53 protein-coding genes and 2 pseudogenes (2 of these 55 cut by a window edge) are annotated in these 57671 nt (G+C 56.1%); 25 read left to right on the forward strand and 30 right to left on the reverse strand.

What is annotated here, in order from left to right:
* From A0251_RS14320 to A0251_RS14360, 9 genes are all read right to left on the reverse strand, one after another.
* Positions 1-121, reverse strand: partial view of a YnbE family lipoprotein gene (locus A0251_RS14320; protein ID WP_062817528.1) — the 5' portion only. It extends 68 nt beyond the left edge of the window; 121 of the gene's 189 nt are visible here — the first part of the coding sequence; its start codon is at positions 119-121; its stop codon lies beyond the left edge, outside the window.
* The gene (locus tag A0251_RS14325) at positions 118-2673 is read right to left on the reverse strand and encodes a YdbH domain-containing protein (RefSeq protein ID WP_231874256.1); all 2556 of its coding nucleotides are present in this window, start codon (positions 2671-2673) and stop codon (positions 118-120) included. Before A0251_RS14325 ends, A0251_RS14320 begins: the two co-directional genes overlap by 4 nt.
* Before the next feature lie 175 nt (positions 2674-2848).
* A complete protein-coding gene (locus A0251_RS14330) occupies positions 2849-3385 on the reverse strand; it encodes an FMN-binding protein (RefSeq protein WP_062817530.1) in 537 nt (178 codons plus the stop codon).
* On the reverse strand, positions 3385-5028 hold the full coding sequence (locus tag A0251_RS14335; protein WP_062817531.1) for a lipoprotein insertase outer membrane protein LolB: 1644 nt from the start codon (positions 5026-5028) through the stop codon (positions 3385-3387). The genes A0251_RS14330 and A0251_RS14335 overlap by 1 nt, the downstream gene beginning before the upstream one ends.
* A gap of 145 nt (positions 5029-5173) precedes the next feature.
* A complete protein-coding gene (locus tag A0251_RS14340; RefSeq protein WP_062817532.1) occupies positions 5174-6841 on the reverse strand; it encodes an AMP-binding protein in 1668 nt (555 codons plus the stop codon).
* Positions 6828-7745: an oxygenase MpaB family protein gene (locus tag A0251_RS14345; protein ID WP_231874250.1), complete on the reverse strand. Its 918-nt coding sequence runs from the start codon at positions 7743-7745 to the stop codon at positions 6828-6830. The genes A0251_RS14340 and A0251_RS14345 overlap by 14 nt, the downstream gene beginning before the upstream one ends.
* A 133-nt stretch (positions 7746-7878) precedes the next feature.
* Positions 7879-8505 (reverse strand): TetR/AcrR family transcriptional regulator, encoded by a 627-nt coding sequence (locus tag A0251_RS14350; RefSeq protein ID WP_062817534.1) that lies wholly within the window; start codon positions 8503-8505, stop codon positions 7879-7881.
* Between the two features lie 100 nt (positions 8506-8605).
* Positions 8606-9730: an acyl-CoA dehydrogenase family protein gene (locus A0251_RS14355; RefSeq protein ID WP_062817535.1), complete on the reverse strand. Its 1125-nt coding sequence runs from the start codon at positions 9728-9730 to the stop codon at positions 8606-8608.
* A gap of 116 nt (positions 9731-9846) precedes the next feature.
* On the reverse strand, positions 9847-11049 hold the full coding sequence (locus A0251_RS14360) for an acyl-CoA dehydrogenase family protein (protein WP_062817536.1): 1203 nt from the start codon (positions 11047-11049) through the stop codon (positions 9847-9849).
* 204 nt (positions 11050-11253) lie between these two features.
* On the opposite strand from A0251_RS14360, the gene ylqF reads away from it, so the two are divergent.
* Positions 11254-12201, forward strand: coding sequence for a ribosome biogenesis GTPase YlqF (ylqF, locus tag A0251_RS14365; protein WP_062817537.1), 948 nt, complete (start codon positions 11254-11256; stop codon positions 12199-12201).
* Positions 12202-12387: 186 nt separating this feature from the next.
* On the opposite strand, the gene A0251_RS17740 is transcribed toward ylqF, so the two are convergent.
* The 5 genes from A0251_RS17740 to A0251_RS14385 form a co-directional block, all read right to left on the reverse strand.
* Positions 12388-12561 (reverse strand): YhfG family protein, encoded by a 174-nt coding sequence (locus tag A0251_RS17740; RefSeq protein ID WP_103918168.1) that lies wholly within the window; start codon positions 12559-12561, stop codon positions 12388-12390.
* Positions 12562-12697: 136 nt separating this feature from the next.
* A complete protein-coding gene (locus A0251_RS14370; protein ID WP_231874251.1) occupies positions 12698-14827 on the reverse strand; it encodes a DNA/RNA helicase domain-containing protein in 2130 nt (709 codons plus the stop codon).
* A gap of 50 nt (positions 14828-14877) precedes the next feature.
* A complete protein-coding gene (locus A0251_RS14375) occupies positions 14878-15198 on the reverse strand; it encodes a nucleotide pyrophosphohydrolase (protein ID WP_062817539.1) in 321 nt (106 codons plus the stop codon).
* Between the two features lie 94 nt (positions 15199-15292).
* Positions 15293-16420 carry an HNH endonuclease gene (locus A0251_RS14380; protein WP_197461949.1) on the reverse strand — a complete coding sequence of 376 codons (1128 nt, stop codon included), beginning with the start codon at positions 16418-16420 and terminating at the stop codon, positions 15293-15295.
* A gap of 38 nt (positions 16421-16458) precedes the next feature.
* Positions 16459-16851, reverse strand: a complete 393-nt coding sequence (locus A0251_RS14385; protein ID WP_197461951.1) for an HIT family protein — start codon at positions 16849-16851, stop codon at positions 16459-16461.
* Positions 16852-18893: 2042 nt separating this feature from the next.
* Here A0251_RS14385 and A0251_RS14390 point away from each other — a divergent pair.
* Positions 18894-19100 (forward strand): DUF4224 domain-containing protein, encoded by a 207-nt coding sequence (locus A0251_RS14390; RefSeq protein WP_062817542.1) that lies wholly within the window; start codon positions 18894-18896, stop codon positions 19098-19100.
* Between the two features lie 543 nt (positions 19101-19643).
* On the opposite strand, the gene A0251_RS14395 is transcribed toward A0251_RS14390, so the two are convergent.
* The 4 genes from A0251_RS14395 to A0251_RS17445 all read right to left on the reverse strand — a co-directional run bounded on the left by A0251_RS14395 (position 19644) and on the right by A0251_RS17445 (position 21897).
* On the reverse strand, positions 19644-20285 hold the full coding sequence (locus A0251_RS14395; RefSeq protein ID WP_062817543.1) for a hypothetical protein: 642 nt from the start codon (positions 20283-20285) through the stop codon (positions 19644-19646).
* 23 nt (positions 20286-20308) lie between these two features.
* Positions 20309-20773, reverse strand: a complete 465-nt coding sequence (locus A0251_RS14400; protein WP_062817544.1) for a hypothetical protein — start codon at positions 20771-20773, stop codon at positions 20309-20311.
* Positions 20774-21039: 266 nt separating this feature from the next.
* Positions 21040-21633 carry a hypothetical protein gene (locus A0251_RS14405; RefSeq protein WP_062817545.1) on the reverse strand — a complete coding sequence of 198 codons (594 nt, stop codon included), beginning with the start codon at positions 21631-21633 and terminating at the stop codon, positions 21040-21042.
* 60 nt (positions 21634-21693) lie between these two features.
* On the reverse strand, positions 21694-21897 hold the full coding sequence (locus tag A0251_RS17445; RefSeq protein ID WP_062817546.1) for a hypothetical protein: 204 nt from the start codon (positions 21895-21897) through the stop codon (positions 21694-21696).
* A 72-nt stretch (positions 21898-21969) separates the two neighbouring features.
* Here A0251_RS17445 and A0251_RS14415 point away from each other — a divergent pair, with 72 nt between their 5' ends.
* Entirely contained in the window at positions 21970-22152 is a 183-nt protein-coding gene (locus A0251_RS14415) for a hypothetical protein (RefSeq protein ID WP_062817547.1), read from the forward strand.
* A gap of 309 nt (positions 22153-22461) precedes the next feature.
* Entirely contained in the window at positions 22462-23802 is a 1341-nt protein-coding gene (locus tag A0251_RS14420; protein ID WP_062817548.1) for a site-specific integrase, read from the forward strand.
* Between the two features lie 205 nt (positions 23803-24007).
* On the opposite strand, the gene A0251_RS14425 is transcribed toward A0251_RS14420, so the two are convergent.
* The 4 genes and pseudogenes from A0251_RS14425 to A0251_RS14440 all read right to left on the reverse strand — a co-directional run.
* On the reverse strand, positions 24008-24358 hold the full coding sequence (locus tag A0251_RS14425; protein ID WP_035246388.1) for a DUF3147 family protein: 351 nt from the start codon (positions 24356-24358) through the stop codon (positions 24008-24010).
* Between the two features lie 30 nt (positions 24359-24388).
* Positions 24389-24736, reverse strand: a complete 348-nt coding sequence (locus A0251_RS14430; protein WP_062817549.1) for a DUF6488 family protein — start codon at positions 24734-24736, stop codon at positions 24389-24391.
* 32 nt (positions 24737-24768) lie between these two features.
* Positions 24769-25662 (reverse strand): HupE/UreJ family protein, encoded by an 894-nt coding sequence (locus A0251_RS14435; RefSeq protein WP_062817550.1) that lies wholly within the window; start codon positions 25660-25662, stop codon positions 24769-24771.
* A gap of 3 nt (positions 25663-25665) precedes the next feature.
* Positions 25666-26046: pseudogene (locus A0251_RS14440) on the reverse strand (efflux RND transporter permease subunit); the annotation flags it as partial.
* Between the two features lie 411 nt (positions 26047-26457).
* On the opposite strand from A0251_RS14440, the gene A0251_RS14445 reads away from it, so the two are divergent.
* From A0251_RS14445 to A0251_RS14460, 4 genes are all read left to right on the forward strand, one after another.
* Positions 26458-26796 (forward strand): hypothetical protein, encoded by a 339-nt coding sequence (locus A0251_RS14445; protein ID WP_062817552.1) that lies wholly within the window; start codon positions 26458-26460, stop codon positions 26794-26796.
* Between the two features lie 145 nt (positions 26797-26941).
* Complete coding sequence (locus A0251_RS14450) at positions 26942-28156, forward strand: TolC family protein (RefSeq protein ID WP_231866137.1); 1215 nt, start codon at positions 26942-26944, stop codon at positions 28154-28156.
* Positions 28157-28171: 15 nt separating this feature from the next.
* Positions 28172-29125: an efflux RND transporter periplasmic adaptor subunit gene (locus tag A0251_RS14455; RefSeq protein ID WP_062817554.1), complete on the forward strand. Its 954-nt coding sequence runs from the start codon at positions 28172-28174 to the stop codon at positions 29123-29125.
* Between the two features lie 12 nt (positions 29126-29137).
* A complete protein-coding gene (locus A0251_RS14460; protein WP_062817555.1) occupies positions 29138-32251 on the forward strand; it encodes an efflux RND transporter permease subunit in 3114 nt (1037 codons plus the stop codon).
* A gap of 159 nt (positions 32252-32410) precedes the next feature.
* Here A0251_RS14460 and lspA read toward each other — a convergent pair whose 3' ends face one another.
* Entirely contained in the window at positions 32411-32920 is a 510-nt protein-coding gene (gene lspA / locus A0251_RS14465) for a signal peptidase II (protein WP_062817556.1), read from the reverse strand.
* Positions 32921-32923: 3 nt separating this feature from the next.
* Complete coding sequence (locus tag A0251_RS14470) at positions 32924-33820, reverse strand: cation transporter (protein WP_062817557.1); 897 nt, start codon at positions 33818-33820, stop codon at positions 32924-32926.
* Between the two features lie 95 nt (positions 33821-33915).
* Between A0251_RS14470 and cadR the strand changes: the two genes are divergently transcribed.
* Positions 33916-34323: a Cd(II)/Pb(II)-responsive transcriptional regulator gene (gene cadR / locus A0251_RS14475; protein WP_007148576.1), complete on the forward strand. Its 408-nt coding sequence runs from the start codon at positions 33916-33918 to the stop codon at positions 34321-34323.
* A gap of 64 nt (positions 34324-34387) precedes the next feature.
* Here cadR and A0251_RS14480 read toward each other — a convergent pair whose 3' ends face one another.
* From A0251_RS14480 to A0251_RS14490, 3 genes are all read right to left on the reverse strand, one after another.
* Positions 34388-34609 carry a BlaI/MecI/CopY family transcriptional regulator gene (locus tag A0251_RS14480; protein ID WP_307188435.1) on the reverse strand — a complete coding sequence of 74 codons (222 nt, stop codon included), beginning with the start codon at positions 34607-34609 and terminating at the stop codon, positions 34388-34390.
* A gap of 215 nt (positions 34610-34824) precedes the next feature.
* Complete coding sequence (locus A0251_RS14485; protein WP_062817558.1) at positions 34825-37953, reverse strand: efflux RND transporter permease subunit; 3129 nt, start codon at positions 37951-37953, stop codon at positions 34825-34827.
* Positions 37950-39392 carry an efflux RND transporter periplasmic adaptor subunit gene (locus tag A0251_RS14490; RefSeq protein ID WP_231874252.1) on the reverse strand — a complete coding sequence of 481 codons (1443 nt, stop codon included), beginning with the start codon at positions 39390-39392 and terminating at the stop codon, positions 37950-37952. The genes A0251_RS14485 and A0251_RS14490 overlap by 4 nt, the downstream gene beginning before the upstream one ends.
* Positions 39393-39412: 20 nt before the next feature.
* Here A0251_RS14490 and A0251_RS14495 point away from each other — a divergent pair, with 20 nt between their 5' ends.
* Genes A0251_RS14495 through A0251_RS17645 form a run of 7 tightly spaced genes read left to right on the forward strand, consistent with a single transcriptional unit; the run spans position 39413 to position 45916 of the window.
* The gene (locus tag A0251_RS14495; RefSeq protein ID WP_231874253.1) at positions 39413-39937 is read left to right on the forward strand and encodes a phosphoribosyltransferase family protein; all 525 of its coding nucleotides are present in this window, start codon (positions 39413-39415) and stop codon (positions 39935-39937) included.
* Entirely contained in the window at positions 39934-41289 is a 1356-nt protein-coding gene (locus A0251_RS14500; protein ID WP_062817559.1) for an MBL fold metallo-hydrolase, read from the forward strand. The genes A0251_RS14495 and A0251_RS14500 overlap by 4 nt, the downstream gene beginning before the upstream one ends.
* Before the next feature lie 32 nt (positions 41290-41321).
* Entirely contained in the window at positions 41322-41780 is a 459-nt protein-coding gene (locus A0251_RS14505) for a hypothetical protein (protein WP_035230286.1), read from the forward strand.
* 47 nt (positions 41781-41827) lie between these two features.
* Positions 41828-42091, forward strand: a complete 264-nt coding sequence (locus A0251_RS14510; protein ID WP_052041364.1) for a DUF5676 family membrane protein — start codon at positions 41828-41830, stop codon at positions 42089-42091.
* A gap of 11 nt (positions 42092-42102) precedes the next feature.
* Positions 42103-43272 carry a hypothetical protein gene (locus A0251_RS14515; protein WP_082810916.1) on the forward strand — a complete coding sequence of 390 codons (1170 nt, stop codon included), beginning with the start codon at positions 42103-42105 and terminating at the stop codon, positions 43270-43272.
* A 9-nt stretch (positions 43273-43281) separates the two neighbouring features.
* Positions 43282-45648 carry a xylulose 5-phosphate 3-epimerase gene (locus A0251_RS14520; RefSeq protein WP_062817561.1) on the forward strand — a complete coding sequence of 789 codons (2367 nt, stop codon included), beginning with the start codon at positions 43282-43284 and terminating at the stop codon, positions 45646-45648.
* Position 45649: 1 nt separating this feature from the next.
* On the forward strand, positions 45650-45916 hold the full coding sequence (locus A0251_RS17645) for a ubiquinol-cytochrome c reductase iron-sulfur subunit N-terminal domain-containing protein (protein ID WP_062817562.1): 267 nt from the start codon (positions 45650-45652) through the stop codon (positions 45914-45916).
* Positions 45917-45961: 45 nt separating this feature from the next.
* On the opposite strand, the gene A0251_RS17650 is transcribed toward A0251_RS17645, so the two are convergent.
* The 3 genes from A0251_RS17650 to A0251_RS14540 are packed head-to-tail and all read right to left on the reverse strand — an operon-like array spanning position 45962 to position 48541.
* Positions 45962-46453, reverse strand: coding sequence for a hypothetical protein (locus A0251_RS17650; protein ID WP_062817563.1), 492 nt, complete (start codon positions 46451-46453; stop codon positions 45962-45964).
* A gap of 2 nt (positions 46454-46455) precedes the next feature.
* Positions 46456-47877 (reverse strand): heavy metal sensor histidine kinase, encoded by a 1422-nt coding sequence (locus A0251_RS14535; protein ID WP_231874254.1) that lies wholly within the window; start codon positions 47875-47877, stop codon positions 46456-46458.
* Complete coding sequence (locus A0251_RS14540) at positions 47849-48541, reverse strand: heavy metal response regulator transcription factor (protein WP_062817564.1); 693 nt, start codon at positions 48539-48541, stop codon at positions 47849-47851. Before A0251_RS14540 ends, A0251_RS14535 begins: the two co-directional genes overlap by 29 nt.
* Positions 48542-48834: 293 nt before the next feature.
* On the opposite strand from A0251_RS14540, the gene A0251_RS14545 reads away from it, so the two are divergent.
* The 9 genes and pseudogenes from A0251_RS14545 to A0251_RS14590 form a co-directional block, all read left to right on the forward strand.
* Positions 48835-50661 carry a copper resistance system multicopper oxidase gene (locus A0251_RS14545; protein ID WP_062817565.1) on the forward strand — a complete coding sequence of 609 codons (1827 nt, stop codon included), beginning with the start codon at positions 48835-48837 and terminating at the stop codon, positions 50659-50661.
* Positions 50658-51608 carry a copper resistance protein B gene (locus A0251_RS14550; RefSeq protein ID WP_231874255.1) on the forward strand — a complete coding sequence of 317 codons (951 nt, stop codon included), beginning with the start codon at positions 50658-50660 and terminating at the stop codon, positions 51606-51608. The genes A0251_RS14545 and A0251_RS14550 overlap by 4 nt, the downstream gene beginning before the upstream one ends.
* A gap of 41 nt (positions 51609-51649) precedes the next feature.
* The gene (locus A0251_RS14555; RefSeq protein WP_062817566.1) at positions 51650-51967 is read left to right on the forward strand and encodes a hypothetical protein; all 318 of its coding nucleotides are present in this window, start codon (positions 51650-51652) and stop codon (positions 51965-51967) included.
* A 26-nt stretch (positions 51968-51993) separates the two neighbouring features.
* Positions 51994-52578: a cytochrome c gene (locus A0251_RS14560; RefSeq protein ID WP_062383556.1), complete on the forward strand. Its 585-nt coding sequence runs from the start codon at positions 51994-51996 to the stop codon at positions 52576-52578.
* A gap of 85 nt (positions 52579-52663) precedes the next feature.
* Positions 52664-53368, forward strand: a pseudogene (locus A0251_RS14565) (YHS domain-containing protein); the annotation flags it as partial.
* Between the two features lie 530 nt (positions 53369-53898).
* Positions 53899-54441 carry a DUF411 domain-containing protein gene (locus A0251_RS14575; protein ID WP_062817569.1) on the forward strand — a complete coding sequence of 181 codons (543 nt, stop codon included), beginning with the start codon at positions 53899-53901 and terminating at the stop codon, positions 54439-54441.
* On the forward strand, positions 54438-55766 hold the full coding sequence (locus tag A0251_RS14580; RefSeq protein WP_197461954.1) for a TolC family protein: 1329 nt from the start codon (positions 54438-54440) through the stop codon (positions 55764-55766). Before A0251_RS14575 ends, A0251_RS14580 begins: the two co-directional genes overlap by 4 nt.
* A gap of 11 nt (positions 55767-55777) precedes the next feature.
* Entirely contained in the window at positions 55778-57403 is a 1626-nt protein-coding gene (locus tag A0251_RS14585; protein ID WP_062817570.1) for an efflux RND transporter periplasmic adaptor subunit, read from the forward strand.
* On the forward strand, positions 57396-57671 hold the 5' end (the start) of the coding sequence (locus A0251_RS14590; RefSeq protein ID WP_062817571.1) for an efflux RND transporter permease subunit. It continues 2847 nt past the right edge of the window; only the first 276 of its 3123 coding nucleotides appear in the window; its start codon is at positions 57396-57398; its stop codon lies off the right edge, out of view. Before A0251_RS14585 ends, A0251_RS14590 begins: the two co-directional genes overlap by 8 nt.

Consider the following 57671-nt stretch of genomic DNA (forward strand, 5'->3'; position numbering starts at 1 on the left):
GGTCGATCTTCACGTTCAGATTGATGGTGATGGGTTCCTCCGGGGCTTTCAAAGCCACCGTCGGGGTGCAGGCAGGCAACAGGGTCACCGCCAGCAACAAACCCGGCGCGAGTGTTTTCATTGTGCATTCTCCGTGCGCAGTTTCTCGGTGATGTCATCGCCAATACGCAGGCTGCGCATCAGCACCAGCATGTTTTCCCGATGGGTGTAGTTAAACACCACCGGCAGATTATTTCTCTGTGGATTCACTCCCTTGATGGTCACCGCCGCTTCCAGCCAGCCCTCCCGGTCCATGTTCATGCGGGCCTGAAAATCCGGGATGGTCAGCACGCTCAGGCTTTCCAGTGCCAGTTTCACGGCCTGGTTGGAGCTGGCCATGGATTGCACACTGGACGACGGCGGGATACGCAGGGACAGGGTTTCCTCATTGGCCAGCCGGGCTCCTTCCACCACCATAAAATCCGTGCCCAGTTGCAGGGGCACATAGCCGCCAACACGCCCATCCAGAAATACCGCCGGCGGGTTCTGCAAGGCGGCCACCTGCTCCAGATCAATGCGGGTAATCACCACCGGCTGGGGACGGGATGATGGCCACTCCAGTGCCGGCGAACGCAGGGAGCCGCCCAGCAACTCCGCGCGGATATCGGTGAACTGCCATTGGCTGAGATCACTCTCCATCTGCAGGGACAGGTCGGTAATGGGCGTACCGATATCCAGGGTACCCGCCGTCACCGGCCCCGCACTCTTCAGAGACACCGCCCCATCACGATAGTGCCCTTCCAGGGTGCCCTGAATTCCTCGGGCCGTGACGCTGCCCCAGTCCACTGCCGAATCGGCCAGACGCATTGTGCCCTGTGCAGACAGGGTATCGCCCCATTGCCAGCGACCCTCACCGGAGAGGGAACCTTTACGGGGGGTCATGGCCAGGCCTTGGCCCATGGCCGGAATCAGTGGGCTATGGATCTGGAAACGGCCCTGGGGCGTCTCGCCGGCCAGGCAGGCCTGTGCCGTCAGCTCACTTTGCCAATCGGCAATCGCCAGCCTGGCGGTGACTTTTTTACCTGCCAGCCGGGCGTTGCCTGACACCACCGGCAACCGCCAGCGGGCTGCCAGCAAGCCGCCACTGCGCAGTTGTAACTGCCCATGGGCCCCGGCCGTGTCCACCGTTACCGGGCCACGGGTAGTCACGGTGAGCGGCCGCAACAGCACCTGCTCCACCAGCCCTTCGCTGATCGAAAGCCGGCTGCCATCCGCCAGCACCACAGCATCCTGCTGCAAATGCCACGGCACCTGCAGGGAAACCTGGCCACCCCGGTCGTAGTCGGGAAGGGACGAGGTGGCCGACAGGGTGCCCTGCCAACCGCTTTCCCCTTGCCGGAACGACAGGCTGCCATCAAGCGGGTAACCGGCGTACTGACCTTTCAGAGTTGCCCTGGCGCCATAGGGAGCCCGTTGCAGGGTTTTCAGGGGCAGCCGAAACGCCAGATGGTCGTCACCGTTCCGCGCGTCGAGGGTGATGGGTTCTCCCTGCAAACCCTTGCTGGCGGCCTGACCCTGCCAGTGGCCCTCCAGCTGAAACCCTTGCCATTGCCCCTGCAGTGCCAGCGCGCCCTGCCACTGCCAGTGCTTGCCCTGCCATTGAAGCCGGCTGGGGTTGGCCTGCAGGCGCAGATCCTGATAACCCAGCCACAGAGGCAGTTCCACGTCGCCATCCTCCGACATGGGCACTTGCAAGGGTTGCTCCCAGCGGGCGGAAACCTGTTCCGGCAATGTGAGGCTTGCCGGCGCCAGGGTCAGCCGTCGATCCTTCCACTGGAAATCCACTTGCCCATCCAGCTCTGGCCCCTCCAGCACGACCCGGCCAGCGCCCTGCTCCACGGAGTCCTCGTCACTGCCAGCGAACACATGAATCTGCCCTGGCGGTCCTTGCAGTTGCAACTGCCCCCGGGCTTGCCACAGATCAATGCCCTGCCCTTGCAGGGATAACGGTTCCGGGATCGCCAGCTGCCATTGTCCATGGACTGCCAATGGCTCCGTCAGACGCATCTCCGCCTGCCACTGCGCACCGGTAAAACGGGCCTTCATCGCCAGGTCCGCTTTTTGCGGCTGCGATTGCAGGCCCGCGTCCTCCAGGGTTGCACTCAGGGTGCCCGCGGGTTGTCCCTGCCAGACACCCTCACCGTCAAGCTGCCATCTGCCTTTCCCGTCCGCGAGCCATTCATTCAACGCACCGTTGCCGGACACCGACCACTGCCCGTCACCGCGCTCATAGTCCGCCTGCAGGTGACTGGCCGTGCTCTCCACTGTTAACGACCAATGCTGTTGTTGCTGCCGGGCCGTTACCTGCAACGGCGGCGGCACCACTCCGCCGATCTCGGGAGCCTGCATCGCGTCGATGGAAAGCAGGAAGGGGGGCGTCCAGGGCAGGGATGCCGGCAACACAGCACCGTCATCGTCCGCGCCGCTGTCACAGGCGGCGACAGTGACCGTGCCCATGTGGACGGTGACAGGAAACAGATCGCTCAGGACCAGATCTGTACCGGCAAGGGGCGCGCAGTCGTCCGGTTGCCAGCGCCACTGCGCCAGGGTCAGGCCGTTATGCCAGCCCGGTTTCCCCACACGCAAGCCCTGGCTATACAGCCAGCCAGCGACAACCAGTGCCAGAATCAGCACCAGCAGCAATGCATAACCAAGGCCTCGAAAAACAGGCGGAAAAAATCGAACCATAACGGTTAGAGCCAGCGCAGCGATAATGGTTCGATAGTGGTGGCTTGGCGAGGTTGTGGCAACTGCCTACCTCCTCCCGTTGGAGCCTTGCTCGCAAGGCTCCAACGAGTGGCGTGCGGGGTTATGGTGTTGAAGAGGCGCCTTCCATCACCGCCTGATGCAGCACCAGCGCCATGGCGGCCACGCGACTGGTGGCATCCACGGACAGGGTGGCACCGGTGATGCCATCCACGTCGCCGGACAGGGTATCGTCATCATTGAGTGTCATGCCTCGATACTGACGACGGAAAAAGGCCTCATGCACTTCGCCGCCACGGGGCTCCCGGTACACCAGAATTTCCAGATCCACGATGCCCTTCGGCCCCACGGCCACGCCCACCGTCATGGGCATGTCCTTGCTTTTTTCGTCGATGATCCAGGCACTGGTGGTATCGGTATGCCAGTAGCGCAGGCGCAGGCCCCGGTAGGGGTGGCCCAGCACCTTTGTCACTCGCTGGCGCAGTTCGCCGCGCAAGGGCAGCAACCCCGGTTGTGGCGAAGCCGAGCCAAACACCTGCTGCAGAAAGTCCGGCTGACTGAGATGACGGATCTGTACCTCATAGGCCGGCAGAGTTGCCGCCAGCCCGAGCATCAGTAGCAGTGCGATGACTCTTGGCATCAGTTAACCAAGCGCTCCTTGTCCAGCAACGCTTCAATCAGGAACTGGTTGTAAGTGCCTACCCGTTTGCCTTCCAGCCGCGCATTGGCCTCGTGATAAAGCGGGTTACGCTCCAGGCTCTTTGGCAGCATCCATTGGGCCACCGTGGCACCGCTCATGATCCAGGCGTTGTTGAACTTCTGCCACCAGCCATACTTCATTTCAAATTCATCACGAATGCGCGGCGGCAGATTGGCGGCGGTGACCTGCTCCTGCACCCATAACGGGAAGATCATCCAGACGGAGCGCGGGTCGAACAGATCTTCCTTCAGGCGAATACCGTTTTCTTCCACGGTAAGCTGGGGGCTGGCCCACATGGCGCGGTTGTATTCCATGAAGGCATTCCAGTCTGCTGGCAGGGCCGGTTCCGGCACACCGAACAGCATGGCAAACAGCTTGGTTTCTTCGTAGAACTGGTCCTTCTCTTCCCGGGTCAACTCGCCTTCCATTTTCTCGTACATGTAGGCCAGGGTTTCCCACAGGGTGGCATGGACCCAGATCATGGCCGCCACTTCATTGGCCCGGTATTCGCTGCCCCGTTTGAAAGCCCCGGAATCCATGGGCACTTCGCCTTCGATTTCTTCGTGGATATCACGCACCTGATTGGCCGACGTCATCACCTGGGGCATGCTGCCGAACACCATGGTGCCCACATGCTGGAAGGTGCGACGGGCGCGGCCCAATGGGTCATCACGGACCACCGAATGTTCGTCGATACTGGCGGTGACCCAGGGGTGGGCCAGTTGCAGCAACAGCGCCCGGCCCGCACCAAAGGCGCCGGGCATGCCCGCCCGGGACAGTTTCCACATCATGGAGTCCGGCCCGTACAGGCCCACCCGGGCATCCGGTATCTTGCCGTGAATCTTCACCAGCTGCCGACAGAAAGCCGCTTCATCCACCCAGCGGGGGATGGGTGGGCTACCGTCGCTGGGTACCAGTTGGCGCACCGCGTCCTGTCCGGCGCTATTTTCCGGCTCTGCCTCAAGCTCGGTGGGCGACACATTCTGGCCGCAGGGATGAGTCAGGTAAGCCGTTTCCGCGCGTACCATGTTCAGCGTGAAGGAACCCGGCTCGCCCTTGAACGTCACTTCTGACGGCAACAGATAATTCTGCACCGCCATGTATTCCTGGTAGTCGATATCCCAACCGGCTTCCTCAATACGGTCCACCCGGTCCAGGTCTTCCTGATACACCACCGCATCGGCGGTGGCCGGCAAACCCCTTAACCAGTAAGACAGATTGCCGGCACGAATATGCGCCTGCAGATGTTCGGCCACTTTCATGGCCTCCGCCCCGCCGATCACATCCACCGTTTCACTGTCCGGCTCGTAGACGTTACCGTGAATGATGACTTTGGGTTCGCCCACCGGCTCGTCCATCAGAATGGACAGGGCGTACTCCTCACCGATTTGCCGAAAGGCGAAATGGCTTTTGCTGACGGTACTGTCCGCCCGCAGAACAAAGCGGCCTTCCACTTCCCACTCACGCATGTTTTCCGCCGATTCCGGCACGAAGTGGGATGCTTTGAATGCCGAGCAGCCCTGTAGCATCAGTAACATGCCCAGCAGGATCACCTTGCTGTATTGCAGCGTTATTCTTGTCATGGTCGTGACCCTTTATCGTTATGGGTATGAGTAAAAAATATCGCCAGCCTTTCCCGTAGGGTGCACTGAGCCTAAGGCGAACTGCACCACATAGGCCTTGGATCGGTGCAGTTCGCCTCAGGCTCAGTGCACCCTACGTTTTGAGCTAAGCGGTTTGCCGTAATGCCTTCTTGTCGATCTTGCCCACCGAGGTGAGCGGAATGGCATCCAGGAAGAACACTTCTTTCGGCACCTTGTAGGGCGACAGGTTTTCCCTGCAGAAACGGTCCAGCTCGGTCTTCAGGTCGGTGTCGTTCTTGTCGCAATCCGCGCTGCGCTCCACATAAAGCTGCACGATGTCATTGCCTGGCCGGTCGTTATCCGGGCGGCCCACCACCGCACACATGGCGACCCAGGGCAGGCTCTGCACCTTGCCCTCCACTTCCACGGAAAACACCTTGTAGCCGCCCACAATCAGCATGTCCTTGCTGCGATCACAAACACGCACAAAGCCGTCGTTATCCATCACACCGATATCGCCGGTGTGCATCCAGCGCTTGCCGTCGATTTCCTCCAGGGCCTTTTCCGTGGCCTCCGGCATGGCCAGATAGCCCTGCATCACCTGGGGACCGGCGGCGATGATTTCGCCGGGTTCGCCCAGTGGCATTTCCTTACCGGTATCCACATCCACAATGCGCACCTCGGTGCCCGGCAGGGGAATACCCACATGGCCTTCCTTGAAATGAGAGGCCGGGTTGAGGGTGATCACCGGGCTGGTCTCGGTCATGCCATACACTTCGCAGAACTTGTTTTTGCCGATCACACTTTCCAGCCGTTGCACTTCTTCTTTGGCAAAAGGCGCAGCACCGGAAATGGCCATGCGCAGGCCGCTGAAATCCAGCCCCCTGAATGTCTCGTTGGCACACAGCATCTGGTACAGCGCCGGTACTGCCGCCAGCACGGTGGGCGTTCGTGCGGTCATTTCTGCCACGAAGTGATCAATATCGCGGGGATCGGGAATCAACAAAAAGGTGGAGGCGGTGCGCAGGGCGTTGAACACCACCGCCGCGCCGCCGATATGAAACAACGGAAACGCGGAAGCCACGGTTTCCTCGCCGGTGCGATACCCGTAAAACACATTGGCCTGCAGGTTATTCATAAACAGGTTGCGCGAGGTCAGCCGCGCCCCCTTGGGCAGGCCCGTGGTGCCGCCGGTGTACTGCAGGTACAGCACCGAATCCATATCCACCGGTGTGTTCACCGGTTCGGCAGTGTCCGGCAGATGATCGTGCAGGGAGATCACCGACACGCCTTCGTGCGTCTCTTCCAAGGCCTCCCCCTGCCCGGTGATCAGGTCCATGGGACCGGAGACGATCACCGTGCTCAGCGTCGCCACCTTGCCCAGCACCGGTGGCACCGAGGTCTGCCAGAACGGCACCAGCGTGAGCAGGATTGTCACCTGGGCATCGTTGGCCTGGTGGGTAATTTCCGGCGGCGTCATCAACGGCGAAATGCTGGTGGTCACCATGCCCAGTCGGGCCGCCGCGATAAAGGCCACCACGTACTGGGGGGTGTTGGGCATCTGCAGCCCCAGCACATCACCCGCCTTGGCTCCCCGGGAGGCAAACAGGGCCGCCATGCGATCCGCCAGCTGATCCAGTTGCCGATAGGTGATTGCCTTGCCCAGGAACACCAGCGCCTCCCGGTCCGGAAACTGTTGGCCATGATCCCGCACATAATCGGACAGGGTTTTCTCGGGCAGCGCCGGCAGGGTGTGCCAGTCGTACCCCAGAGAGGCGTAGGTGGACAGCCAGGGGCGGTTATCCGATGTCATAACGGGCACCTTCGGGAATGGTATTGATGTGATAAGCCTCGGGGTGTTGCCTGGCATCGCGGTAGGCCCGACGGGCCAGCGGAATCAGCCGCAGGCTTTTGGGCGTCAGGGCATGCAGCACCCGGTAAACGCCACACCAGGCACGGAACAGTCGCTGGTCCGTCTTGCTCCAGGGGATCTGGAATTTTTCCCGGAACGGGTGCGGCAAGGTGGCGCGCAGATTGAAGCGCATGAAACGCCCCATCACCGCCAAAATCAGGCGCCAGGCGCCATCGGGGATACGACTGCCCGGCGGCTTGGGAATGTCCAGATAATGGTCCGGGCGCATCAGGTCCTGCACCACCTCGCCCCACTCCAGGCGGTCGCGGATGATGCCGTGGAAATAATCCCAGTAATCGCTTTCCGTGGCGGGCAGATCCTGGTCGCGAATGCCCATCATCTTGCCCAGCTGCCGCCACTCCACAAACATGGCGTGACGTTGTTCGGTGGTGGGCGACTTGCCCAGCATCTCGTGCATGCGGATGGTGGCGTCGTAACCGGTGATATGCACCCAGCTGTAGGCTTCCGGGTCCAGGGCGAAGTACTTGTTGCCGTGCTTGTCCACGCCCTTGATGGAACGATGCAGGTCGCGCAGCTTGATGCCCATTTCGATGGCTTTCTGCGGGCGGGCATAGACGATGGGCCAGAGCAGTTCCGTGGAGCGTTTGGCGCGCCCCCAGGGATCCGTCTTGTAGACCGAATGCTCACCCACCCCGGCATCAATGATCGGGTGGGCCACCTGCAGCACGAAGGCCTGGGGCAGCATCAGGTGGAAACGCCAGGAACCGAAATCCTGCCAGGTATAGGAATCCGGACCCAGGGGTTGGGGGATTTTCCGCTGTGTTTGCGTGGCCGTCTGTGTCATGGCAAATCCTGTCGGTGGCATCCTTGATTGAGACAAATAGAAAAATACGTCTCAATTGGTCACACAAACAAGCCCATCACACAGATTTCGGATTTCTGTTTAGATCATTTTGGTCAGGCCGGGAAAGAAAATGTCAGGGATTGAGCAGCGGCCGCAGGTAGTCATTGGCCCACTGGCGCACCCCGGCTTCGTTGGCGGGATTCATCAGGCCGTCCGGGGACAGCACCATGGACTGGGTGAGCCGCAGCATCAGCTCGGCCAGGGCCTCGGAGGACTGCTTGCGAATGGCCCCCTTCTTCTGCTCCTGGTCCAGTATGCCGGCCATATAGACACGGAAGAATCCCATCATCTGCCACAGGCGCTGGGTGAGAATGGGCAGGATCGTTTCCGGTTCGGAGGTAAGCAGCCGCTGCAGCAGCGGGTGGCGATGGGCGCGTGTGGTCGCCAGCACAAAGGATTCCAGCACCCGCTCCACACCGTTATCGATCTGCGCCAGGTCCGCTTCGATCCGGGTCAGCTCCCGCTGACACTCACGCAGGATCACCACCTGGATCAACTGGTCCTTGTCGGCAAAGCGGCGGTAGGCGGTGGCCCGGCCGATACCGGCCTTGCTCGCCACGTCTTCCATGGTGGTACGGCGCAGGCCGAACTCAACGAATAACGCCAGCCCCGCATCCAGCACCTTCTCGTAGGTCTTGTCCCCTTCCGGCACCTGCAGGTTTTGCAGCAGGGTTTTCGATGCGGCGGCTTTGCGTGACATTCAGACTCCCGGTGGCTCCGTGGTAATGTCCATGGCTTATACCGTAAGGCCACCGTGGTGAGCAAATGGGTTTCCGGTTCCCGCCATCGCAACCGGCCCGTTACGCCGAGCGGGCGATGGCCATCAGGTGCACATCCGCATTGCCGAACAGGCCATCCACGCCGGTCACCCGCTTCACATAGTGGCCCACGCCCAGTTCGTCGGTCATGCCCATGCCGCCGTGGATCTGGATGGCTTCCTGGGCGATCTTGCGCCCGGCCCGGCCCAGTTGCGCTTTCATGGCATGCACCGCCATGGCCGCATCGTCATGGCCTTCCACGGTTTTCAGGGTGGCGGCCAGCAGCAACGACCGGGTCTGCTCCATGGCGATGAACATGTCCGCCATGCGGAACTGCAGCACCTGGAACTTGCCAATGGGCATGCCGAACTGCTTGCGGGTCTTGCTGTATTCCACGGTTTCATTGAGCAGCACGGACAGGCTGCCCACGGACTCCGCCGACAGGGCCAGCAGGCCCTCATGGAGCACCTGCCGGGCGATGGCATAGCCGCTATGCAATGCACCGATGCGGGCCGCCTCGGCCACCTTTACCTGGTTGAAGCGGATCTCCGCACCCTGGCGACCGTCCACAGTACGGTGGGGCACCCGCTCCACCCCCGGTGCATTGGCATCCACCAGAAACAGGCTGAGGCCATCCTGATCACCGGGCTGGCCAGCGGTACGCGCCAGCACCACCAACAGGTCCGCCTGGTCGCCGTTCATCACGCAGCTCTTGGTGCCATTCAGTATCGCCTCGTTGCCTTTCAGGTCGGCGACCATGGCGGTGTTTTCCAGCGTAAACACCCGCTCATACTCTTCCGCGGCAAAGGCCACCTGTAGCTTGCCTTCCAGCAAAGCGGGTATGGTCTCCGCCTGCTGGGCCGCGCTGGCCTGGCGCAGAAAACCGCCGCCCAGCACCACGGTGGCAATATAGGGGGCCATGATCAGGCCCTCCCCCAGGGCTTCCAGCAGCACCATGGTTTCCAGCGGCCCCATGCCCAGTCCGCCGTGCTCTTCCTCGAACGGCACCGCCAGCCAGCCCAGGTCGGCAAATTGCTGCCAGGTGGCCGCATCCAGTGGCATCAGTTTCTTGTTCCGGCGATGGGTTTCCACATCACTGTTGTCGCGCACAAACCGCTTGGCGCTATCCGCCAGCATTTGCTGTTCTTCACTCAACTGAAAATTCATCGTTGTTCTCCATTCCCGGACGGGGTCTTCCCCCCCTTACCGTTGGAGCCTTGCTCGCAAGGCGAATACCCTCGTCGACGCGCTTCGCCTTGCGAGCAAGGCTCCAACAATATCGTTTACAGCCCCAACACCGCCTTGGCGATAATCCCGCGCTGCACCTCATTGGATCCGCCATAAATGGAACAGGCCCGCGAGTTCAGATAATGGGGCATGGCAGTGAGTGCATACTCCGGCCCGATCACCGGCTGTTCCTCGCCGGGCACCAGGGCCTGGGGCTGCCAGATCACACTCTGGCTACCCAGGGTTTCAATGCGCAGCTCGGTGACTTTCTGCAGCAACTCGGTGCCGAGAATCTTGGTCATGGAGGACAGGGCCCCGGGATCCTTGCCGGCAGACAGGGCGGACTTGATGCGCATCTCGGTGAATTCCAGCGCCAGCACATCCGCCTCCAAGGCGGCAAACTTGTGCTGCCATACCGGGTCTTTGGTCAGCGGCCCCAAAGCGGTCTGCTGCTTCTCGGCCATCAGGCGGATCTTTTCCAGCATCACGTTCAGGCCCGGCGCATATTCCTGGCCACCACGCTCGAAGGTGAGCAGGTACTTGGCCACGGTCCAGCCGTCATTTTCCGCGCCCACCCGGTTCTTCTGCGGTACCCGCACATTGTCGAAGAACACCTGGCATTGCTCCGGCACTTCATCCAGGCCGACGATAGGCTCGATGGTGATGCCCGGCAGGTCCATGTCCAGCAGCAGGAAAGTAATGCCCTGCTGGGGCTTGCCGTCGCGATTGGTGCGTACCAGCGCGAACATCTTGTTGGCGTAGTGGGCGTAGGTGGTCCAGATCTTGGTACCGTTGAGGATATAGTCGTCGCCATCCTTGTCGGCAAAGGTCTTCAGGGAGGCCAGATCGGAGCCGGAGCCCGGTTCGGAATAGCCCTGGCACCAGAAGTGTTCGCCGTTGAGAATCTTCGGCAGATATTCCTGCTGCTGCTCCTCCGTGCCGCAACCGATCAGGCAGGGGCCGCACATGTGCAGGCCCATGGGCACCAATGGCGGGGTCTCGGCCCGGACCAGCTCCTCCGCAAAGATGGCCCGCTGACTCACACTCCAGCCGGTGCCGCCGAATTCCTTCGGCCAGTGCGGCGCCGCCCAGCCCTTGTCGTTGAGAATCCGCTGCCAGGCCATGGCTTCCTTCACCGGCGCAAACACCGAGGTCACCAGCCTGCCCGCTTCCCGGATTTCCGGGGTCAGGCTCTCCTCCAGAAAGGTGCGCACCTCATCCCGAAACGCCTTCTCCTGCTCCGGCACCCGCAGATCCATACCCTACTCCGCTGTTATCAGATTCAGTGGACCCAGTGTACGGGAGACAAAATGAGACACTCATGACGATTCGTATCACGCCACTGGCGAAAAGCGTCAAAGCCCGCCGTCCTGGTTCAAGACAAAGCGGGCACGAGCCACGCCCCGCCGGGGCAAGTCCGTTATAATGCGCCGATACTTCATGCAGACAGGCAACACCCGCTTATGAGCATCAACTGGTTCCCCGGCCACATGAACAAGGCCACCCGCGAAATCCGCGACATCCTGCCCAAGGTGGACCTGATCATCGAAATCGTCGACGCCCGCCTGCCCTACAGCAGCTCCAACCCGGTGATCGAGAATTTCCGTGCCGACAAGCCCTGCCTGAAACTGCTCAGCAAAAGCGACCTGGCCGACCCGGACATCACCCAGCAGTGGCTCGACCACCTGCAAAAAGACCCCACCGTCCGCGCCCTGGCCATCACCACCCACAAACCGGAATCCATCCGCAAACTGGCGGACCTCTGCCAGCAGATGGTCCACAAAAAACGGGACCGGGCCACCACCATCACCGCCCTGATCACCGGCATCCCCAACGTGGGCAAATCCACCTTTATCAACACCCTGGCCGGCCGCCAGGTGGCCCGAGCCGGTAACGAACCGGCGGTGACCCAGCGCCAGCAACGCATCGAACTGGGCGGCGGCCTGATCCTCATCGACTCCCCCGGCATCCTCTGGCCGAAAATCGAAAACCGTAACAGCGGCTACCGCCTGGCCCTCTCCGGCGCCATCAAAGCCACCGCCATGCAGGAAGACGACGTGGCGCTGTTCGCCGCCGAATACTTCATGCAGGCCTACCCGGAACAAATGAAAGAGCGCTTCAAACGCGACGACCTGCCCGAAGACGGCGTGCCTTTCCTGGAAACCATCGGCAAACAGCGGGGCTGCCTGGGCAGCGGCGGCCACGTGGACTTCGACCGCGCCGCCACCCTGCTGATCAGCGAATACCGCGGCGGCCGACTCGGCCAGCTCACCCTGGAAACCCCGGCCACGGCGGAGCAAGAGCATGTAAAGGTGGCGGAGATACGCCGGCTGAAAGAGGAGGAGAAGGAGGCGAAGAAGAGGGCTAGGAAGGCGGCGTATAAGGCGAAGGGGCAGAAGGGAAATCAGTAAGAGAGTGTCACCAATAAACTTGTCGTAGATAACTTCTAGCCCCGAGCAATCACACACCAGCGCAACAGAAGTAATTGCCCGCTCGGCATCAGACAATGCTTCGTCGTCTTCGATGTTCAGCCGGTTTTCAGGGCATCACTCTCGGGGTAACAATATCCATTCTGGACAGCCCCGTATTTATCTATTTCAGGCTTTCGCTTTAACCGGACGGCTGTGGGCAAGGACTGCTGCTTTGCGCGACGTAAATCTCACATCACCGTCCTTCACGGTGAAGCCTTCCAGGCGCAAGCTGGCCGCGTAGTTGGCCCGACGGACCCTGGCAAAATAAGCTTTTTTTGATTCCAGCGAGGGAACAGGCATAAGCACCTTCAACCAATTAAGATTCTGAAATTATCGCAAAAACAGACCGCCAGACTAAATTTTAGTCAAATAAAAGCTGACTTCTAGATTAATCACTAACTTTTATAAATAACGCTCGCTTCTTATCACTCTATTATCAAATAACGCAAACGAACTCCCCAACAACTCTGTAACTCAAGACCTCATCATCATTTAATATAATTGGATTAAAGCTCTCATCGTCAGAGTTGGGGCTTAATTCAATCCGTGAGTGTCTCCAACCTTCCTCATCTTCTACCTTGAAGCTTTCATATACCTTGATGGTGTACCTTGATCCAGTCTCTGCATCAACGCCATCAACACACTCAACCAATACCGTCTTTCCATTGCGCGATCCGCCCTGGTCTTGCTGGAACAAGCAGACGGCTCCATTCGGAATAACACGGTTCATGGATTCCCCCATGACTCGGCAGGCAAACATCCCCTCTTTCAGGATCACTCCATCCGGCACAGGCACCAAACTTTCATGCTGGACATTCTGCAGATCACTGAATTCACCAGCAGCAGCCTGAAGGTCAACTAATGGGACAGCATTCTCATAGAGGACAAGCGATTCGACATTATTATCCTGAGCAACAATCTTCCGGGAATAAGTGGGAATATATTGCTTTAAATATTCCTGGAGACCGGGATCACATGCATAAACAAATGTACCTCTTATCCCTCTAAGCATCACAGTTCTATAGATATTGATAATATACTGCTTCAGTTCTTCTGGACCCTTAATGCCTTGACTACCAGTACGATCAAAATAATTGGTTTTATCAATAACAATTGATTCACTCACCTTGTCATACCGAATCTCTTGACCAAAGATTATGCCTGCATAGTTCAGGTCATATCCTTGTGTGGTATGAATACAACCGACCTCCTTGTATGAATCTTTTTTGTTAATCCAATCAGTATTGGTGCTATTCCAACGAAGGCTTACACCATCAATTTCAATATCAAATGCTTCATTATCTTTCTTTGAAGTCCATGGCCATGAATAACCGGCGACGATCCTGGAAAGCCCTGTCTCAATCTCCTTCCCCTTTATCACATCGACCATGTCACCTAAAGATTCAAAGAATTCGAACTCATAATTTTTATCGGAAAAGCGCTCCCCATGATCAAGGCGACAGTTAAGCAAGGCATCAATAAACTCAACATAAGGCTGACCAGCTTTGACTCTAAACTGGGAAAGCAGCTTGTGGGTTACCGACCCCTTAGCAGTTTTGAGGCGATCAAAGACAGAAGAATCAGCGTCTGACGGCTTGATGGATTGCCCCTTATCGTAGAAAAAAACCGCTTTATCAGACTGTTGACAAACCCAGTCCACCTCACTGCAGGCATACTTATCCATACCCAGTGCCTCACAGCTTTTATCAAAAGTGCCAAAATAGGCACCCAGATTCTTTCTTTTCCTCAAGCGATGCGATTCATCGACCAAGACGATATCGTAATGTTGTTTGGCAAGTTCAGCAGGACTAATCACCATCTTGGGACTCAAACCAGAGACATGCTTGAAAGCCTTCTTCAAGGTCGTCCTGAAGGATGTCATCGGAACAACAAGAGCCATACTAGGGTTAGGATTATTATTCTTGAAGTCATCGATAAGAGACTGAATCTCAGCCTCATCATCAGCAAAGTCACGAAGATCAATCTGTCTGTCGCCTTTGCTCAGTAATTTAAACAGGAATATTGCCAGAACAGACTTTCCTGTTCCCGCTCCGCCCTCAATAACAACATTCCTGACTTCAGGGTTAAGTAACTCATACAGGATGGTAAGCAAACCCTGGCGCTGATCAAAGGAGAGAGATTTATAAGGTGAATACTTGAACACATCAGAGTTATCGATATGGTTCAACGTTTTCGACGCCACGCCACAAGAGATCAGTGCATCCCAGACGTCCCGGAAAACCTTTTCGTAAAGATCATCTCTCTGATAATAGTTATGGTCGGACAACCCCAGATTACCATTGAGAAGTGAGTATTTCCCATCAGCAGCCATGTACTTGATCAGCAACGACTCAACATCCAATGTCGCTGATTTATTGAAGTATTCACTAGTTATTAAATGGACAGCCGTAAGCAGTTTCTTCTCATCATGTTTTAGGTGCGTACCCATTCTGGATAGCGCATCCGTTGTCTCTCCAATGTAGGCATGCAGCTTCTTCTCATCACTAAGAACATAAACCAGAGGCCACCCACCTACAGCAAACGCATTGCTACGCAGATCATTCAAAGATTTTCCGCTGAAAGGGTAGCGTTTTATGTCTACGAGGGAGTCACTACTCATAGGTCTGTATACTTCTTGGCTGTACCCTTCGCCTTGTTAACAGGGTATTTCAACTCATTCTTCCTGATTTTTTCCAACACTATCTCGCTGATGTCCAGGTCATAGCTATCTGCCAGCAGAAAGGCATAGGCCAACACATCTGCCAGCTCTTCTTTTACTTTCCCAACATCAGCATCTTCGGATGATTTCCATAGAAAAACTTCCAGTAACTCTGAAGCCTCAATACTGAGAGCCAAAGAAAGATCTTTTGGATTATGAAATTGCTTCCAATCCCTTTCATCACGAAATTGGCGCAGCTTCAAAATTACGTCTTTCATATTTAGTCCTCAATCTCCTTCGACTGGCCAAGCAAGTATGCAATCTGTCTTTACCAATCACTTTATGGGAAGCAATTCACAATAATGAACCAAGTTAGGTTCTACCTGCCTGCTTTTCACGAAAATGTTCTCTGTGATGATTTAGATACTGCTGGTGACTATCATCCAACTTGACCACCATATCCTTATGAATACCTAGCTTTCCTGGATCTTCCAGGTGACTGGAGATCAGGATGCGACCACCCCTGTCAAAGCTGATTAACTGCCGATCAAATACCTTATCCAAGTTCGGAACCAGCAACAGGCCATTGTAGGGATCCAGGCGCTCCTTGTTATCTGCCTCTCGCCAGGGCTTTATGTGAGAAGCGATGAGCAGGCGTACATCCGGATATTGGGTGATAGCGCAGCCGCGCCAGTAGCCCACCAGTCCCTCCCTGAACTTGCCGTGACCGAGACGAGTGGTCCGCAGCGTGCTGCGCTCGGTTTCTGACAAGGTCTTATCGTTATCCAGATCGGCAAGGTCGTTGGTCAGTTCATAATCCGTGGCGTCTTTCAAAAACTGGCCGTACAGGCGCAGGGCAGCACTGTACATACCGTGGCCGGTATCATCTTTGACCTGGAAAGCAGGTTGGCTTTCGATGTGTTTACTGAGCTGCTGGTATTGTTCCACCGAGCCTACATCAAAGAAGGATTCGATCAGTGCCCCTTCGCTCTGCAGCAACTTCGGCAGGGTGTTATTCAGTGCCCCGGCGTAGCTTTTGACGGTGCGCTCGCTTTTGCCAATGGAGTCGGCCCAGTGGGAAAAGTGTTTGCGCCGATCCTGGAGATTGGCAAACAAGGCTGCTTCAATTTGCGGCTGCATGGCGGGATCCCGGAACAGGTTGAATAACGGTGTATCCAGCCACGCATAGTCGATCAACTGCGGTGTTGACCGGGGGCCCGGGGCTTTATGGTCTCTTACCCGCCGTTCGTACTCTTCTTCCTTTCCGGCGACAGGCTTGTGGTGCCAAAAGCCGGATGAGCGCAGATAAAAGTACGGAAACTCTGGGTTGTCCCGGTCATTGTCTTGCTTCAACCGCTCAAAGCGTTTTGTGAATGCCTGCCTGAGGGGCTCATTGAAGAGAATCCGGTTGTCTTTCAGGGTGCCGGCACGGATCAGATCCAGCACCGCCAACAACAGGCACACCTTGTGAGGGCGCGGCCGGTCCTTGGTGCGATCCATACGCAGACTGCTGAGCTGGTCCAGGTACTGGGCGGTGGTCATTGTTCACTCCAGTAATCTGCCTGATCCGGCTTTACCCAACGCACACCTCCTCTGGGATCGTCGCTGTCCCCCTGATAGCGGGGAATGATATGGCAGTGCATGTGCTGGACGGTTTGGCCGGCTGCTTCGCCGCAGTTCATGCCGATGTTGTAGGCATCCGGGGCGTAGCGCTCGTCCAGCCAGGTTTTTGCCTGGTTGATTAGCTGCATGACGGCGGTCTGTTCCTGCTCGGTGAGGCAGAACCAGTCGTTGGCGTGGCGTTTGGGGATGACCAGCAGGTGGCCGGGGGAGATGGGGAATTTGTCTTCGCGCACATAGGCCAGGGCATTTTGCAGGCTCGGGCCATCCGGTACTGCGTCCGGCACGGTACAAAATGGACACTCTAGCATTGCCATCCCCTTCTACTGCCTTGGCATTCCCTGCCTGAAGGCTGTTCATTCTTATTTGAGAACCTTATCACAAGGCTAAATAGCTGCCAGCCTTCTCTCACCACTTTTTCGTATTTGGCTGACAAGGATTGTCGGGATTTGCGTATGGCAGGGGCGATTAAAGGAGAATGCGATCGCGCCGCGAGCGACGCTCCTACCGCGGGGATGGAAACCGGCCGAGAGACACTTCACCCATAAGGCCGCGATCTCTGCAGCGATCAATGTCGAGAGAATGGCGAAATTTCGACATGGCCAAGTCGGCATGTCGATTGAGTCGACATCTGCTAAGCGATGAGCTATCTCAAATTCTGCGACAACTTGACCAAGGACTTGCGCATTATTTAACGAAACCTGGGGCCTTTGCGGTCTATTTTCAGATTTTGCGGGGGAAATAATGAGGGTTTCTCGACGTGGGCGTTTCGCACCTCGAGCGGTGTTATTCGCTGCGCCACCCTTTAGGCCGCACGGAACTCGCTGCGCTCCTTCGGCACACTCCGTTTTTACCGCAGGGTTAGCCTTTGGCGGAGCCGCCGAATGTCAGGCACAAAAAAGCCCGGCTGTTTCCAGCCGGGCTTTTTTGTATCTCGATTGGTCGGACGGGAGGACTCACAAAGCACCCACAAGGCACTGTTTTTATTTGACATTACGGTAACAATGTTAAATTTATACCCCCAGAGATACCCCCAAACTGGCCTGGCTGGGCCGATGACCAAGTCAGTTCTGTACACCCGCCGGCCCAATGTTCATGCGGGCCGGCTCGGACAGAGAATTGGCCGGCCCTCGCCGCCGGCTACAATTTGTACGGTCAGCATTCTACCGCCAACCCTTGCTTACACCGCCAAAAGTCCACCCCAGATCTCCTCGCGCGTAGTGACCGGCATAAAACCTTCCGCCCCACATCAGCCATTATCGCATTTCAGCATTTTTCAGCAGGTTGCCAAGTTAGTGGACTGCAAGAAAGCCCAGGGTCAGACCTTAGGTTTCTGGGGTAGCCACAGCGCTTACCTCGTCGTTGGGCTGCGGGCAAATCCTCAATTTGATGTCAAGTTTTGACAAGTAAACGCCGCGTATACTTGCACTAGGAGAGTGGCGGCAATCAAAAGTACTGAAGTGCTTCAGTATCTACCTTGGGGACCAAAACCACGATAGTGGCTTCTGCCGGAGCTAGTTATCGGGCTGTAAAAAAGGGGAGGATCCAGCAAAGCATTTTTTGCCCGCGTTCAAAATACTTCCCACGCCCCTAGTTCCAAACTTGCTTACACGGTCCAGCTGTAGAAGTGCTAGCCACAACTGCAGGAGGTCGATGCTCGACCAACCGCACAGCACACTACACATAGACCAATAAACAGAAGCCCCAGCAGCGGTAACTGCTAGGGCCTCCAAAATCCACTCTTGCACGCACCAAGGAGCGGAACTGTGGACTATAGCAAATCCATAGATGCCATTGAGCGCCTAGCACAACGAAAATCAACTAGCCGTATTGCCTGGCTGCTGACTATCGCAATCTTGCTTTTTGCGCTGTCCAGCCTCATTTCGGCCATTGCTCCAGGGGGGCTGCTATGAGACCGAGCAGGCGGGAGAAACTATGCCCACCAGCGTTTGAAACGCGGATCGGGAGGACGCTCCCGCGATGTCATGTTTTGACATGTTGCCCCGGGCTTACCCCCATCAAAACCCAATTCGCGGCTTCAGGTTTTTCAGGTGCCGGCATTGCCGATGTCAACATTTGTCAACATGCAAGCAGACTCGCTCCAGGCTTCAACATTCTTCAACACCCCCGGGAGCGAAGTTCGCAGCCTGGTTCGCACCCTCTACGCGCGTAGTGACCCCGGAAAAACCTTCACCCCTACTTTTCCCTACCTGCCTCACGCGCGTATTGGTCGCAAAACGTCCAGGCCGCAGCCCTCGCGCGCGGATACATGCGCGTAACTGTCTTGAAACCCCATTCCCAGCGCGGAAGGATGTTAAGTATTGTTAAGGTCAAAATAGGAGGCAGGCACCTCATGAACCCCGAGATAATCACCGAAGAAGAGCTGCTTGAAGACACCGGTTTCAATACCCGAGCCCCGCTCAAGCGGTGGCTGGACCGGAATGGCATCAGTTATCGCACAGGTGCCGCGGGAAGGATCTGCGGGGTATCCGTCAAAGAGTACTGCGGCATTGCCGATCCAGAAGAGCAAAAAGACTCAGAGAGCCTCGAGTTTCTCTAGAAATGCCTGCCCCATATTGCTGACATCAGCCAGTGGGCACATAAATGACGCGTTTCCTGACCAGCGTGGGGAGGGGTAAGAGTTAGAATGGCCGGCATTCCTGCCGGCCATTACCAGTACCGATTACTTCCTGCGAGCAGTGCGCAATAGCAAAATCAAGAGATCAAGCAATCGCACAACCACCCACCAGAAAGGCTCTGTAGGATGTGCAAGCATCTCACAGCCCTCATAGGTAGGCTGCAGAATGGCCAGCTACGGGCATGAAGTTGCTGTTGACGCATTATTGCGCAATAGGGCAACATTCAATTGTACCTTACTGAACCCTTAGTTTGATGGCCAAGCTACAGCGGGTTTAGTTACCAAACGGGCTGGCGCTCCAACGCTGGCCCGTTTCTCTTCCAGGGGCATCTTTTCCCCCTTCTGTGAATAATCATGTAGTCAAACTCGGGTTGAAGTCAAAGCGGGAGGGGTGTTTTTTTTGCACTGTACCTATAGGTACGTACCGGTACTAAAAACATCTTCCTAGAGGCATAGGGAATGCCTTCAGCTGTAGCGAGGCGAGACACCTGCCCTAGCCAAGTGATAATCCCTTCTCTCCCTGAAGTTTTGAAGTATTTCCTCCACCCTGTCGCGGTTCACCGAAAGAGAGTGAACTGCTTGCTTGATGGTTTCTTCTACCTTGCCGCTGGATTTGATGCACTGGATATGCTTCAGCATCAGGGCTGACAGATGACGCATACGAACAAACTCATTAACCAGCAGTATCTCAGGAATCTGCTGTACATCGATTCGCTTAATAGCATCATCAACCTGTGTTGCCTCGACTCCTCTGACACTCTTTCTGAGCCTTTGAAATTCATCATTTACGGGGTGCCCCCGCGCAATTTCCAATGCATGAGAGGCAATTCCATCCCAGTGCTCAATCAATGCCGTAATAGGGATAATCCGGTCAGCTACTGAGCGGTGATAAGCAACAGTTTCCCGGCTTACTGTTTGCCTGTTCTGTTCGGCAAGCAAATCGAGACTTTCCTGGTGCTGTCTAGTAGCTAATTTCTCTGCCGCACGGCTTTGCTCTCGGTTGAGCCATATAGCCACAGCAATAGCCAAGATGCTGCCGATGGCTTGCAACCATGGCGCTAGCTCACCAAGCTCAAAGGTGAATACTCCGAAAACGTACCTTTCCATCCCCACCCCAAACACAACGTCGTTTACAGATTTCCAAAGTCGATGAAAGAACACTTCCCTGCCATCACTGTGGCTTTTGTGAAGACAACAGAGTCTCCGGCTCGACTGGTGACCATGATGAATTCAAGATTTCGAGACGTGGTTTCTAGAAATGTGTACGTCTCAACAGTCTTTCCAGGATATAGCACGACAAAGGAAGCGGAACTCTTCCCGCGGCTTGCCATAGCGACAGTGCCGCCATCCGCCCTAGATGAGGTTATGGTCTCTGACGCATCGATGAAGAGAATGTCGAACTTCCCGTCCGCGCCTTTAACAAGGGTTACCTTACCCTGCGAGATCTGGTCCTCTTTCCAGCCAGCACTGTCCGGACCGATATGACCAATTTCAGGGTAGTACGAGTAGCCTTTTGGGCTGGAACATTGAGCAATTGAGGAGGCGCTCGCCATGCCTGACAGCAGCAGGGCTGCAGCAAATATTGTTATTCTCATATCCCATCCTTTGGCCGAGTCACTTGGGTGCGGCTCGCATCCGAATTCCTATCGGTTGAATCAGAATCATATAGGCAGATCATATCTCCAAGCAAAAACGCGCAACAGCCAGCCTTGAGGTGCTCGCGGGCTAGTTGCTGTATCCTTTTTCAGTGATAGACCAACGGTTTGATAGCAGATGAATGAAATCTCCCCCTACCTCTGGCTTGCAGGCTTTCTCACCATGCTGATGGTGCTGATTTTCATTGCCTGGAAACTAGCCGGGCCTACTTTTTATCCCCCGCCTCTTCTGTCAGCCACTCATTGAACGCCACCATGGCATTCTCATGGCTTGGGTTTTCTCGGAGCCTAAAAAGGTCTCTCAACGCCCTATTCAAGGTAATCACGTTGAATTTGCAGCGATTCAGATAAGCACGGTACTTTTTGGATTCCGCCTCGGAAGGGGGGTTATTGGCAGCGCCCAACCAATACAAGACATGAACCATGGCATCATGGTGCTTCCCCTCTTTCCGCAGGATGTTGGCGAGGTGCTTGTGCACTGAAGCATCCAAGGCCAAGGCCTGTCTTGCTGTCATCCCATAAAACCTCGCCTGGTCGAGATAGTGGGATTTCACATCATGCAGCAGACCCCATGCCTTATCGTGCTCACCCTCGCGAATGGCCTGCAAGGCCTCGCCACGCGCAACGGCCGCTTTCCCCAAATGATTATGGAGCTTGGGTAGGCTTTCCACTGGGTTCGCCGATGGGACTCGGCGCACCCTGAACCGGATCCTGACCCTGTACCCCTTCTTGTAAAGCTCAATTAGGTACAGAGCCCCCATAATTCCGACAGCAATAGCCAGTATTTTCATGAATTGCATGCTGATTCCCTTCAGGCATGAACAGAACACCCATGCGAGACAATACTGACATCACCCTAGTTAGTCGCCAACCCTCCTGACACCGGTTCTACGTGACAGCTGGCGGAAGAAAGGCCCGTCGCTCTCCACATCCTGAATCATAATGTCTACCACCTTTAGCCCATCACTCTGGCGCTCCCGCACTGCAGTGCCTGGAGGCGCATTGTGGACATTGACGATGGTCTGCTCTCCCATTCCCTGTCCCTTGCCCTTGGTATGGTCCATCACGGTTTCATTTGGGTGGAGAATGGCTGGGAAGCCCCCCCCTTACCATCAATCCCGCCAGAGCGAGGACAAATGCCGGGCTTCCATGAGCTGCGGGCACTGAGCCTTCACCTGCACAAAAAGGCAGGCAAGTACGGGCAGAAGATCGCCGGGCATGCCAGCGGGAAGATGACGCGGAATTACGAAGCGGATCATGAAGACGTGGTGTGGAGCGAAGCAGTGCCGGACCTGGATATTTCCAAAATTACCGGATAGGTTTTGCAGGAGTTTTGATTTTGTTTTGCAGCGGGCCAAAAACGAAAAAGGCCAGACACCGCTAAGTGACTGACCTTTCGGGGTATTCTTGGTCGGGACGGGAGGATTCGAACCTCCTACCCCTTGCACCCCATAAAGGTTACAGCTTGTCCGTCGCCGTCCAACAGAATCTACAAACCATTAAATATCAGTAAGTTAGTTAAAAATACATCTTTGCATTGTCCAACAACGTCCACTAGAATCCACCGAAAGCGATTGAGAAACGGTGACGGAACGGTGACGGAACGGTGACGAGATTTCGGAGCATACATGGGCATCATCACAGATAGACACCTCACTCCAAAAGAGCCCAAAGATGCCTGGCTAACCGAAGACGGCCCACGTGGGCATGGTCGATTCATGGTCAGACTTCAGCCAAACGGGAAGCATCTCTTCTACTTCCGTTACAGTGACCAGACAGGTAAACGCCAGTTTCACCCGCTTGGAGTTTACTCACGCACTGGCACCACCGGGCTCACTCTCAAGCAAGCCCGCACCCAAGCCAGCGAGTTATCGCGGCTCTACGTCTCAGGCATCAAGAACATTGGAGAGCACCTTAACTCAGAACGGGCCGCTCGAGAGGCCGCTAGGCAAGCAGAGCTATCACGCCTTGAGCAAGAAGCGGCACAAAAAGAGGCCGAGGCCGCTGCACTGGCTTCTCGGCAAACCGTTTCCCAGCTCTTTGAGCGATGGATGGAAATTGACGTGTCACACCGGAAAGACAAGGGTACAGAAGTCCGGCGCATGTTCGAGAAGGACGTTCTCCCCCTCATTGGCCAAGTCTTTGTCGCAGACATCCGTAAAGGGCACATCACTCAGGTGACAGATGCCATGGCGGCACGGGGTGTCACCCGCATGGTGAAAGTCGTATTCAGCCTGATGCGACAGATGTTCCGCTTTGCCGTGGACCGAGACATCATTGAATTCGACCCCAGCAGCAGTATTCGGAAAGCCAAAATCGGAGGTAAGGAGACTGAACGTGACCGAGTGCTATCCGAGGACGAGATTCGACAACTGACAAACGCCCTACCCTCTGCCAACCTGCTGAAAACCTCTGAATTGGCTGTCTGGATAGCACTTTCCACCTGTTGCCGCATTGGTGAACTTCTGGCGGCACGCTGGGAGTATATTGACCTAGAGCAAAGAACTTGGCTTATTCCTGCCGAAAACAGCAAGAACGGCAAGCCTCATCAAGTACACCTGTCAGCCTTTTCTGTCAGTTTCTTCCAACAGCTGCAGGAAATGACAGGCCTGTCCCCATGGTGCTACCCGAACAGAGCGGAAACCGGCCCTCTCTGCTCAAAAACCATAACCAAGCAGCTTTCTGACCGACAGCGCCCGTCAAATAGTGGCACCATGAGCAATCGCACTAACAACGCGCAAGCTCTTTGTTTACCCGGTGGCAAGTGGACACCTCACGACCTTCGCAGAACCGGCGCAACCATGATGACCGCTCTAGGCGTACTTCCTGAAGTCGCAGAACGCTGCCTGAACCACACCGAAGAAAATAGGGTTAAAAGGACCTATCAACGCCATAGCTATACCAAGGAATGCAGCGAGGCTTGGGAGAAATTGGGCTCCCGGCTCCAGGATCTGACAGAACCAAGATGATAGCTGATGCGTTAAATGAGAGTTTTCGCTCCAAGTGACATCTAGAGCTCAACTAAGCATTCAGGCTACCTACTCTTTCTATGAAGAATATACTCACATATTTGACCCACGCCTAAATAACACGCCTATTATTGAATTCTGACAGCCAGCAATCGACATTAGTCTAAACAGGATTGGGCTATTTTCCGCAAAATAGTCGCTTTCCTCACCATAGATCAATTCCCCAGCGTTTTACCAAGAAAGCAAGCAGAGCAAAACAAAACACGGTCAAAAAAGCTGACACTAATAAAGCCAGCCAAAATCCCCAGCGCTCAAGCATTGCTGGGAATAAGGCGAACATGGGCAGCGTTGGGAGCACATACCAAAAGGTATACCAAGCATGATTGGCCAGTTTGGCAGTGGGTTGGCCCTCAAAATAAAGCCACACCAAGACCATTAGTGTAACGACAGGCAGTGACGCCAATAGCGCCCCCACCCTATCACTCTGCTTAGCCAGCTCGGAAACCAAGACTATAATTGCTGCTGATACTAGGTATTTAATGACTAGCATTGACATAATTTTTCCTCTTGATTCCCTAGCTTAATATCAATCAATTCCTTTGAACTCACCAGTGAAGTTTACGTCGTACACATTACCCGTGTTGGTCATAAGTATATAAAGCGTTCTCTCCTCATCTTCATGATCCATAGCCACAATGTAATATCCGGGGCCAAATTTACTGATACCCACGCTCTCGTCGGGGATCTCTCTCCAGCTTTCGTCCAGTTTGCCAAATCCCATACCCCGATCTTCCTCGGTGAGCTCGACAGCCACATACCTGGCTACTTCCTCCGCCTGATCGGCGGTTACCGTGGCATGCCCTCCGCCGTGAGAAAACACCGGCGAGGCAAAACTCAAGGCCATCATCGTCATCAAGGTTTTCATCCATCTCATAACATTTTCCTCATAAAAACAGATCAAATTTATTAATGTACATGGGCTTCGCCGTCACCATGGGCGTGAGGATTAGAGGCACTGTTTGGCAACTCCTCCGGCTCACGACCCTCTGTTTCAACCTCACCGTTAACACTATCCTCTGCATCCAAATCAAAGCGCTTCTCGTACCCGGACAGCGGAGAATTAGCAACCCCCATGTCTTCATGAGTATGCTGGTGATCATCCTTGTTCAGCGGAAATTCATCAGGATTGCTTGAGTGTAGATATCCATGCAGCTGCATCAACAGCAACAGCAACCCCAACACCATCAGCAGCCCATTGGTCGCTTGACTGAAGCGTTTGAACGATGCCATGCGGCGCCAACCAGACAATAAAAACAACATGATGGCCAGCGCAGCAATCTGCCCCAACTCTACGCCAACATTGAAAGCCAGGATGCGAAAAACCAAACCATCTTCTGCCAGAGGTAATTGCTGCAATCGCGTCGACAGTCCAAACCCGTGAATAAGACCGAAAGCGAAAACCATCCACATTAAGTTTGGTGACTTCATCTTCAGATAAGTCTTGAAACCGCCAAGGTTATCAAACGCCTTATAGCAGACAGTCAGAGCGATAACCGCATCCACTAAGTAGTAATTCGCCTGAATACTATAGAGGGTGGCAAACACCAGAGTAATCGAGTGGCCAATGGAAAACGCGGTTATAAAACGAACAATGTCACTGAAGCGGGTCAGAAAGAACACCACGCCGAACAGAAACAGTAAATGGTCATAGCCTGTGACCATGTGCATCGCTCCAAGCTCAATGTACTCCATGAAACCGGCATTGAGCGCCCTCGCCTTATCCTCTGCTGACATGCCATGCCCCATGGCGATGCTGCTTGCCAAAATGGATAGAAGACCAATCCAGTATTTCAATTTCACAACCTAAACTCCCTTGTTGTTGATTTGCTGCGCTGCCTTCCCATTGACCAGCCGGTACAGGGCTGGCAGGACAAATAGCGTTAGCAAGGTAGAAGAAATAATGCCGCCAATAACGACAGTCGCCAGTGGTCGCTGAACCTCAGACCCGATACCCGTATTCAGCGCCATCGGCACAAAACCCAATGATGCCACCAGTGCGGTGGTTATAATTGGCCGTAACCTGGTCACCGCGCCTTCAATAATCGCGTCATCCAGCGTTACACCTTCATGCATCAACTCACGGATAAACGACACCATTACCAACCCATTGAGGATGGCAATACCCGAGAGCGCGATGAAACCCACAGCTGCAGAAATGGAAAAGGGGATATCTCTGAGAAACAGCAAGCGGTCGGCTAAATCTGTCCTTTTGGCTGCACTTCTCGGCATGCTGGTCGATCATCCGTTCAATTTGCTGTCTAGTCAGGCGCTCTGCCCGCATCACAATGGCTGGGAAAAAACTGGTGGCAGGCGGCCGATTTGAAAATTGACCCGGTAAAAAACCATCCAACCGACCGCTGGGACTTGACGATCTATAATAAATGAATCTGGATATTAGTCGCTAATCAAAGGAAAAACTCCAATGAATAGAGCTTATCCAGCACTCACGGACAACCGTTTCATGGTCTTGGTAAATGTCTTGGCGCTGAACGTAGCCCCCGAATGCGTAGAGGACTTTACAGGCAATTGCTGTGCCGCTAGACTTCGCTTCCTTTTTGTTTGGGCATAACTGGCGTGGTTAGACGCAGATTCATAATGGCAATGATGCTCCTGATGGCTTTGCAGTCGGTGGTGTCTGTTGCTGATATGGGTCAGTTTTATAGTCCGGGAGTGGTTCACCACGATGCTGAACTTTTAACTGACCCCTCGGATATTGAGCCAGCCGACACGACCGGCAATCAGTCTCCCGCCGCGCCGGACGATTCCGGCCATTCATTCGTGCAATGTGATCTGTGCCATGGGCACTGCCATATGCTATCGATGGGTTACCTGCCGGACGCTTTGGGCAATATGCCGGACAAAAGCCTGACGGGCTACCAGGCCAGTTTTTCCTCTGTCGATCAATCCTCTCCTTTCCGCCCTCCTATCGTTTGATCCTGCGAGCAGCACCTTCCCCAGCTTGGGGAACTACTGTCATTTAGACTTTCGTAGGAGTAGTTTCATGCTTTTTGGAATGCCCATAAAAAATGGGCGGCGGGTAATACCGAGTCAATTTTTTAACACCTTGCTGTGTCTTCTCGTGCTAACCCTGACGGGCACTGTTGCGTACGCCGAGCAGGCACCTCTCACACTTGCCAATGCCCTCTCGCGGACCGTGGCGCAGAACCCCACCCTGCAGGTTTTCGATTTTCGCCTTCAGGGCCTTGAAGGCCGTCGTTTCACGGCGGATCAAAATCCTGCCCTGGAAGCCGGCCTGGAGGTGGAAAACGTCCTCGGCAGCGGCAACCGGCAGGGGAGCGACGCGGCAGAGTACACCCTGTCCTTGTCATCGGTTCTCGAACTTGGCGGCAAGCGTGAGGCCCGCGTCAGCGTCGTCGACTCGCGATACGCTCTGGTCGAGGCCGAGCGCCAGGCCGAAACCCTGGATGTGCTGGGACAGGTGGCCCAGCGTTTTGTCGCCACCTTGGCCCTGCAGGAAAAACTTGAACTGGCCGCTGACGCTGTGGCGCTGACCGAGGCCACCCACGAGATCGTCACCCGTCGCGCCGACCGGGGCGCGGCGCCCCAGGCCGAAGTCATGCGCGCCAGGGCCGCGCTCACCCGGAGTCGTATCGAGCAGTCCCGCGTGTTAAGCGAATACGAGAGCCGGAAAATAGCTCTGGCTTCGCTCTGGGGTGATACCCGTCCGGACTTTCAGAGTCTGGAGGGCGACCTGTTCCAGTTCGGGTCCTCCGACAGTTTCGAGATCCTGTACCAGCGGGTCAGTGAGAGCCCGGCCATTCAAATCTATGCCAGCGAGCGGCGCGTCCGTGAGGCGGAAGTCCAATTGGCACGGAGCCAGTCCGAGAGCGATATCCGCTGGCAGGTGGGTGTCCGGCAGTTCGAGGAGACGGATGACTCGGCGCTGGTCGGCGGGTTTTCCGTACCGCTGTTTTCCGGACGGCGCAATCGCGGCGAAGTGCAAGCCGCTCTGGCGGCGCGGGATGAAGTCCGGTACCGCCGGGAGGACACCCTGCTTCGCCTCCACTCGCGCCTGTTCGAGGCTTACCGACAGCGGCAGCAAAACATCGAGGCGGTTGAGCAGATTCGCGGCCAAGTGCTTCCCGATCTGAGTGATGCCCTCAGCCAGACCCGCGAGGCCTACGAGAAAGGTCGCTACAGCTATGTGGAGTGGACCGCCGCGCAGCGGGAATTGCTCTCCGCCCGGCAGGCGCTGGTCGACGCCGCCACCACGGCGCTGCTCAACCAGTCGCTGATCGAACAACTGACGGCGCAGCCTCTGGCTGGCCGCTGAACAAGGATTACTACCATGAAAGTCGTTAACTATTTACTCATACTTGCCAGCGTTTATGTGCTGACGGCCGGACCGACTCATGCCGCGGAAGATGATCACAGTGATGATTCGCATGCGCACGGTGACGTCAACGAAGAGCGCGGCGAGCACGAGGAGTCGGAGAGCACTCACGCGGAAATCTCCGCCGAGATGGCGGAGCAAGCCGGTATCCGAAGCAAGGCCGCAGGTGCCGGCATCCTGGAGCGCACCATCAGCAGTTATGGCCGCCTTGTTCCCAATCCCGACGGGATTGCCCTGATCAGGGCACGCTTCCCGGGTCAGGTTACGAAAATCAATGCCAGTCTCGGTGACGCGGTCAAGGCTGGCGAGCCACTGGCCAGCATCGAATCCAACGACAGCCTCCAACCCTACACCTTGCGTGCGCCTTTCGCCGGTACCGTTATCCAGCGCAATATCAACGTCGGCGAGCTGGCCGGGGAGCAGGCGCTGTTCACCATCGCCAAGCTCGACCCGCTATGGGTGGAATTGAAAATCTTCCCGGGGCAGCGCCGCGAAATCGCACCAGGACAGCTGGTGCGAATTGACACCGGAGATGCCCAGCACGAGTCCAGGATCAGTCATATCGTGCCGCAGAACAGCGGCTCGCCCTACGTCATTGCCCGGGCAGAAATTGCCAACGCAGAGGAGCTGCTTTCACCGGGCCGGCTGGTTTCGGCGAGCATCGTGGTAGAGCGTATCGAAGTGCCGCTGGTGATAGAAAATCGGGCCCTGCAGTTGCTCGACGAATCCCAGGTCGTGTTTGTGCAAGAAGGCAATAGCTTTGAGCCCCGGCCTGTCGAGTTGGGCCGCACGGATGGCCAGTTCACCGAAATACTTTCTGGCCTGAAGCCCGGCGAACGCTACGTGGTGGAGAACAGCTATCTCATCAAGGCGGATATCGAAAAATCCAGCGTGTCAGACGACGATTAACAGGAGGCCACTATGATCGACGCTATCGTGCGCCTCTCTGTAGAACGGCGCTATCTCATGCTTTCGCTGATTCTGGTGCTGATCGGTGTCGGTGTCTGGAGTTTCCAGCGCCTGCCCATCGACGCGGTACCTGATATCACCAATGTCCAGGTGCAGATCAACACCGAGGCACCCGGTTATTCACCCCTGGAGACAGAGCAGCGCATCACGTTCCCGGTGGAGACGGCGCTGTACGGCCTGCCCAGCCTGTCCTACACCCGATCCCTGTCCCGTTACGGCCTGTCCCAGGTGACCGTGGTGTTCGAAGAAGGCACGGACATCTATTTCGCCCGCAACTTGATCAACGAGCGCCTTGGCGCCATCAAAAGCGTCCTTCCGCCTGGGCTGGAGCCGGAGATGGGCCCCATCGCCACCGGGTTGGGCGAGATTTTCATGTACACCGTGGATGCGGCGCCCGGCGCCACCCGGGAAAATGGTGAGCCCTGGGATGCCACTGCCCTGCGGGAAGTGCAGGACTGGATCATCAAACCTCAACTGGCCCAGGTGCCCGGGGTGATCGAAATCAATTCCATCGGCGGCTACGACAAGCAGTATCACGTCACGCCCTCCCCGAAAAAATTGTTGGAGCTCGGCGTCAGCCTCGAGGACTTGGTGGCGGCACTGAGGGCCAACAACGCCAACCGTGGCGCTGGCTATATCGAACGCAATGGCCAGCAGCTGCTGGTGCGCTCCCCCGGCCAACTGAAGACCATCGGCGACATCGAACAAGTAGTGATCGCCAACCGCGATGGCGTGCCCCTCCGGGTGAAGGATGTCGCGGAAGTGGCCATTGGCAAGGAGCTGCGCACCGGGGCTGCCACCCGCGACGGCGTGGAAACGGTGATCGGCACCGCCATGATGTTGATGGGAGAAAATTCCCGTAGTGTCGCCCGGGCCGTTAGCGAGCGGCTGGAGGATATCCGGCCATCCCTGCCCGAGGGCATTCGCGTGGAAGCCGTCTATGACCGCACCACTCTGGTGGACAAGGCCATCGCCACGGTGGAGAAGAATCTGCTTGAGGGTGCGCTGCTGGTGATCGTGGTGCTGTTCCTGCTGCTGGGCAACCTGCGGGCCGCCCTTATTACCGCGGCGGTGATCCCCCTGTCGATGCTCGCCACCATCACTGGCATGGTGAGGACCGGCGTTTCCGCCAACCTGATGAGCCTGGGGGCACTCGACTTCGGGCTGATTGTCGATGGCGCGGTGATTATCGTGGAGAACTGCATCCGGCGCCTGGCCGGGTCTCAGCAGGCTACGGGTGCGCGCCTGCCGCTCAAGGAACGGCTGCAGGTCGTCTATGAAGCCACGACCGAGGTGATACGTCCGAGCCTGTTCGGGGTGGCGATCATTACCGTAGTTTACATCCCCATCTTCTCCCTCACAGGGGTAGAGGGCAAGATGTTCCATCCCATGGCCGCCACCGTGGTCATGGCCCTGGTGTCAGCCATGGTGTTTTCGCTCACCATCGTCCCCGCCGCCGTTGCGGTGTTCCTCACAGGCAGGATCCGCGAAAAGGAAAGTGCCGCCATCAGTGCGGCCAAAGGGATCTATCGCCCGGCGCTGGAGCTGGCCCTGAAATTCCGCTGGCCGGTACTGGGGGGCGCCGGCGCCCTACTGGCGGTCTGTATCTGGCTAGCAACCACCCTGGGGTCGGAATTCATCCCCCAGCTCAGCGAGGGTGATATGACTGTGCAAGCCCTCCGCATTCCCGGCACAGGTCTGGAGCAATCCATTGCGATGCAGAAACCTTTGGAGCGGCGCATCAAGGCCTTCCCCGAGGTAGACAAGGTATTCTCGCGAATCGGGACACCGGAGGTGGCCACCGACCCCATGCCACCGAATATCGCGGACAGTTTCGTGATTCTCAAGCCGCGCGAGCAATGGCCGAACCCGGACAAACCGCGAGATGAGCTGATTGCCGAGATTCAGGCGGCGGTCGGGCAATTGCCCGGGAACAACTACGAGTTCACCCAACCCATCGAGATGCGCTTCAACGAACTGATCTCCGGTGTGCGGGCGGACCTGGGCATCAAGGTATTCGGGGACGACCTAGACCAGATGCTCAATGCCGCCAATGTGGTGCTCGAAGTCGTGGAGTCAGTGGAAGGGGCCACCGATGCCCGGGTGGAGCAAATCACCGGGCTGCCCATGCTGTCGGTGCACCCCAAACGCATGGCGCTATCCCGCTACGGCCTGACCGTGGATGATCTTCAGGATCTGGTGGCAGCGGGTGTAGGTGGCGAAAACGCCGGCCTGATCTACGAAGGGGATCGCCGCTTCCAACTGGTGGTGCGCCTGCCCGAGGTCATCCGCCGGGATGTGGACAGCCTGGCGGATCTGCCGGTGCCCCTGCCGGGAGGCGGCTATGTGCCACTGTCAGAAGTGGCGGCGCTGGAGTTGGCTCCGGCCCCCAACCAGATCAGCCGGGAGAACGGCAAGCGACGGGTGGTGGTCACCGCCAATGTCCGGGATCGCGATCTGGGCGGCTTTGTGGAGGAGATCAAAGGAAGAGTTCGACAGGAAGTGGATCTGCCCGCCGGGTACTGGCTGGATTACGGCGGTACCTTCGAGCAACTGGAATCCGCCAGCCAGCGCCTTGCCATTGTCGTGCCCGTGACCCTGGCGATCATCATTGCCCTGCTGGTGATGGCATTCAGATCGCTGAAAGATGCGCTGATCATCTTCAGCGGCGTCCCCCTGGCCCTGACCGGTGGCGTGCTGCTACTGTGGCTGCGGGACATGCCGCTGTCGATCTCCGCCGGTGTGGGCTTTATAGCCCTGTCGGGGGTGGCGGTACTCAATGGTCTGGTGATGGTGGCGTTTATTCGGGATCTTTGGCACAACCAGGGTGATCTGGTTTCCGCCGTGGTGGAAGGTGCTCTTATTCGTTTGCGTCCGGTCCTGATGACCGCACTGGTCGCCAGTCTTGGCTTCGTGCCCATGGCCCTCAATACGGGTACCGGCGCTGAGGTTCAAAGGCCGCTGGCCACAGTGGTGATAGGCGGGATTATCTCATCGACGCTACTGACGCTGTTTGTACTGCCAATTCTGTACACATTGCTGCACCGCCAGGATGAAAAGGTGTAATTGCATCCGGGTAGCCCGCTCTTGGCCGCCATTTGGCCGGGAGCGGGTCGTTTTCGAGAAACAAGTTCGGCATTGATTGCCGGCCAGGAAATGCAGCCTTACCGACTGGCAAGCACGGTCAAACCGAGCGCATTTTTAAGGCTTTTTTCCGCTAAGGTTTCAGGAAGATCCATCCAACTCGGCATTGGGATTTTCTTTTCGCAGTAAGCCTACGAAAACGAGAAGCAATGCACCGAGGACAATTGCAATATCGGCAAGGTTGAAGGCTGGCCAGTGCCAGTCTCGCCAATAGAAATCGAAGGCATCTACAACATAGCCGCGAAAGATCCGGTCAATCAGATTGCCCATGGCGCCACCGAGGATAAGACTGTAAGCGATGGCGTCTCCATTATGACCTTTTTCACGAATCAGCTTGATCAGCACGACCGAGACCACTACCGCGATTCCGATAAAAAAATAGCGCTGCCAGCCCCCAGCATTTGCGAACAGACTGAATGCGGCACCGGTGTTCCATACGTGCACCCAGTTAAAGAACGGGGTCACCGAAATAGACTCGCCATAAGTCATTGTTTGTTGAACCAGCCATTTTACAGCTTGGTCCGATGCTGCCAGCAGGCCGGATATGGAAAACAGGACATACGGCGAGAGATTGTTGTCAATAAAGGGCATGCTTTAACCCTTGAGCGCCAGAATGCGCCTGGCACCGTTAAGCACGACGAGCCCCGCGATGGTACCGATAACCAGATCCGGATAATTGGAGCCGGTCCACGCGACCAGAACGCCGGCGGTAATGACCCCCAGGTTGATCACCACGTCGTTGGCCGAGAATATCCAGCTTGCCTTCATGTGCGCTCCGCCCTCCCGGTGTTTGGCTATCAGCAGCAGACAACTGGTATTGGCAATCAACGCGACGAATGCGATAGCCATCATCACCAGCGATTCAGGCTCACTACCGAATACAAAGCGTCTCACCACCTCTATGAGTACGCCAACAGCCAAGATCAGTTGCAGTACACCCGCAAGATGCGCGGCGCGTAGCTGCATTTTCACGCTGTGTCCAACCGCATAAAGGGCAAGCCCGTACACCGCCGCATCGGCAAAATTGTCCAGGGATTCTCCAATCAGGCCGGTGGACTGGGCGATCAGACCGGCAGTCATTTCCACCACGAACAGAAGTGCATTGATGCCGAGCAACCAGCGCAGGGTCCCGGATTCTTGCTTAGCAGAAGCTGCCGAAAACTCGGCGGCCTTGATGGTCTCCGGATTTGCAGCGACGGTTTCCTGAAGCGAGGCGCCTAGCCCCAAGGTCTTCAGTTTCGAGGTGACGGGCTCGACCTCGCCGTCATGCACGACCTTCAGCCGGCGGTTCGACAAGTCGAAGGACAGCGCCCGAATCTCCTCAAAGCCGTTCAGGGCTAGGCGAATCATTCGTTCTTCTGATGGACAGTCCATCTTCGGCACGGCATAAACACTGACCCATCTCCCTGGCGCCTCGGAGGAGGCCTGTATATCGGTATCCGCTGCGGACGTTGCATCACCGCCACAGGCGCCACCACAGGATTTGCTCATGATACGACTCCACTTGAACAATGTTGTGGTACCATTTAAAACTATAAAGCTACTATAAGGTCAATAGAGTAAAGAATCCGTTGGGGAGGAGGCTGATGCGCATTGGTCAGTTGGCGCAGTTGGTAGGGGTCGAAACACAGACGATCCGCTTCTATGAACAGCAGGGCTTGTTGCCGCCGCCTGATCGGCAGGACAACGGTTACCGTGTCTATACCGAGAAGCATGGTGAGGGGCTGGCCTTCATCCGTCGCTGCAGAATCCTGGGCCTGTCACTGGCTGAGATTCACGAACTACAGAGCTATCAGGACGACCCTCATCAGCCTTGTACCGCCGTCAACACCTTGCTCGATGATCACATCTCTCATGTGCGGTCGCAGATAACCGCTCTGCAAGCGCTTGAGAAACAACTCGTTTCACTGAGAGCGAGTTGCAACGATGACCGGGAAGTTGAGGCGTGTGGGGTTCTTGCTGGAATTAGCGAAGGAAACATGCACCAGCAGTAGGTGAAGCATCAACCAGATAATCCGATGAGATGCCGGTCTGTCTCACTCTCATGCAAAGGTAAGATCAACCATTTAATCCGCTTACCCTCTTGAACAATCGATCCAGCGTGCTCTGGATAGTATTCAAGGTACCTCCGCGCTGCTTCTCGAAATGCGCATAGACAGATTTTGCGTCTGCCGTGCGCCCCTTCCAGAAGTATTGCAAGACTTGCTTTTCTAGTTCACCCAGCTGCATGAATCCTGACCACTTAGAGATTATCAATCTGGCAATCAGACTGACACACATAAAACCGATCGTCAATCGGCTTTTGTATGGCTAGCCCCCCCCCTCCCAGCATCACACGGAAAAATTTTGTCTTTAACACCTGTAACCCCCGCCGATTATTAGTGTCAGATCAGTGCTGATCTGACACTAAGCAGGGTGCCAAGACCAAAAGATTGCGATCCTTATGTGCTCTATTTACTTATTCACAATCGCAACCACCCAAGCTTTAAGCTTGGTTAACCCGGATTCCTGTTGCGTCGTTGCATCAGCAGATAGGCTGCGGGCAGCACGAAAAGTGATAACAAAGGTGCTGTTACCATCCCTCCTACCATGGGCGCAGCAATGCGGCTCATGATCTCGCTACCTGTGCCTCCCCCCCAGAAAATCGGAAGAAGACCGGCAATAATAACAGCTACAGTCATCGCCTTAGGTCGAACACGTAATACCGCGCCATCACGGATAGCACCCATCAAGGCAGCTTCATCCTTTTGGCCCTGCTCCTGCCTCTCCTGCCACGCCTGCTTTAGGTACAGCAACATGATCACGCCAAACTCGGCAGCGACACCCGCCAGGGCGATGAAGCCGACACCAGTAGCCACCGACAAGTTGTAGTCCAGCAGATACAAGAACCAGATACCGCCGGTCACCGCAAACGGTAACGTAGCCATAATCAGCAAGGCTTCACCGATACGGTGAAAGGTCAGGAATAACAGTACGAAAATAATCAGTAAGGTCGCCGGCACCACCACTTTCAGTCTCGCATTGGCCCGCTCCAGGAACTCAAACTGACCGGCAAAGGACAAGCTGACCCCCTCTGGCAGCCTGACTCCATCATTCACTGAGGCACGTAGATCATCCACTACCGAGGCTAGGTCACGCCCCCGAACATCGATATACACCCACCCAGACAGTCGGCCATTCTCACTTTTTAACATCGGTGGCCCATCGGTAATCTTGATATCCGCCACGGTTCCGAGGGTAATTTGTTTTCCTTCGGGAGTGACTATGGGCAAATCGCGTAAGCGATGCACCGTGTCGCGCCACTCGCGAGGATATCGAAGGCTGATCGGGTAACGCTCCAGCCCTTCCACTGTCTCACCGATGTTTTCACCACCAATCAAACCACTGACAACCGACTGAATATCCGCGATGTTGAGGCCATACTGAGCCGCAATGCCACGCCGAATATCGATATCCACATAACGACCACCAGTCAACCGTTCAGCCAATGCTGAGGAAACACCGGGTACTTGTTTGGCTACCTGTTCGATTTGACGACTCACCTGGTCAATGATCTCTAGGTCATTACCCGCTACTTTGATGCCAATTGGGCTCTTGATGCCAGTGGCAAGCATGTCGATACGATTGCGTATCGGAGGAATCCAGATATTTGCCAGTCCAGGCACGCGTACAATACGGTCCAGCTCCTCGACAAGCTTCTCCGTTGTCATGCCTTCACGCCATTGGTCCTTGGGTTTGAAACGGATGGTGGTTTCAAACATCGTCAATGGTGCAGGGTCAGTCGCTGTCCGCGCACGCCCCGCCTTGCCGAACACCTGCTCCACCTCAGGCACCGTTTTGATCAACCTATCGGTCTGCTGTAGAAGCTCGGTAGCTTTTTGTGCTGACAAGCCTGGTAAGGCACTTGGCATATACAGCAAATCGCCCTCATCCAGCGGTGGCAAAAATTCACCACCAAGCTGACTTAGCGGCCAAAAGGCGGTAACAAAAACTAAACCGGCAACCAGCAAGGTGGTTTTCGGCCACGCCAAGACTCGCTCTAGTACGGGTTGATAACAACTAATCAAAAAGCGACTGATTGGATTACTTTCCTCGGAAGGTATCTTTCCCCGAATCCAGTACCCCATTAACAGTGGAACCAATGTCACCGATAGGCCGGCTGCCGCCGCCATAGCCCAGGTTTTGGTAAATGCCAGTGGGCCAAATAGCCGCCCTTCCTGTGCTTCCAAGGTAAAGACAGGAATAAACGACAAGGTAATAATTAGCAACGAGAAGAACAGCGCTGGCCCCACTTCGACAGCTGCTTGCTCTATGACTCGCCAATGCGCATTACCAGTCAGAGATTGCCCTGGGTTATCCCGATGCCAAATCTCAATTTTCTTGTGAGCGTTCTCGATTAACACCACTGCTGCATCCACCATAGCGCCGATAGCGATAGCAATGCCGCCAAGCGACATGATATTGGCATTGATGCCCTGGTAACGCATCACAATAAAGGCAGCAAGGATTCCCAGCGGTAGGGAAATGATGGCCACCAGTGACGAACGCAAATGGCCAAGAAACAATACGCACACCAGTGCAACTACAATGAACTCTTCAATCAATTTGTAACTGAGGTTTGTTACCGCTCGATCAATCAGCTCACTTCGATCATAGGTGGTGACGATCTCAACCCCTTCCGGCAAGCTTTCCCGCAGTGTCTCAAGTCGCTCATGCACGGCAGATAGCACGGCGCGGGCGTTCTTGCCTGAACGCAGAATGACGACCCCGCCGACGACTTCCCCTTCACCGTCCAGCTCGGCAATACCACGCCGCATCTCCGGACCAAGGCGAATCTGCGCCACATCTCCAAGCTGTACTGGCACTCCATCAACCAGTTTTAGTGGGATTTTTCGGAAATCCTCGAGTGACTGAAGGTAGCCACTGGAGCGCACCATGAACTCCGCTTCGCCCAGCGTCAGCACTGCTCCCCCGGTTTCCTGGTTAGCTTGTTCTATCGCCTTGCGTACTTGTTGATGACTGATCCCATGGCTGGCGAGTTTGACCGGGTCAGGGACTACCTGATACTCACGTACCATGCCGCCTATGGTTGCCACTTCTGCAACGTCAGGCAGAGTCTGCAGCTCGTATTTTAGAAACCAGTCCTGTATCGAGGTTAGCTGCGATAGATCATGCTGGCCGGTGCGATCGATCAATGCGTACTGATAAATCCAGCCGACACCGGTAGCGTCTGGCCCAAGTGATGGTCGTGCTGTACGCGGCAATTCAGACTGGACCTGACTAAGGTATTCCAACACCCGTGAGCGTGCCCAATACAAGTCGGTACCATCTTCAAACAACACGTAAACATAACTATCACCGAAGAACGAGTAACCACGTACTGTGCGCGCACCTGGCACGGCCAGCATGGTGGTGGCAAGTGGATAGGTAACCTGTTTTTCCACCAGCTGCGGTGCCTGACCTGGGTAACTGGTGCGGATAATCACCTGTACATCGGACAGATCCGGTAAAGCATCTACGGGGGTATTGTTGATAGACCAGATTCCCCACGCACTCATGAACAGCGTCGCCAGCAGCACCAAAAATCGGTTAGCCAACGACCAGCGAATCAGGGTAGCGATCATGGTGCAACCTCCTGTTTGTCGAGAGACACCACAGTCAAGCCATTATCGGTATCTTTGACGCCGACGCGCACACGATCGCCCACTGCTATATCGCTGGCCACCTGTTCGCTGGCAAGACGAAAGCGCATGGTCATGCCAGGCATACCGAGCGTCTTAAAAGGACCGTGTTTAAGCTTGACCTTGCCGTCGGATAGCCCCTCGATAACCCCCTCGGCGTAATGCAACGAATTCACTTGGGTGTCTTTTTGTTCCGCCACCTGCTTTTCTAGGCGCTCCACAATCAACCCTTTGTCTGTATCACGAATGCCAATGCGCACGCGATCACCTACCGATATCCCTTTGCCTACTTGTTCATTCGCCAGGTTAAAACGCATGGTCATGGCAGGCATGGACAAGCTCTTGAAAGGGCCATGGTCCAGCATTATTTTGCTGCCATTCAGTTGCTCGACAACACCTTCGGCATAGTGCAGTGCGTTCATCATTTCCGTCTCATCTGACATAGCCAGCTCCTGAACGGCAATGCCTTGCAGGCTGGCTTCGGAATCGAGCAGGAACTGACCACTGACAACCACCTTCTGGTCTTCCTTCAGCCCTGCCAGGATCAGCGTTTGGTCTCCCAGCTCGCCCCCCGGCAACACTGCCTGCGGACGATATCGACCCTCCCCCTCATCAAGCATCACCAGGCTGCGCTTTCCTGTATGCAATAAGGCTGCGGTTGGTACGGCCAATGCTTTCTGTGTGGCTTCGCCATGAATGCGTACCTGAGCGCTCATGCCCGGACGCAGATCACCCTCGTCATTGGACAAGGTCACTCGCACCGGCACAGTTCGGCTGGACTGATCCACCAGAGGCAGAATGTCGGCAACTTGCCCCTCACGCAGTGCTGGCTTCACTCCTTGAACGGTCACGTCAACAGCGTTACCACTACTGACTTGCCCCAATTGGCGTTCCGGGACTGCTATCTCCACCCACACGGGGTTGAGTGACTGAATCTCCGCCACGGGAGCACCGGCCGACAGCGTCATGCCAGCACGAGCATTGAGACTGCGTATCACGCCATCATGCGGAGCTGTCACCGTCCAGGTTTCCAGCGGTTTACGTTGGCGTTCAATACTTCGGATCAGGGATGCAGGCATGCCCAATGACAACAGGCGCTCCCGCCCGGCGACGATCAGTTCGTTGTTGCCGCTGCCGAGCACGGCCAGCCATTCATGCTGAGCTCCAGTCCAGGCCGGAACTCTCAATTGCATCAGCGGCTGACCACTGGAGATGGTGTCGCCCTCAGCCAGAGGCCAGACCTTGTCTACGAAGGAAGGCGCGGGGCTTTGCAGGCGTGTCAGGGCGCGGTCGTTGTAAGCAATCAACCCCGTGACATCAAGCTGAGATTGTGACTGAGCCACGACCACCGAGGCACTGCGAATTCCCAGATTTTGTACCATGGCTGCATCAATACGGACCGTTGGCTGATCGCTATCATTCTCTGGATGAAATCTATTCCATACCCAGTCGTGTTGTGCAAGGGGCTCCGGCATTGGCGCACTGGCTCAAAACGCAAAGCAACCTACTGTTGGTAGGGCCCGACAGCGAAAGCGAGCAATGGGTTGATGAGATTGCTGCCTTTAGTCAACATCCTTTTGTGATTGGAGAAAAGCAGCGCTTCGGGGATCGCCAAGTCGAAGTGATGCTGCCCGACATCAACGAATTCAGGGATAGAACGGCAGTGATTATCGACGACGTTATTTCCAGCGGGCAAACAATCCTGGAATGCGTTAAAACACTTCGGTCCAAAGGTATCGACAACATTCAGTGCGTGGCGGTGCACGGCATATTTGCCGATCACTCCGATAAAACCTTACTGGCCTCAGGCCTGAGCCAACTGGTCACATCCAATACCATCCCCCATCCTTCCAACGCTATTGATATTACGTCGCAACTGATTGCGCCCGTTATAAGCATGCTTAAATTGCCAGGAAAATCATTATGAAAATTACCTTTGTCGGCGGCACCGAGACCGTTACCGGCTCAAAATTTCTGCTGGAAACTGAAACGACAACCGTATTAGTCGATTGCGGTTTGTTCCAGGGCTACAAGTGGCTGCGGGAACGCAACTGGCAAACCTTGCCCCTGGACATCGACAAACTGGATGCGGTGCTGCTCACTCACGCACATCTGGATCACTCCGGTTATATCCCGGTGCTATACAAGCGCGGCTTTCGCGGCCCGGTGTTCACCCATCACGCCACTAAGGCCCTGTGTCAGATTTTATTGGCCGACAGCGGCCATATCCAGGAGGAAGACGCTAAGTATTACAGCAAACATAAATTGGGCAAGCACGCGCACCCTGAGCCGCTTTACGACCGTCAAACGGCGGAAGCCAGCATGAGGCTATTTCAGTCTGTGGAGTTTGATGAACAGATCGAGGTCGGGGATATCCGTTTTTATTTACAGCCTGCCGGTCATATTCTCGGCGCCGCCAGCATTATCGTTGAAGCGGAAGGGAAACGAATCGGCTTTTCTGGTGATGTCGGTCGCTTCGATGATGTGCTGATGACCCCCCCTCGACCATTGCCGGAGCTGGATCTGCTGTTGATGGAGTCCACCTACGGCAACCGCCGGCACGACACCCAAGATCCGTTTCAGCAGTTGGCGGAAATTGTTAACCGTGTCGCCAAAAGCGGCGGCGTGCTGCTAGTCCCGGCCTTTGCGGTAGGGCGGGCGCAGGCCTTGCAACATCTGTTGGCGACCCTGATGGATCAGGGCGATATCCCCAAAATGCCCATCTATCTCGACAGCCCCATGGCGATCAAAGTATCGGATATTTTCTGCCAGTTCAGTGATCAGCACCGGTTGAGTCACGAGCAATGCTACCGCCTATGCGATGGCGTGACCTATACCCGCACGGTGGACGAATCGAAGGCGATTGCCGGACAGGCTTTCCCCCATATTGTTATCGCTGGCAGCGGCATGGCTACCGGGGGTCGTATTCTCCACCACTTCAAACGCCTGTTAGGCAGTTCTAAAACCACGGTACTGTTTACCGGTTATCAGGCGGGCGGCACTCGCGGCGCAAAAATGCTGGAGGGTGTTGATGCGGTGAAAATCCACGGAGGCTGGGTACCGTTGAGAGCCACTGTGAAAGTCATCTCCGGTTTGTCGGGGCACGCAGACTACCTCGAACTGATCCAGTGGTTACAGCAGTCAGCGCTGACCGATACTACTCGAATTCAACTGATTCACGGTGACCCGGAAGCCCTTGAAGGCCTTCGGGTGCACTTGCAGGAGCACACCACGTTTGCGGTGAATGTGGCGGGTTATCGCGATATTTTGCGCCTGTAATCGAAGAGATAATCCACAGCGGAGAAAAAGTTATGCAAATTGAAACCTTAAAAGATGTGCTGCACTGGACCCGAGAATTTCACCAACACCTCAGCCAGTGTTTATCCCACTGTGCGGACAAGAATATGGATGAACGGGCCCGGATGATCCTTGCGTATCTGTCCGATCATGAGAAGGCACTGACCAAGGTAGTCAGCGGGTTTGAAACCTCAGGCGACGAGCATGCACTGAATACCTGGTGTTACGAATATGTGGCAAAGCACCCCATCGTTCGGCATGCGCATTGCGACGCGCCCTTTGCCGAACTGGATGCCACGCAAATCATGGAGGTGATAGTCGATCAACACCAGCAGGTGATTGAACTGTATCGCTATCTCGCCTCCAGGGCGGATATCCCCTCTGCCAAAGAGTTGATGGAATCGCTCCGGTCGCTGGAAGAGCACGAAATGATGCGTATGGCGCAGTCTGCCAACCGGTTCGGGGATTTGTAGAGACACTAATTTCTCACAGATACACCACCATAAACGGAGGAATAATCATGACACTTAATGCGTTCAAATTCGGGATGGCCAGCGCGATTACCGCGGCGATACTGTGGCTGGCTTGCAGTCTGCTGGTGATGTTAATGCCTTCCATGATGTTGTCCATGTCCGGAGAAATGGTGCATATGCAACTGAATGAGATGGGTTGGCACTTGACTCTCACTGGTGTCGTTATCGGGCTGGTGGCCTGGTTCGTGGTAGCGGGTATCGCCGGGTGGTTGCTGGCGGCCATTTATAACCGCTTGCAGTCATCCGACTGATTATCCAGCTGATGAGCAGTTTGCCGCGCTATGACAAACCGGTTCTGTTGGTGTTGAATCCGGGTAGTTCATCCATCAAGTGGAGCACGCATAACGTCTCGGCGCTTGAATATGCGGGTGCAACGGTGCCTGTTGCTATTGGGCAAGCAGGTGTCGGCCAATCAGCTGCGCAGACTTATCCTGGCGCGCCCCCTTGGCTGACCGATGTGCTGACAAATCATGATGTTCGCGCGGTGATTATCAGAGTCGTACACGGGGGCTCTGAATATCTTAAACCTCTCCCCATCAACGACGATAACTTTCGGCAACTGCAAACCCTGATACCACTGGCGCCACTGCACAATAAGGCGGCCATTGAACTGATTGAGCAGCTTCGGAATACCCGATTTTCCATTCCCGTTTTTGCGGTTTTCGATAGTGAGTTTTTCAGCGACCTGCCGGTGCTGTCACAGATTTATGGACTATCCGTCGCACTCACTGAGAAATATCGATTACGCCGTTACGGGTTTCACGGTTTTGCTCATGAGTCCATGGTCAAACACTGGGAGGCAGTGAAGCCCAAGGCCGAACACTACACCCTGGTGACTGCGCAACTGGGAAGCGGCTGTTCCATGGCCGCCATCCGCGACGGCAAACCAGTCGATACCACCATGGGCTTTACGCCCAATGAGGGGTTGTTGATGCGCACGCGCAGCGGAGATATCGATCCCGGTTTGCTGACCTGGTTGCAGTGGCAGGAGGGTTGGACGCCCGAGGATACCGACAGGGTTCTCAATTGCGAATCCGGCTGGCGGGGTCTGTCCGGCGGAATCGATAACATGGCGGATTTGTTTGCGAGTGAACAGCAGGAACACCAACTGGCGTTTGATTTTTTCCGTTATCGATTCCAGAAAACACTGGGCGCGTATTTCGCCATTCTGGGCGGGCTGGACGGTGTCGTTCTTAGCGGCGGTATTGCGGAAAACAACATCGATATTTGCCGTCGTTTGTTGTCCGGTCTTTCCCACTTAGGCATCGCGTTAAAAGATCCCCTGGCTCGCTCCCCTTTACCACTACTTTTATCGTCACCGGCATCGCCGGTGCAGTGTTGGGTAGTGGTCGCCGATGAGGCAGCGGCCATGTTGCGATCCGTACAACACCACTTGTCTTTTGAGAATGAATTTCAGTCGTTGGCTGATTGAGGAATTTCTATGTATGCCATAGATCAACAAAACGATCATCGGACACAACAGCGGGCAAAGTTATATCGCGATACATATCCTGCCTTTGCGCGCTGGTCGGAAGGTTATGGCGTGATCCAACACCGGGATGAAACACAGGTGAGAGTGTTCGATCTTTGCCAGCAACTGCTGTGTACAGGACGGTTTAGACAGATCGATGAAGTGTTGGAGATACTATCTGCCGCTGACCGCCTGGCGACTGCGGCCATGTGGTTGGTGGTGCATATGACCTACACCAACAAAGTGAATTTCAACGGCAGCGCACTCGATGCAGACGACTTTAAATCCAACCCACAGGGGCATACCGGCGGTTCCCTGAATATGGTGCCTGCCTATGCGGGCTATATGGTTGCCAATCGCCTGGCCGGTATCACCCGCAGCTGGTTGATGGGACAGGGGCACTGTGTGGCCGCCATCGATGCGGTCAATGTGCTGTTGCAAAATCTTTATCCGGAACAGGCCGAACGCTATCCGTTGAGTGAGCAGGGTTTGACGCAGTTGGCGCGGGATTTTTACAGCTATGCCATGGCGGATGATGGTCGTCCTGGTGTTCCATTGGGTAGTCACGTAAACCCGCAGACCGCTGGCGGATTGATTGAAGGCGGCTATCTGGGTTTTGCCGAACTGCAATATGTGCATATGCCGCTGCCCGGGGAACGGCTAGTGGCGTTTTTAAGTGACGGTGCTTTTGAAGAACAGCGCGGTAGCGACTGGGCCAGTCGCTGGTGGCGCGCCGAGGATTGCGGGCTGGTGACACCGGTGATGATTGCCAATGGCAGGCGAATTGACCAGCGCTCCACCATGTACCAGCAAGGCGGTTTGTCCTGGTTCTACGAGCACCTGGAACAGAATGATTTTCACCCCATCGCCATCGACGGGCGTGATCCGGCGGCGTTTATCTGGGGAATTTTTGAATCCGAAGCGCGGCTCGAAGCCTGCAGTGCGCACATCCGTGAAGGCCATATGCACTATCCGGTGAAACTGCCATATCTGATTGCTGAAACGGAAAAAGGCTACGGATTCTACGGCGCCGGTACCAATGCTGCTCATGGCACACCGCTACCGGGTAACCCCAGTAGCGATGAACGCTCCCGCAACCTATTTAACGAACACGCGGCCAAATTATTTCTTCCACGAAGTGAGTTGGAACTGGCTATCTCACAAATTGCGCAGCATGAGGCGGATAATCGAGTGCCGGAAAAACACCATGCCCTGTGTATGCGCAACGTCAGGCTTCAATCTCCCACAGAGCCACAATGGCATACCGAGGGTGACCCGACATCCCCGATGGCAGCGGTGGACACACGCTTTTGTGAATGGCACCTCGCTAATCCCGATAGGCGGGTGCGGATCGGCAACCCGGATGAGCTGCGCAGTAATCGCATGGGCAAGACGCTTGATCTGCTTAAGCACCGGGTGCTGAAGCCGGAACAGGGTGTGGCCGAATCCATTCACGGCTCGGTGATTACCGCACTCAATGAAGAGGCGGTCGTAAATGCGGCGCTGGGAAACAAAGGCGGTCTGAACCTGGTGGTGAGCTATGAAGCCTTCGCCATGAAAATGATCGGTGCGCTGCGCCAGGAAATCATTTTTGCGCGCCATCAAAAAGCGCTGGGGCGCCCGCCGGGCTGGCTGTCGGTGCCGGTGATTGCCACTTCGCACTTATGGGAGAACGGCAAGAATGAACAATCCCATCAGGATTCCGCCTTTGGCGAGGTGTTGCTGGGGGAAATGAGCGATATGACGAGAGTTGTGTATCCCGCCGATGCCAATAGTGCGGTCGCCTGCCTCGATGCCTGTTACCAGACCCAGGGTCAAATCTGGGGGATGACGATTCCCAAAAATGACGTTGTTACAGCATTCACACCCAAGCAGGCAGCCCAGTTGGCAGAACAGGGCGCATTGACTTTGGATAAGACTGACGGTGCACCGGTACAACTTGTCGCGGTAGGTGCCTATCAATTAGGCGTTTGTCAGGAAGTAAAACGCACTTTATCTAAACAAGGTATTCAATGCCACATAACGTACCTGTTAGAACCGGGTCGCTTCCGGCAGCCGCGAGATCCCTATGAGAAGACTTATGTCTGCGATGTGGCTACCCGCATAAACCTGTTTCCCGATGACATTCGTTTGCGCATTTTTGTATCGCACCTGCGACCGGAAATATTGCTCGGTGTCTGCCGCCCTTTGGATCTTGGCGTTGATCGATGTATCGCTTTTGGTTACCGCAATCAAGGCGGTACCTTGGATACGCCAGGTTTATTACGGGCGAATCAGTCTGATGCGCAGTCCATTGCCACAGTGGTTATGCAGAAAATAGGCAGAGGAGAGGCATGAAATGACTGAAGTGAATGAACCTCGGCGCCGGTTTCTGATAGGAGCCACCTCCTTTGTTGCAGGTGCGGGTGTGGTCGGAGTCGCCACGCCCTTTGTTCAATCCTGGAATCCCAGTGCCAAGGCCAAATCTGTCGGAGCTCCGGTACAGGTGGATATCAGCAAAATTGACCCAGGTGCCATGATTACCGTGGCGTGGCAGGGAAAACCTGTGTGGGTCGTTCGGCGCACTGCCGAAAATTTAAAAAAACCTGGCTCTGGAAGAGCATAGCGGCGAATTAAGAGATCCCGATTCCGACGTTAATCAACAACCGGATTACGCCAGGAATGCCGTTCGCAGTATCCGGGACGATATCTTTGTGGCGGTGGGTATTTGTACCCATTTGGGGTGTGTCCCCAACACGCAGGCATTCCGAAAATCCTCAAGCGCAGCTTGCAGATCGTCTGCGCTGCTTAACTGGATGAGTTGCCGCGTGCCGTCAATCTCAATAATGGAAATGTTTTGTGCCATCGTCTGGGGGAGCAGGGTTTTACAGGCATTGTGGGTCGGATCGGCATAGAGGCACAACACCCTGGCAGTTTGTAACTGATGGATTGTACCCGCAGGGATCAATAGACTCGCCCCGGTATAACTCGCATGGCCAACGCGCACCTCAACCGGGTTGCCCAGACCCACAACAATCTGATGCGCCCAATGTTTGTGGGGCTTGTTATCGCCAGCTTCACCCCGAAAGGCGATGAGCCCCGGCACCATGGCCACCTCACCTCGCCACGATTGGGCCTGGCGTGTTTTGCTGGACACGCTCATGCTCAGGCGCTTCGCTCTTCCGGGACGGGCAGAAACAGGGTGAAGCTGGTGGCGTGCCGGTCGGAGCTTGCCTCGACACGACCACCATGGGCCTCAACAATGGAACGAACGATGGCCAATCCGAGTCCGGCACCCTCACTCTGGCGCCATCTGGAAGGATCGGCGCGGTAAAAGCGATCAAACACGCTTGGCAGGTGCTGTGCAGGAATTTCGGAGTCGGGGTTGATCACACTCAGCGATACTGAGTCATTCTCCGCTTTACTCAATCGAACCTTTATCCATTTGCCCGCTAGGGTGTGCCGAATGGCGTTCGACAGCAGGTTGGAGATGGCCCTGCGTAGCATGGCGCGATCACCCATTACCCCCGGTGCCTGACCCTCCAAAGACAGGGTGATATGTTTTTCCTCCGCCAGCGCCCCGAAGAAGTCGAACAGCTCCCTGACCTCGGTGGCCAGATCCAGCGTTACCTGCACCGGTTTGAGCAGGTCGTGGTCGCTCTTGGCCAGCCAGAGCATGTCGTTAACCATCTTGGCCAGGCGTTCTTGCTCTTCCAGATTGGAGTACAGGAGCTCACGATATTCGTCCAGTGTTCTGGCCCTGCCCAACGCCACTTGAGTCTGGGTGATGAGATTGGTCAGCGGGGTTCGTAGTTCGTGGGCAATATCCGCCGAGAAATGCGACAGCCGCGTGAAGCTGTCTTCCAGTCGCTCAATCATCTGATTAAAGGCGGAGGCCAGGTCCCGTAGCTCCAGAGGCATGCTGCGAAAATCAAGTCGCATATTCAATCGGTCGGCCTGAATACTGCGCATCTCGTCCGAGAGACCGCGTAAAGGCGCGTGTCCCTGGTGTACCCCAAACCACGCCGCTAGCAAAGTCACACCGCCAGTAAGCAACATGATAATCCAGAGACTGCGGCGAAACCCTTGCAGAAAATGCAGGTGGAAGTCCATGCCGATCGCCGTGGCAATGCGATATTCCCGGCTGTCGCTGACAAACCGTGTGACGACACCCCGATAGGCATTTCCGTCAAAGTGCCAAGTAGCCAGGTTATCGGCATGGATCCGCTTAACGGGGGAAAAAGCTACTATAGCCTGCGCGAAGTCAGCCCCCGGTGTAGCGAACACCAACTGGCCACGGCCATTCCACACCTGAAAATAAACACCGTGGTGTCCCGACACCGCCTGCGACAACGCCACCGGTAACCGGAGCGGATCATCCACCCTTTGCAGGGTCTGCGCTACCGCCTGGTTGATCACGACCAACTCGTCCGCGTCCTGCTCGGCGAAATGGCGCTCGACGGCACCGAGCACCAGATTGCCGATCAATACCAGGCTGATGCCGATGGCCAACGCGACAAAGACCATGACCCTGGCGGTTAGCGAAAGCGGACGCCGCTCAGTCGCCATCATCTTCAGCTTCCACATTGAGCTTGTAACCCATGCCACGCACCGTGTGGATCAGCCTGGTCTCGAAGTCGTCGTCGATTTTGGCGCGCAATCGACGGATGGCCACGTCGATCACGTTGGTGTCGGAATCAAAATTCATGTCCCAGACCTGCGAGGCGATCAGCGAGCGCGGCAACACCTCACCCTGACGGCGCACCAGCAGTTCCAGCAGGCAGAATTCCTTGTGGCTGAGATTGATTTTTCGGCCGGCGCGCGTGACCCGGTGCCCAGGCAGATCTAGGACAAGATCGGCCACCCTGAGCTGATCCGACAGGGGTGATGCCGAGCCTCGGCGCAACAGGGTGCGCACCCGTGCCAGCAACTCGGCAAAGGCGAAGGGTTTTACCAGATAATCATCGGCGCCCAGCTCCAATCCCTTGACACGGTCATCCACGCTGTCACGAGCACTAAGAAACAACACCGGCGTCTGACGTCCCGCTTCACGCAGCGACTGCACAATGCGCCAGCCATCCACGTCGGGCAGCATGACATCCAGCACGATCAAGTCGAAGGACTCGGTCATCGCCAGATGGTGGCCATCGAGACCATTGCGCACCAGACTAACCTGAAATCCAGCTTCAGCCAGTCCTTGGCGCGAATAGTCGCCTGTTTTGATTTCGTCCTCGACCACGAGTAGTCGCATCTATGTCTCGCCCTCCACATTTTGTTTCAACCTAACGGGTTATTCCCCACAGCAAGATTACACACAGATTACATTAATGTAATGTTTGGGTCATCTGGCTGACAGGGGGGGGCAGTTAACTTGATTACACTAGGCATTACTTATGTTGATGCAGTCGGCATTCCGGTCGCTATTGCCGGCCTGTCAGATCGGGCGTGACTCGAAAACGACAGTATCATCAACAAGCACTTCGCCACGGTTGATGTGATCGAGGGCAAGGTTATGAAAAACGATATCGCTGAATTGGAGCATTGATGAAAACGTTTAGTGCGACACGCCGTCACTTCGTACAGGGGCTGGTGGCTGGCGGTGTGCTGGCAAGCTTTCCAGCCCTGCTGCACGCAGGGGGCCGTCTGGAGAACCAGACACACACCGGTACCGCGCCCGTGCTGAGCGGCCAATCGATTGATCTGGTCGTCGCCGAAACACCGGTCAACTTTACCGGCGTGATCCGTATGGCGACCACCATCAACGGCTCCATTCCGGCACCGACCCTGAGGTTGCGTGAGGGGGATGAGGTCACCATCCGGGTAACCAACCGGCTCAAGGTCCCCACTTCCATCCACTGGCACGGGATCATCCTGCCCTTTCAGATGGACGGCGTGCCCGGCATCAGCTTCCGGGGCATAGCACCGGGCGAGACCTTCGTCTACCGCTTCAAACTGCAACAGAGCGGCACCTACTGGTATCACTCCCACAGCGGTTTTCAGGAAATGACCGGCATGTATGGCGCCCTCATCGTCGAGCCGCGCGAGGGCCGCGGTAGCCGTGAGGGAGATAGGATCCGCGCCGATCGCGACTACGTGGTGCAGCTCTCCGACTGGACCGACGAGGATCCGATGTCGGTGTTTGCCAAACTAAAGGTTCAGAGTGACGTCTACAACTTCAACCAGCCCACGGTTGGCGATTTCTTTCGCGACGTTTCCACACAGGGGTTTTCCGGTGCCCTGGACAAACGCCAGATGTGGAATCAGATGCGCATGAATCCCACCGATCTGGCCGACCTTTCCGCCGCTACCTTGACCTATCTGATGAACGGCCGAACGCCAGCGGGCAACTGGACGGGTTTGTTCACACCCGGTGAGCGCGTGCGCTTGCGTTTTATCAATGCAGCCAGTAACAGTTTTTACGACGTTCGCATTCCTGGCCTGACGATGGCCGTAGTGCAGGCCGATGGGCAGAATATTGAGCCTGTCGAGGTCGATGAATTCCGATTTGGGCCGGGCGAGACCTACGACGTGCTGGTGGAACCGAAGGATGAGGCCCACACAATTTTTGCCCAAAGCATGGAGCGGACCGGTTTTGCGCGCGGCACCCTGGCGGTAGGTGACGGTTTGAGCGCGCCGGTGCCGGCGTTGGATCCTGTCGAGTGGTTGACCATGGCTGACATGATGGGCCAGATGGATCACGGCAAAATGGATCGCGGAGCCATGGGACACGACGCGGCGCAGAACAAGGATCACGCCGGGATGGAGCATGGCTCAATGCACCACGGCAGCATGGCCATGGATCACAGTCAGCATGGTATGCCGCAGAATTCATTGGCCAAGCCGTCGCAAACAGTGAACCACGCTCGCACGGAATACGGCCCATCGGTAGACATGCGGGTCGATAGGCCGCGCACCAACCTGGATGACCCGGGTATTGGCCTCCGCAACAATGGCCGACGGGTGCTCACCCTGGCTGATCTGAAATCACTCGACGGGGTGCTGGATGACAGTCGCCTCCCCGTCAGAGAAATCGAGCTGCACCTGACCGGCAATATGGAGCGCTACAGTTGGTCCTTCGACGGGCTGGAATTCGGCAAGAGCACGCCGGTGGCCATGAAACACGGCGAGCGTGTTCGGGTTATCTTGCAAAATGACACCATGATGACCCACCCCATGCACCTGCACGGCATGTGGAGCGATCTGGAGGACGATCAGGGCAGCTTGCGAGTCCGCCGACACACTATCCCGGTACAACCGGCACAACGCATCAGCTTTCTGACCACCCCGCATGATCTGGGGCGCTGGGCGTGGCACTGTCATCTGTTATTCCATATGGATGCGGGGATGTTCCGCGAGGTGGTGGTGTCATGAGTGTGAAGGAATTTGCCCGATTCTGTTTGGGTGCAGGCGTTATTGGCGGGCTGTTGTTCTCGGCCTCTGTCTTTGCCCAACAGGATGATCCCCATGCGATGCACGCAAAGGATGCCGATGTGCCGTCCCAAGAGCACACTGATGACCGTTCGGCTGCTCGCGCCATGGGCCACGCCACCATGGAGCATGCCACCTCGAACCATGGCGACATGCAAATGCAGGGCGGAGATGCCCGCGATCCTCACGCATATTCCGATGGCTACACGCTGACGGAAGGCCCCTATGCGCTGCCGGGTCCACGGCAACTGAAACTGGCCGATGAGCATCGATTCTGGTCGCTGCTGGGCGATCGCCTCGAATACGACGCCGATAATGACGTCACGACCTTTGACCTGCAGGGCTGGTATGGCACCACCTATGACCGCTTGGTGATCAAGCTCGAAGGCGATGCCGTGGACGGGCGCCTGGCGGAAAGTCAGACTGATCTGCTCTGGGGCCACGCACTCAATGCCTATTTCGACACCCAGCTGGGCGTTCGTCTTGATCAATACGATGAAGGCACGGGCCGCGAGTGGCTCGCGTTCGGTATTCAGGGCCTTGCCCCCTACTGGTTTGAACTGGATCTGACCGCCTACCTGGGCGAGGGCGGACGTACAGCTCTGTCGTTGGAAGCGGAATACGAATTGCTACTCACCCAGCGCCTGATTTTACAGCCTCGGGCTGAACTGACCGCCTATGGCAAAGACGATGCGGTTAACGGACTGGGTAGCGGTTTGTCCGATGTCGCCCTGGGACTGCGATTGCGCTACGAGTTTTCACGCCAGTTCGCCCCTTATGTCGGTATCGAGTGGAACGGCACCTTTGGCGCCACCGCCGATCAGGCGCGGGCCAACGGCGATGCCACCAAGGATACCCGGTACGTCGCCGGGATCCGGTTCTGGTTTTAATCAAACGACTTATGTTTTTAACACAACCTAGGAGTCACATTATGAAACGCCAATCACTCAGCTATTTCGTCGCCCTGCCGGCATTATTGCTTGCCCTGTCAGCCCAAGCCCACGATCCCAAGGAGCACATGAAGGAGGCGCAGGCGCCGGACTGTGCGGCCATGAAAGACATGGATCATTCCAAAATGGACATGAAAGATCCGGTCATGCAGGCCATGATGAAAAAATGCATGAAGGCCATGCACAAGGATGAAGAAGGATCGCATGAAGCTCATGGGGACAAAGGCCATACCGATCACGGTAACCATGACGAAAAATCCGATGAAAAAAAGCCGGCCAAACACCAGCACAAAAAATAACGGGTAGCCATTCCTGAGGAGATAACATGACGTCCTTTAAGTTTTTATCCTGCTTTAAATGCCTCGCCGTTGCGGCAGGCGTGGCGGCGGTGACCGGTGTGGGGTTCCTCTATTCGGGTCTCTATCCGATGGGAGCCGATGACCATCACAACGACTTGACTTATTGGGCGCTGGAAACCCTGCGCGAGCGATCCATCGCCCGCGCATCAAACGACATCGAGGTGCCGACCGACCTGAATTCGTCCGAGCGCTTGCTGGCAGGCGGCGCCGACTACAACGACATGTGCACCGGCTGCCATCTCAAACCGGGCAAGACCGAAAGTGATTTTACCCTGGGGCTGTATCCCGCGCCGCCCAATCTAACACTGACGGGTGATAGGCATGGGCATGAGCATGCCGGTGACACTGATAATGATGACGAGGCCATTAAGCGACAATTCTGGATTATTAAACATGGCATCAAGGCTTCCGGGATGCCGGCCTGGGGGCCGGGTCATGACGATCAGCGCATCTGGAACATGGTGGCGTTCCTGCAGCGCCTACCCGAGTTGTCGCCGCAGCAATACCAGATCCTGACCGCGCGCGGCGCGGATGACGCCGGGCACCATTAAGGCTGGCTTCAGGAGGATACCCATGTCGCATGCCCGTGACGACCACCGACCCCGTCAGCGCGGCGAGTCCAACAGCACTGAATTGACCGACCCCGTGTGCGGGATGTCGGTCATGAAGACATCCTTCCACAAGGCCGAGTTTCAGGGCAGGCTGTACTCCTTTTGCAGCGCGCATTGCCGAAGCCAATTTATGAATAATCCACAACGCTATCTGACAAGATCCGAACGCGCCGAGGGCGATGCCAACACCGAGTACAGTTGTCCTATGCATCCGGAAGTGAGGCAACTGGGCCCGGGCACCTGCCCGAAATGCGGCATGGCGCTGGAACCGGTGATGCCCAGTAGCGAGGCCAGGGACAACCCGGAACTCGCGGATTTCAGGCGTCGTTTCTGGTACACCTTACCACTGACTATCATGGTGACTCTGATCGCTATGTCGGGTGGGGCATTTGACAGTCTGCTGGGGACGGCACGCCCCTGGATGGAGCTGGCGCTGGCCACTCCGGTGGTGCTCTGGTCCGGCTGGCCTTTCTTTGTCCGCTGGATCCAGTCCCTCAAGCAACGTTCGCCCAATATGTGGACCCTGATCGGTACTGGCACCGGCGCAGCTTATCTGTACAGCGTTATCGCAACCGTCGCGCCCGGCATTTTCCCGACTTCGTTCCGTCTCGATGGCGACGTTGCGGTATATTTTGAGGCGGCTGCGGTGATCATTTCACTGACCTTGCTCGGTCAGGTGCTAGAACTGAAGGCCCGCTCGGAGACCGGTGCCGCCATCCGCGGCGTGATGGATTGGTGAGAGGCTTTTTTGTGCGACCTGGTGCATGGGTAATATGGCTGCTGCTGGTGACGCTCCTTGCGAGGAGCGCGTTTGCGGCTTCGTCAGACTTCTGCACCATGCCTGCCAATCAACCGGCACCGGTCGGCCTATTCCAGGGTGAGCATGCGCATCTGAACTACGCTCAGTTGGAGCATGATGCCATGCAGCATGACGCCGGTGAAGTCCAGGATCGACACGGCTGCTGTGCCGGTGATAAGGGCGACGCTGACTGTATGATGAGCGGTTGCCTGTCAATGATGCCGCCCGTTGCTCACTTCGCTTCCCCCATTCATGCAGGTTCCATCGCAATTGTTTTTCATGTGCCCGCCTTCCCGCGACCGCCCAATTTTCCTCTATTGAGACCTCCGATCGCCTGATTGATAGGTAAAAACCGTTTTCTCGAACTGTGATACAAGGCGCTTCGCCTGCACGACTGAAGTCTGCTCGTTACCTTGTCATCCATTACTTAATGTTCTATTCAATTGTCTTCGGAGGCAACTATGTATCGATTTAAATTAACGGGCTTGGTGTTGGGGCTGTTGACGCTGCCCTTGATCGCGGCCTGTAATGATGGGCCTAAAAACCCAAAAAAATCTGACCCATCCGCTGGTGCAGTTGAAACGCTTACCGTCTACAAAAGCCCTACCTGTGGCTGCTGTAAAAAATGGATAGGTCACCTTGAAGACGAGGGCTTTGAGGCCAGTGTCGAACACCCGGCTAATCTGGACGCCATCAAGGATCGCTATCGAATCGCAAACAACCTGCGTTCCTGCCACACAGCGGTGTCGTCACAAGGCTATGCCTTTGAGGGGCACATCCCGGCCCGCTATATTCATCAGTTTCTGGCTAATCCGCCAGCCGACGGGATTGGGCTGACAGTGCCCGCCATGCCCGTTGGCAGTCCGGGTATGGAGGTGGGTGACAAGTTCATGCCATACCGGGTTCTGCTGATGAAAAAAGACGGCAGCACTGAAGTGTTTGCCAGTGTCGAGAGCGCGGCTCAACAGGTTCAGCCACTCCAACAACCGGAAGCGCAGCCATGAAAATATTCGTCACCATGCTTTTTATCCTGCCGCTCGGTATAGGCAGTGTCATAGCCTTTGCGCAATCCCTTCCCGAGACCCTGACGCTGGACGAGGCGATAACCCTCGCCATAGATACCGATCCCTGGCTCACCGGTAGCCAGTACACTCAGCAGGCCCTTACCGACGAAGCGACTGCCGCGGCGACTTTGCCGGATCCCCGAATGAGCCTGATGGCCGGCAGTTTCCCTGTTGATTCTTTTGACATCAATCAGGAAGGCATGACTCAGTTGTCGGTGGGGATCAGCCAAATGTTTCCCCGGGGTGACAGTCTGTCGCTCACCCGCCGACAAAAGCAGCAGCTAGCCGAGCAGCATCCCTTACTAAGGCTGGATCGTCGGGCCAAGGTAGGCGCTACGGTCAGCCAGTTGTGGTTGGAAGCCTTCAAGGCGCAGGAGAGTATCCGGCTGATCGAACAGGATCGCGCACTGTTTGAGCAGTTGGTGGATGCCGCCAAAGCGGGTTACTCCTCGGCGCTGGGCAGGGCACGTCAGCAGGACGTAATTCGCGCGCAGTTGGAGCTGATTCGTCTTGAAGACAGACTGACGATGCTCAGGCAGCAACAGCAAGCCGCACAAAAGCGTCTGACCGAATGGATCGGTGCGCCTGCCACTGTCCCTCTGGCTCCGGTACTACCGACACAGTCTCTTTCCAGGCCACTGTCGGTACCGACCATTAAGCAGGCCAGCGAGCATACGCGCTACGAATGGATCCGCCATCATCCCGCGCTACGGGCACTGGACCAGCGTATCGACGCAACGCAAACCGGTGTGGATCTGGCAAAACAGAAATACAAGCCCGAATGGGGCCTGACCGCCCAATACGGCTATCGCGACAGCGATCCCATGGGGCGCGACCGGGCCGATCTGTTCTCCGTTGGCGTCACCTTCGATCTGCCCCTTTTCACCGGTAACCGGCAGGACAAGGAAGTCAGCGCCGCCGTAAATCGAACCGAGGCCATCAAAACCGAAAAGTACTTGCTTGGTCGTCGGCTAATGGCGGAACTGGAAACCGCGAGCGTACAACTGGCACGTCTCGATGAACGCCAGGCGTTATACACCGATCAGCTGCTGCCGCAAATGGCTGAGCAGGCAGAAGCTTCGCTGACCGCCTACAACAACGACGACGGCGACTTCGCCGAAGCCGTGCGTGCCCGCATTGCCGAATTGAATGCCAAGGTCGACGCGCTCGCCATTGCCGTGGATCGGCAGAAGACCATCGCCCAAATCAATTACCTGCTCGCCGAGGCGTCGTTCGACGATGCACGGCCGGCGAAACCGTTTTAAAGGAGTTCAACATGAATACATTCACCAAAACCTTGCTGGGCACGGCCGTCGGCGCGCTGCTCGGCGCATCCGGCGTCTGGCTACTCGGCAACCCCGATGAGGGGGATATGACAGCAACCGGCGGTGAACGCAAGCCACTTTACTGGGTGGCGCCCATGGATCCCAACTACAAGCGCGACAAGCCTGGCAAATCGCCCATGGGCATGGATCTGATCCCTGTGTACGAGAAATCCGCCGGAGAGGATGAAGCCGGCACCGTCAAGATATCGCCCGAGGTCGTCAACAATCTCGGCGTGCGCACCGCCACGGTTGAGTCCGGGTCTCTGAATCTGGATGTCAAAACCGTCGGTTACGTGCAATACGATGAGAACCGGCTGGTGCATATCAGCCCGCGCGTGGAAGGCTGGATCGAGACGCTCCATGTCAAGGCCGCCGGGGATCCGGTCAGACAGGGCGACCCCCTGTACACCCTCTATTCACCCACCCTGGTCAACGCCCAGGAGGAATTGTTGTTGGCGTTGAAACGCGACAATCCGGTGTTGATCGGCGCTGCCGTGGAACGGTTATTGGCATTGCAGGTGCCGCGGGCAGATATCGACCGGCTGCGTAAAACCCGCAAGGTCAGCCAGACCATCACCGTTGCCGCGCCGCAGTCCGGGGTACTGGACAATCTCGCGGTGCGTGAGGGCATGTTCGTCAAGCCTGGCTTGAGTCTGATGAGCATCGGCCAACTGGAGCATATCTGGGTGATCGGTGAGGTGTTCGAACGACAGGCAAGCCTGGTCAAGACCGGCGACCAGGTGCGGATGCGGCTCGATTACCTGCCCGGTCGGGATTGGTTGGGCCAGGTGGACTATGTCTATCCGTCTTTGAATGCCAAGACACGTACCGCGCAAATCCGGGTGCATTTCGACAACCCGGACGACTTCCTCAAGCCGGGCATGTTCGCGCAGATGGTCATTGAGACCCAGGCGGGGGCTGAAGCACTGTTAATCCCGCGAGAAGCGCTGATCCGTACCGGCAGCCAGGCGCGCGTGGTGTTGGCGCTGGGTGATGGCAAATTCAAATCGGTGGCCGTTGAGGTCGGGCGTGTGGGCGAACGGCAGGTGGAAATTCAGTCGGGACTCAAAGAAGGGGAACGCATTGTGACCTCTGCTCAGTTCCTGATCGACTCGGAATCCAGCAAGACGTCGGACTTCAAGCGCATGGCCAAGCGCGATCAGCAAGGCGAATCAATGGATGTAAAGGCAGACGCTGATTCCCGCTCAGTCTGGGTGGCCGCACGTATCGACAGCCTGATGCCGGATCACCGCATGGTGACCCTGGAGCACGAGGCCATCCCGGACTGGCAATGGCCCACCATGACCATGGATTTCACCGTCGCTGAGGCTGTGGACATGGATGCGCTCAAACAGGGAATGCGCCTGCATGTGCAGATCACCAATAACAACAGTGGTGGATACCAGATTACCCAAGTGCATATTCCCAATGAGCAAGGCAATGATGCCATGCCTGCAGGAATGGATCACGGTCAGCACGAGGGTATGGATCACGGTGATATGTCGATGCCGGAGCACAGCGAACACCAGGGCATGAACCACGACGCTCACGATCAAAAGGAGCACAATCATGATTGAATCGATAATCCGTTGGTCCGTCGGTAACCGTTTCTTCGTGCTGCTGGCTACTTTGATGCTGGTGGGGATGGGTCTCTATTCGCTGAAAAACACCCCGGTGGACGCCATTCCCGATCTGTCCGATGTACAGGTCATTATTAAGACCAGTTTTCCTGGGCAGGCACCGCAGGTGGTGGAGGACCAGGTCACGTATCCACTGACTACTGCCATGTTGTCGGTACCCGGTGCGGTTACCGTGCGCGGTTATTCCTTTTTTGGCGATTCCTTT

The sequence above is a fragment of the Alcanivorax sp. NBRC 102024 genome (genome assembly GCF_001602235.1).
In the GTDB taxonomy this organism is placed as follows: Bacteria; Pseudomonadota; Gammaproteobacteria; order Pseudomonadales; family Alcanivoracaceae; genus Alcanivorax.

Coding starts and splice junctions, on each gene's coding strand:
- A0251_RS14535 (WP_231874254.1), bottom strand. CDS start 47,877: ATGTGGAAGCTGAAGATGATGGCGACTGAGCGGCGTCCGCTTTCGCTA.
- A0251_RS14515 (WP_082810916.1), top strand. CDS start 42,103: ATGAGCAGTTTGCCGCGCTATGACAAACCGGTTCTGTTGGTGTTGAAT.
- A0251_RS14500 (WP_062817559.1), top strand. CDS start 39,934: ATGAAAATTACCTTTGTCGGCGGCACCGAGACCGTTACCGGCTCAAAA.
- A0251_RS14390 (WP_062817542.1), top strand. CDS start 18,894: ATGAACCCCGAGATAATCACCGAAGAAGAGCTGCTTGAAGACACCGGT.
- A0251_RS14360 (WP_062817536.1), bottom strand. CDS start 11,049: ATGGATCTGCGGGTGCCGGAGCAGGAGAAGGCGTTTCGGGATGAGGTG.
- A0251_RS14510 (WP_052041364.1), top strand. CDS start 41,828: ATGACACTTAATGCGTTCAAATTCGGGATGGCCAGCGCGATTACCGCG.
- A0251_RS14505 (WP_035230286.1), top strand. CDS start 41,322: ATGCAAATTGAAACCTTAAAAGATGTGCTGCACTGGACCCGAGAATTT.
- A0251_RS17645 (WP_062817562.1), top strand. CDS start 45,650: ATGACTGAAGTGAATGAACCTCGGCGCCGGTTTCTGATAGGAGCCACC.
- A0251_RS17740 (WP_103918168.1), bottom strand. CDS start 12,561: ATGCCTGTTCCCTCGCTGGAATCAAAAAAAGCTTATTTTGCCAGGGTC.
- A0251_RS14345 (WP_231874250.1), bottom strand. CDS start 7,745: ATGACACAGACGGCCACGCAAACACAGCGGAAAATCCCCCAACCCCTG.
- A0251_RS14425 (WP_035246388.1), bottom strand. CDS start 24,358: ATGTCAATGCTAGTCATTAAATACCTAGTATCAGCAGCAATTATAGTC.
- cadR (WP_007148576.1), top strand. CDS start 33,916: ATGCGCATTGGTCAGTTGGCGCAGTTGGTAGGGGTCGAAACACAGACG.
- A0251_RS14520 (WP_062817561.1), top strand. CDS start 43,282: ATGTATGCCATAGATCAACAAAACGATCATCGGACACAACAGCGGGCA.
- A0251_RS14335 (WP_062817531.1), bottom strand. CDS start 5,028: ATGACAAGAATAACGCTGCAATACAGCAAGGTGATCCTGCTGGGCATG.
- A0251_RS14485 (WP_062817558.1), bottom strand. CDS start 37,953: ATGATCGCTACCCTGATTCGCTGGTCGTTGGCTAACCGATTTTTGGTG.
- A0251_RS14350 (WP_062817534.1), bottom strand. CDS start 8,505: ATGTCACGCAAAGCCGCCGCATCGAAAACCCTGCTGCAAAACCTGCAG.
- A0251_RS14480 (WP_307188435.1), bottom strand. CDS start 34,609: ATGTGTGTCAGTCTGATTGCCAGATTGATAATCTCTAAGTGGTCAGGA.
- A0251_RS17650 (WP_062817563.1), bottom strand. CDS start 46,453: ATGAGCGTGTCCAGCAAAACACGCCAGGCCCAATCGTGGCGAGGTGAG.
- A0251_RS14385 (WP_197461951.1), bottom strand. CDS start 16,851: ATGCTAGAGTGTCCATTTTGTACCGTGCCGGACGCAGTACCGGATGGC.
- A0251_RS14375 (WP_062817539.1), bottom strand. CDS start 15,198: ATGAAAGACGTAATTTTGAAGCTGCGCCAATTTCGTGATGAAAGGGAT.
- A0251_RS14560 (WP_062383556.1), top strand. CDS start 51,994: ATGACGTCCTTTAAGTTTTTATCCTGCTTTAAATGCCTCGCCGTTGCG.
- A0251_RS14340 (WP_062817532.1), bottom strand. CDS start 6,841: ATGACATCGGATAACCGCCCCTGGCTGTCCACCTACGCCTCTCTGGGG.
- A0251_RS14575 (WP_062817569.1), top strand. CDS start 53,899: ATGTATCGATTTAAATTAACGGGCTTGGTGTTGGGGCTGTTGACGCTG.
- lspA (WP_062817556.1), bottom strand. CDS start 32,920: ATGCCCTTTATTGACAACAATCTCTCGCCGTATGTCCTGTTTTCCATA.
- A0251_RS14550 (WP_231874255.1), top strand. CDS start 50,658: ATGAGTGTGAAGGAATTTGCCCGATTCTGTTTGGGTGCAGGCGTTATT.
- A0251_RS14555 (WP_062817566.1), top strand. CDS start 51,650: ATGAAACGCCAATCACTCAGCTATTTCGTCGCCCTGCCGGCATTATTG.
- A0251_RS14445 (WP_062817552.1), top strand. CDS start 26,458: ATGGCAATGATGCTCCTGATGGCTTTGCAGTCGGTGGTGTCTGTTGCT.
- A0251_RS14460 (WP_062817555.1), top strand. CDS start 29,138: ATGATCGACGCTATCGTGCGCCTCTCTGTAGAACGGCGCTATCTCATG.
- A0251_RS14400 (WP_062817544.1), bottom strand. CDS start 20,773: ATGAGAATAACAATATTTGCTGCAGCCCTGCTGCTGTCAGGCATGGCG.
- A0251_RS14430 (WP_062817549.1), bottom strand. CDS start 24,736: ATGAGATGGATGAAAACCTTGATGACGATGATGGCCTTGAGTTTTGCC.
- A0251_RS14420 (WP_062817548.1), top strand. CDS start 22,462: ATGGGCATCATCACAGATAGACACCTCACTCCAAAAGAGCCCAAAGAT.
- A0251_RS14545 (WP_062817565.1), top strand. CDS start 48,835: ATGAAAACGTTTAGTGCGACACGCCGTCACTTCGTACAGGGGCTGGTG.
- A0251_RS14490 (WP_231874252.1), bottom strand. CDS start 39,392: ATGGTACAAAATCTGGGAATTCGCAGTGCCTCGGTGGTCGTGGCTCAG.
- A0251_RS14415 (WP_062817547.1), top strand. CDS start 21,970: ATGCCGGGCTTCCATGAGCTGCGGGCACTGAGCCTTCACCTGCACAAA.
- A0251_RS14405 (WP_062817545.1), bottom strand. CDS start 21,633: ATGCAATTCATGAAAATACTGGCTATTGCTGTCGGAATTATGGGGGCT.
- A0251_RS14580 (WP_197461954.1), top strand. CDS start 54,438: ATGAAAATATTCGTCACCATGCTTTTTATCCTGCCGCTCGGTATAGGC.
- A0251_RS14470 (WP_062817557.1), bottom strand. CDS start 33,820: ATGAGCAAATCCTGTGGTGGCGCCTGTGGCGGTGATGCAACGTCCGCA.
- A0251_RS14585 (WP_062817570.1), top strand. CDS start 55,778: ATGAATACATTCACCAAAACCTTGCTGGGCACGGCCGTCGGCGCGCTG.
- A0251_RS14455 (WP_062817554.1), top strand. CDS start 28,172: ATGAAAGTCGTTAACTATTTACTCATACTTGCCAGCGTTTATGTGCTG.
- A0251_RS14355 (WP_062817535.1), bottom strand. CDS start 9,730: ATGAATTTTCAGTTGAGTGAAGAACAGCAAATGCTGGCGGATAGCGCC.
- A0251_RS14330 (WP_062817530.1), bottom strand. CDS start 3,385: ATGCCAAGAGTCATCGCACTGCTACTGATGCTCGGGCTGGCGGCAACT.
- A0251_RS14380 (WP_197461949.1), bottom strand. CDS start 16,420: ATGGATCGCACCAAGGACCGGCCGCGCCCTCACAAGGTGTGCCTGTTG.
- A0251_RS17445 (WP_062817546.1), bottom strand. CDS start 21,897: ATGGACCATACCAAGGGCAAGGGACAGGGAATGGGAGAGCAGACCATC.
- ylqF (WP_062817537.1), top strand. CDS start 11,254: ATGAGCATCAACTGGTTCCCCGGCCACATGAACAAGGCCACCCGCGAA.
- A0251_RS14540 (WP_062817564.1), bottom strand. CDS start 48,541: ATGCGACTACTCGTGGTCGAGGACGAAATCAAAACAGGCGACTATTCG.
- A0251_RS14395 (WP_062817543.1), bottom strand. CDS start 20,285: ATGGAAAGGTACGTTTTCGGAGTATTCACCTTTGAGCTTGGTGAGCTA.